General features: G+C 71.3%; 50 protein-coding genes and 1 pseudogene (1 of these 51 cut by a window edge). 29 read left to right on the top strand and 22 right to left on the bottom strand.

Annotated features, from left to right (window positions below; all coding sequences use genetic code 11):
- The 4 genes from AB0E14_RS27065 to AB0E14_RS27050 all read right to left on the bottom strand — a co-directional run.
- Positions 1-122 carry the beginning of a glycoside hydrolase family 13 protein gene (locus AB0E14_RS27065; protein WP_362423363.1) on the bottom strand. Its footprint begins 1,531 nt before the window's first position, so the window shows 122 of its 1,653 coding nt (coding positions 1-122); it begins with the start codon at positions 120-122; the stop codon falls past the left edge of the window.
- A 77-nt stretch (positions 123-199) separates the two neighbouring features.
- Positions 200-1,027 (bottom strand): carbohydrate ABC transporter permease, encoded by an 828-nt coding sequence (locus tag AB0E14_RS27060; RefSeq protein WP_362423371.1) that lies wholly within the window; start codon positions 1,025-1,027, stop codon positions 200-202.
- Positions 1,028-1,047: 20 nt separating this feature from the next.
- Positions 1,048-2,061 (bottom strand): sugar ABC transporter permease, encoded by a 1,014-nt coding sequence (locus AB0E14_RS27055; protein ID WP_362423360.1) that lies wholly within the window; start codon positions 2,059-2,061, stop codon positions 1,048-1,050.
- Between the two features lie 19 nt (positions 2,062-2,080).
- On the bottom strand, positions 2,081-3,358 hold the full coding sequence (locus AB0E14_RS27050; protein ID WP_362423357.1) for an extracellular solute-binding protein: 1,278 nt from the start codon (positions 3,356-3,358) through the stop codon (positions 2,081-2,083).
- A 345-nt stretch (positions 3,359-3,703) separates the two neighbouring features.
- Here AB0E14_RS27050 and AB0E14_RS27045 point away from each other — a divergent pair, with 345 nt between their 5' ends.
- The 3 genes from AB0E14_RS27045 (at position 3,704) to AB0E14_RS27035 (ending at position 7,443) form a co-directional block, all read left to right on the top strand.
- Entirely contained in the window at positions 3,704-5,383 is a 1,680-nt protein-coding gene (locus AB0E14_RS27045) for a glycoside hydrolase family 13 protein (protein WP_362423355.1), read from the top strand.
- Between the two features lie 25 nt (positions 5,384-5,408).
- Positions 5,409-6,437: a LacI family DNA-binding transcriptional regulator gene (locus AB0E14_RS27040; RefSeq protein WP_362423352.1), complete on the top strand. Its 1,029-nt coding sequence runs from the start codon at positions 5,409-5,411 to the stop codon at positions 6,435-6,437.
- Between the two features lie 103 nt (positions 6,438-6,540).
- Positions 6,541-7,443, top strand: a complete 903-nt coding sequence (locus AB0E14_RS27035; protein ID WP_362423349.1) for a phosphatase PAP2 family protein — start codon at positions 6,541-6,543, stop codon at positions 7,441-7,443.
- Positions 7,444-7,497: 54 nt separating this feature from the next.
- Here the strand turns inward: AB0E14_RS27035 and AB0E14_RS27030 are convergent, their stop codons facing one another.
- Both AB0E14_RS27030 and AB0E14_RS27025 read right to left on the bottom strand, forming a co-directional pair.
- Positions 7,498-9,069, bottom strand: coding sequence for an amidohydrolase (locus AB0E14_RS27030; RefSeq protein WP_362423346.1), 1,572 nt, complete (start codon positions 9,067-9,069; stop codon positions 7,498-7,500).
- A complete protein-coding gene (locus AB0E14_RS27025; protein ID WP_362423343.1) occupies positions 8,979-10,532 on the bottom strand; it encodes an APC family permease in 1,554 nt (517 codons plus the stop codon). The genes AB0E14_RS27030 and AB0E14_RS27025 overlap by 91 nt, the downstream gene beginning before the upstream one ends.
- 105 nt (positions 10,533-10,637) lie before the next feature.
- Between AB0E14_RS27025 and AB0E14_RS27020 the strand changes: the two genes are divergently transcribed.
- Positions 10,638-11,252: a TetR/AcrR family transcriptional regulator C-terminal domain-containing protein gene (locus AB0E14_RS27020; protein WP_362423339.1), complete on the top strand. Its 615-nt coding sequence runs from the start codon at positions 10,638-10,640 to the stop codon at positions 11,250-11,252.
- Positions 11,253-11,307: 55 nt separating this feature from the next.
- Here AB0E14_RS27020 and AB0E14_RS27015 read toward each other — a convergent pair whose 3' ends face one another.
- Positions 11,308-14,298 (bottom strand): bifunctional [glutamine synthetase] adenylyltransferase/[glutamine synthetase]-adenylyl-L-tyrosine phosphorylase, encoded by a 2,991-nt coding sequence (locus AB0E14_RS27015; RefSeq protein ID WP_362423336.1) that lies wholly within the window; start codon positions 14,296-14,298, stop codon positions 11,308-11,310.
- Between the two features lie 439 nt (positions 14,299-14,737).
- On the opposite strand from AB0E14_RS27015, the gene AB0E14_RS27010 reads away from it, so the two are divergent.
- From AB0E14_RS27010 to AB0E14_RS27000, 3 genes are all read left to right on the top strand, one after another.
- A complete protein-coding gene (locus AB0E14_RS27010) occupies positions 14,738-17,206 on the top strand; it encodes a PIG-L family deacetylase (RefSeq protein WP_362423333.1) in 2,469 nt (822 codons plus the stop codon).
- Between the two features lie 76 nt (positions 17,207-17,282).
- Positions 17,283-17,783, top strand: a complete 501-nt coding sequence (locus tag AB0E14_RS27005; RefSeq protein WP_362423330.1) for a pyridoxamine 5'-phosphate oxidase family protein — start codon at positions 17,283-17,285, stop codon at positions 17,781-17,783.
- Between the two features lie 11 nt (positions 17,784-17,794).
- Positions 17,795-18,226, top strand: coding sequence for a VOC family protein (locus AB0E14_RS27000; protein WP_362423327.1), 432 nt, complete (start codon positions 17,795-17,797; stop codon positions 18,224-18,226).
- A 22-nt stretch (positions 18,227-18,248) separates the two neighbouring features.
- Here the strand turns inward: AB0E14_RS27000 and AB0E14_RS26995 are convergent, their stop codons facing one another.
- Complete coding sequence (locus AB0E14_RS26995) at positions 18,249-18,749, bottom strand: GNAT family N-acetyltransferase (protein ID WP_362423324.1); 501 nt, start codon at positions 18,747-18,749, stop codon at positions 18,249-18,251.
- A 183-nt stretch (positions 18,750-18,932) separates the two neighbouring features.
- Between AB0E14_RS26995 and AB0E14_RS26990 the strand changes: the two genes are divergently transcribed.
- Complete coding sequence (locus AB0E14_RS26990; protein ID WP_362423321.1) at positions 18,933-19,202, top strand: SH3 domain-containing protein; 270 nt, start codon at positions 18,933-18,935, stop codon at positions 19,200-19,202.
- A 39-nt stretch (positions 19,203-19,241) separates the two neighbouring features.
- Here AB0E14_RS26990 and AB0E14_RS26985 read toward each other — a convergent pair whose 3' ends face one another.
- Both AB0E14_RS26985 and AB0E14_RS26980 read right to left on the bottom strand, forming a co-directional pair.
- Positions 19,242-19,376 carry a hypothetical protein gene (locus AB0E14_RS26985; protein WP_362423318.1) on the bottom strand — a complete coding sequence of 45 codons (135 nt, stop codon included), beginning with the start codon at positions 19,374-19,376 and terminating at the stop codon, positions 19,242-19,244.
- Between the two features lie 153 nt (positions 19,377-19,529).
- Complete coding sequence (locus AB0E14_RS26980; protein WP_362423315.1) at positions 19,530-19,955, bottom strand: hypothetical protein; 426 nt, start codon at positions 19,953-19,955, stop codon at positions 19,530-19,532.
- Between the two features lie 67 nt (positions 19,956-20,022).
- On the opposite strand from AB0E14_RS26980, the gene AB0E14_RS26975 reads away from it, so the two are divergent.
- The 3 genes and pseudogenes from AB0E14_RS26975 to AB0E14_RS26965 all read left to right on the top strand — a co-directional run.
- On the top strand, positions 20,023-20,235 hold the full coding sequence (locus AB0E14_RS26975; protein WP_362423312.1) for a hypothetical protein: 213 nt from the start codon (positions 20,023-20,025) through the stop codon (positions 20,233-20,235).
- Between the two features lie 525 nt (positions 20,236-20,760).
- Positions 20,761-22,932 carry a hypothetical protein gene (locus tag AB0E14_RS26970; RefSeq protein ID WP_362423309.1) on the top strand — a complete coding sequence of 724 codons (2,172 nt, stop codon included), beginning with the start codon at positions 20,761-20,763 and terminating at the stop codon, positions 22,930-22,932.
- Positions 22,933-22,985: 53 nt separating this feature from the next.
- Positions 22,986-23,285, top strand: a pseudogene (locus AB0E14_RS26965) (tyrosine-type recombinase/integrase); the annotation flags it as partial.
- 76 nt (positions 23,286-23,361) lie between these two features.
- Here the strand turns inward: AB0E14_RS26965 and AB0E14_RS26960 are convergent.
- On the bottom strand, positions 23,362-24,723 hold the full coding sequence (locus tag AB0E14_RS26960; RefSeq protein WP_362423305.1) for a glutamine synthetase family protein: 1,362 nt from the start codon (positions 24,721-24,723) through the stop codon (positions 23,362-23,364).
- 225 nt (positions 24,724-24,948) lie between these two features.
- On the opposite strand from AB0E14_RS26960, the gene AB0E14_RS26955 reads away from it, so the two are divergent.
- The 4 genes from AB0E14_RS26955 (at position 24,949) to AB0E14_RS26940 (ending at position 27,262) form a co-directional block, all read left to right on the top strand.
- On the top strand, positions 24,949-25,350 hold the full coding sequence (locus AB0E14_RS26955; RefSeq protein WP_362423302.1) for a hypothetical protein: 402 nt from the start codon (positions 24,949-24,951) through the stop codon (positions 25,348-25,350).
- An 81-nt stretch (positions 25,351-25,431) separates the two neighbouring features.
- Complete coding sequence (locus AB0E14_RS26950; protein WP_362423299.1) at positions 25,432-26,085, top strand: DUF3105 domain-containing protein; 654 nt, start codon at positions 25,432-25,434, stop codon at positions 26,083-26,085.
- Between the two features lie 2 nt (positions 26,086-26,087).
- The gene (locus tag AB0E14_RS26945; RefSeq protein ID WP_362423369.1) at positions 26,088-26,723 is read left to right on the top strand and encodes a DUF305 domain-containing protein; all 636 of its coding nucleotides are present in this window, start codon (positions 26,088-26,090) and stop codon (positions 26,721-26,723) included.
- 119 nt (positions 26,724-26,842) lie between these two features.
- Positions 26,843-27,262 (top strand): CBS domain-containing protein, encoded by a 420-nt coding sequence (locus AB0E14_RS26940; RefSeq protein WP_362423296.1) that lies wholly within the window; start codon positions 26,843-26,845, stop codon positions 27,260-27,262.
- On the opposite strand, the gene AB0E14_RS26935 is transcribed toward AB0E14_RS26940, so the two are convergent.
- A complete protein-coding gene (locus AB0E14_RS26935) occupies positions 27,247-28,107 on the bottom strand; it encodes an alpha/beta hydrolase (RefSeq protein ID WP_362423293.1) in 861 nt (286 codons plus the stop codon). The genes AB0E14_RS26940 and AB0E14_RS26935 overlap by 16 nt on opposite strands.
- Positions 28,104-28,808, bottom strand: a complete 705-nt coding sequence (locus AB0E14_RS26930; protein ID WP_362423290.1) for a DUF998 domain-containing protein — start codon at positions 28,806-28,808, stop codon at positions 28,104-28,106. Before AB0E14_RS26930 ends, AB0E14_RS26935 begins: the two co-directional genes overlap by 4 nt.
- Positions 28,809-28,994: 186 nt before the next feature.
- Between AB0E14_RS26930 and AB0E14_RS26925 the strand changes: the two genes are divergently transcribed.
- Both AB0E14_RS26925 and AB0E14_RS26920 read left to right on the top strand, forming a co-directional pair.
- Positions 28,995-29,945, top strand: a complete 951-nt coding sequence (locus AB0E14_RS26925; protein ID WP_362423287.1) for a DUF4190 domain-containing protein — start codon at positions 28,995-28,997, stop codon at positions 29,943-29,945.
- Between the two features lie 65 nt (positions 29,946-30,010).
- On the top strand, positions 30,011-31,771 hold the full coding sequence (locus AB0E14_RS26920; RefSeq protein WP_362423284.1) for an NAD+ synthase: 1,761 nt from the start codon (positions 30,011-30,013) through the stop codon (positions 31,769-31,771).
- Here AB0E14_RS26920 and AB0E14_RS26915 read toward each other — a convergent pair.
- A complete protein-coding gene (locus AB0E14_RS26915; protein ID WP_362423281.1) occupies positions 31,737-32,981 on the bottom strand; it encodes an MFS transporter in 1,245 nt (414 codons plus the stop codon). The two genes, AB0E14_RS26920 and AB0E14_RS26915, sit on opposite strands and share 35 nt — an antisense overlap.
- Positions 32,982-33,139: 158 nt before the next feature.
- Complete coding sequence (locus AB0E14_RS26910) at positions 33,140-34,162, bottom strand: endonuclease/exonuclease/phosphatase family protein (RefSeq protein ID WP_362423278.1); 1,023 nt, start codon at positions 34,160-34,162, stop codon at positions 33,140-33,142.
- Between the two features lie 310 nt (positions 34,163-34,472).
- Between AB0E14_RS26910 and panB the strand changes: the two genes are divergently transcribed.
- From panB to AB0E14_RS26895, 3 genes are all read left to right on the top strand, one after another.
- Entirely contained in the window at positions 34,473-35,336 is an 864-nt protein-coding gene (gene panB / locus AB0E14_RS26905; RefSeq protein ID WP_362423275.1) for a 3-methyl-2-oxobutanoate hydroxymethyltransferase, read from the top strand.
- A gap of 100 nt (positions 35,337-35,436) precedes the next feature.
- A complete protein-coding gene (locus tag AB0E14_RS26900) occupies positions 35,437-36,429 on the top strand; it encodes an ATP-binding cassette domain-containing protein (protein WP_362423272.1) in 993 nt (330 codons plus the stop codon).
- Positions 36,426-37,280 carry an ABC transporter permease gene (locus AB0E14_RS26895; protein WP_362423267.1) on the top strand — a complete coding sequence of 285 codons (855 nt, stop codon included), beginning with the start codon at positions 36,426-36,428 and terminating at the stop codon, positions 37,278-37,280. The genes AB0E14_RS26900 and AB0E14_RS26895 overlap by 4 nt, the downstream gene beginning before the upstream one ends.
- A gap of 42 nt (positions 37,281-37,322) precedes the next feature.
- Here the strand turns inward: AB0E14_RS26895 and AB0E14_RS26890 are convergent, their stop codons facing one another.
- Positions 37,323-40,646 carry a BTAD domain-containing putative transcriptional regulator gene (locus AB0E14_RS26890; protein ID WP_362423264.1) on the bottom strand — a complete coding sequence of 1,108 codons (3,324 nt, stop codon included), beginning with the start codon at positions 40,644-40,646 and terminating at the stop codon, positions 37,323-37,325.
- 99 nt (positions 40,647-40,745) lie between these two features.
- Between AB0E14_RS26890 and AB0E14_RS26885 the strand changes: the two genes are divergently transcribed.
- Positions 40,746-41,540: a site-2 protease family protein gene (locus tag AB0E14_RS26885; RefSeq protein ID WP_362423262.1), complete on the top strand. Its 795-nt coding sequence runs from the start codon at positions 40,746-40,748 to the stop codon at positions 41,538-41,540.
- A gap of 22 nt (positions 41,541-41,562) precedes the next feature.
- Here AB0E14_RS26885 and AB0E14_RS26880 read toward each other — a convergent pair whose 3' ends face one another.
- Both AB0E14_RS26880 and npdG read right to left on the bottom strand, forming a co-directional pair.
- Positions 41,563-41,748 carry a hypothetical protein gene (locus AB0E14_RS26880; protein WP_362423259.1) on the bottom strand — a complete coding sequence of 62 codons (186 nt, stop codon included), beginning with the start codon at positions 41,746-41,748 and terminating at the stop codon, positions 41,563-41,565.
- 92 nt (positions 41,749-41,840) lie between these two features.
- On the bottom strand, positions 41,841-42,539 hold the full coding sequence (npdG, locus tag AB0E14_RS26875) for an NADPH-dependent F420 reductase (protein ID WP_362423256.1): 699 nt from the start codon (positions 42,537-42,539) through the stop codon (positions 41,841-41,843).
- A 101-nt stretch (positions 42,540-42,640) separates the two neighbouring features.
- Between npdG and AB0E14_RS26870 the strand changes: the two genes are divergently transcribed.
- Together AB0E14_RS26870 and AB0E14_RS26865 are read left to right on the top strand one after the other, a co-directional pair.
- Positions 42,641-43,243, top strand: a complete 603-nt coding sequence (locus tag AB0E14_RS26870; RefSeq protein WP_362423253.1) for a hypothetical protein — start codon at positions 42,641-42,643, stop codon at positions 43,241-43,243.
- A 64-nt stretch (positions 43,244-43,307) separates the two neighbouring features.
- Positions 43,308-44,651, top strand: coding sequence for an MFS transporter (locus tag AB0E14_RS26865; protein WP_362423250.1), 1,344 nt, complete (start codon positions 43,308-43,310; stop codon positions 44,649-44,651).
- Between the two features lie 137 nt (positions 44,652-44,788).
- Here AB0E14_RS26865 and AB0E14_RS26860 read toward each other — a convergent pair whose 3' ends face one another.
- A complete protein-coding gene (locus AB0E14_RS26860) occupies positions 44,789-45,034 on the bottom strand; it encodes a hypothetical protein (protein ID WP_362423247.1) in 246 nt (81 codons plus the stop codon).
- Positions 45,035-45,092: 58 nt separating this feature from the next.
- On the opposite strand from AB0E14_RS26860, the gene map reads away from it, so the two are divergent.
- Positions 45,093-45,950 (top strand): type I methionyl aminopeptidase, encoded by an 858-nt coding sequence (gene map, locus AB0E14_RS26855; protein WP_362423244.1) that lies wholly within the window; start codon positions 45,093-45,095, stop codon positions 45,948-45,950.
- Between the two features lie 114 nt (positions 45,951-46,064).
- Positions 46,065-46,715: a biliverdin-producing heme oxygenase gene (locus tag AB0E14_RS26850; RefSeq protein WP_362423241.1), complete on the top strand. Its 651-nt coding sequence runs from the start codon at positions 46,065-46,067 to the stop codon at positions 46,713-46,715.
- Positions 46,716-46,775: 60 nt separating this feature from the next.
- On the opposite strand, the gene AB0E14_RS26845 is transcribed toward AB0E14_RS26850, so the two are convergent.
- From AB0E14_RS26845 to AB0E14_RS26835, 3 genes are all read right to left on the bottom strand, one after another.
- On the bottom strand, positions 46,776-47,462 hold the full coding sequence (locus AB0E14_RS26845) for a PhzF family phenazine biosynthesis protein (protein ID WP_362423238.1): 687 nt from the start codon (positions 47,460-47,462) through the stop codon (positions 46,776-46,778).
- A gap of 133 nt (positions 47,463-47,595) precedes the next feature.
- A complete protein-coding gene (locus AB0E14_RS26840) occupies positions 47,596-49,134 on the bottom strand; it encodes an HtaA domain-containing protein (RefSeq protein WP_362423235.1) in 1,539 nt (512 codons plus the stop codon).
- Between the two features lie 125 nt (positions 49,135-49,259).
- Positions 49,260-50,663 carry an HtaA domain-containing protein gene (locus AB0E14_RS26835; protein ID WP_362423232.1) on the bottom strand — a complete coding sequence of 468 codons (1,404 nt, stop codon included), beginning with the start codon at positions 50,661-50,663 and terminating at the stop codon, positions 49,260-49,262.
- A 130-nt stretch (positions 50,664-50,793) separates the two neighbouring features.
- Between AB0E14_RS26835 and AB0E14_RS26830 the strand changes: the two genes are divergently transcribed.
- From AB0E14_RS26830 to efeO, 4 genes are all read left to right on the top strand, one after another.
- Positions 50,794-51,798: an ABC transporter substrate-binding protein gene (locus AB0E14_RS26830; RefSeq protein WP_362423366.1), complete on the top strand. Its 1,005-nt coding sequence runs from the start codon at positions 50,794-50,796 to the stop codon at positions 51,796-51,798.
- The gene (locus AB0E14_RS26825) at positions 51,795-52,961 is read left to right on the top strand and encodes an iron ABC transporter permease (RefSeq protein ID WP_362423229.1); all 1,167 of its coding nucleotides are present in this window, start codon (positions 51,795-51,797) and stop codon (positions 52,959-52,961) included. Before AB0E14_RS26830 ends, AB0E14_RS26825 begins: the two co-directional genes overlap by 4 nt.
- A 124-nt stretch (positions 52,962-53,085) precedes the next feature.
- Complete coding sequence (locus AB0E14_RS26820; protein ID WP_362423226.1) at positions 53,086-53,958, top strand: heme ABC transporter ATP-binding protein; 873 nt, start codon at positions 53,086-53,088, stop codon at positions 53,956-53,958.
- Between the two features lie 187 nt (positions 53,959-54,145).
- Entirely contained in the window at positions 54,146-55,303 is a 1,158-nt protein-coding gene (gene efeO / locus AB0E14_RS26815; protein ID WP_362423223.1) for an iron uptake system protein EfeO, read from the top strand.
- The last annotated feature ends 132 nt before the right edge of the window (positions 55,304-55,435 follow it).

Here is a 55,435-nt window from a genome sequence, read left to right as displayed (position 1 = left end):
CCGTCGCCGTTTCCGTCGGCGAAGCTGCGTGGGTAGACCTGGTAGATCACCGCGTCTCTCCACCAGCCCGTGTGCGTGCCGGTGGTCGGGGCGGCGGCGGGGGCAGCGAGATGCTGGGTCATGTCTTCCTTGATCGGTAAGGAGATGTGCGTACGAGTACGGGTACGGGTACGGGTAGGGGCGCCTCGGCCCGGCGCGGTCAGCCCTTCACGGCGCCGGCGGACATGCCGGTCACCAGGTGCCGCTGGACGAAGAGGAACACCAGGGCCGCGGGGAGGGCGATGAGGACGGAGGCCGCGGACATCGGCCCCCACTGGGCGCCGTACTGGTTGACGAACTTCTGCAGTCCGCCGGCCAGGGTGAGGTTCTCGTCGCCGACCATGAAGGCGGAGGCGTAGGCGACCTCGCCCCAGGCGGTGATGAAGGAATAGAACGCGGTCACCGCGATGCCGGGCTTGGCGAGCGGCAGGATCAGCCGCCAGAAGGTGCCGAACGGGGTGAGGCCGTCGACCTGTCCCGACTCGTCGATCTCGCGCGGGATGGTGTCGAAGAAGCCCTTCATCATCCAGGCGCAGAACGGCACGGCGATGGTGAGGTACGTGATGACCAGGCCGGCGGGCTCGTTGAGCAGCCCCATCGACGACATGATGTTGTAGATCGGCACGATCAGGACGGCGACCGGGAACATCTGGGTGATCAGCAGCGTCCACATCAGTCCGCGCTTGCCGGGGAAGCGGAAGCGGCTGACGGCGTAGCCGGTGGTGGAGGCGATGAACACGCCCATGACCGTGGTGAGACCCGCGACGAGCAGCGAGTTGCCGAACCAGGTGAGGAACGGGGTGTCGTTCAGCAGGTTCGTGTAGTTCTCGAACGTCGTCTCCTTGACGAAGTCCGTGGTGGTCGCGTACTTGGCCGGCTTGATCGAGGTCAGGAAGACCCAGAGCACCGGGAAGACGGCGACGACGGAGGCCACGATCAGGGTGGCGTGCAGCCCGACCGAGGCGAGCGGCGAACGGCGCCCGCGCATCGGGGCGTTGGAGGCGGTGGTCACCAGACTTCTCCCTGCTTGCGGAGGACACGCCGGTAGACCGCGGCGAAGACCATCAGGAGGACGAGGATCAGGACGCCCCAGGTGGACGACTGGGCGAAGTCGCGGGGGCTGATCTCGAAGGAGAACTTGTACGCCTGGGTGACCAGGATCTGGGTGGCCTCACCGGGTCCGCCCCGGGTGAGCAGGAAGATCACCGGGAACATGTTGAAGGTCCAGATGGTGCTCAGCAGGATCACGGTGGTGGAGACGGACCGCAGTCCGGGCATCGTGATGTGCCGGAAGCGCTGCCAGGCGTTCGCGCCGTCCATCTCGGCGGCCTCGTACAGCTCGCCGGGGATGGACTGCAGTCCGCCGAGGAGGGCGACCATCATGAACGGGACGCCGAGCCAGACGTTGACGGCGATCACCGAGAACTTGGCCCAGGTGGGGTCGTTCAGCCAGGGCAGCGCGTCGAGACCGCCGCCGGCGAGGATCTGGTTGAGCAGGCCGCGGCGCTCGTCGTAGAGGAAGCGCCAGGCGAAGACCGAGACGAAGCCGGGCACGGCCCACGGCAGGATGAGCAGCATCCGGTAGAAGGAGCGGCCCGCGATCTTCCGGTTGAGCATGTTGGCGAGGACCAGGCCGAGGCCGAAGGTGACCGAGACACAGGCCACGGTCCACACCAGCGTCCAGCCGAGGGTGCCGAGGAACTGGTCGCCGCTGAGCGCGTCGGCGTAGTTGTCCAGGCCGACGAACTCGTACGTCGCCGGGATCTCGTTGACGCCGATGGAGCGCGCGACGTTCCGCTCGTTGGCGTCGGTCAGCGACAGGTAGATGCCGCGCACCAGCGGGTAACCGATGATCACGCCGATCACGATCACCACCGGGGCGACCATCGCCCAGGCGTACCAGTGGGTGGAGAGGGAGCGCCTCAGCGGGCCCCGGGACGTGCCAGTACCGCGGCGCCGGCCGCGGGCGACGCTGTCGCCCGCGGCCTTCGCCACCGACTGGCTGCTGGTGTCCACAGCCATCAGCCGGCCTGCCTTCCTTCTACTTCCAGTCCTTCAGGAGCTTGCGGTAGGACTCGCCGATGGCCTTGGCCCCGGCGTCCGGGGTGGTCTGGCCGGTGAGGACCTTGGCGTACTCGACCTTGACCGGCTCGAAGAGGCTGCCGCCCTCGGGGATCCAGGGGCGCTCGACGGCCTTGTCGACGACCGGCTTGAAGAAGCCGATCATCTGGTTGCTCGCGACGTCCGGCTTGACGTAGACGGACTCGCGGGTGGGGAGCAGGCTGAGCTCCTTGGCGATCTTCGTCTGGGTCTCGACCGAGGTCATGTACTCGGTGAAGGCGTAGGAGGCGTCCAGGTTCTTGGAGCCCGCGTAGATCGCCAGGTTGTGGCCGCCCTGCGGGGCGCCCTGGGCGGCGGAGCCGGCCGGGACCGGGGCGATGCCCAGGTTCGCCTTGTCGGCGAACTCCTTGCCCGCGAAGGTGTCGGTGACGGCCCACGGGCCGTTGATGATCATCGCGACCTTGCCGTCCTTGAAGGCGGCCTGCATGTTGTCCCAGCCGTTGGTCGCGTCGGTGATCGCGGCCTTGGAGTCGACCAGGTCCTTGACGGTCGCGAGCGCCTTGACGCCGTTGGCGTTGTCGACGGTGACGGTCTTGGAGTCGGCGTCGACCAGGTCGCCGCCCTCGCCGTAGAGGAAGGAGAGGAACCAGTACGGGTCGTCGCCGCGCAGGTACATGCCGGTCTTGCCGGTCTTCTGCTTGATGGTGGCGGAGGCGGTCTTCAGCTCGGCGATGGTCTTGGGGACCTCGACGCCGGCGTCCTTGAGGATCTTCTTGTTGTAGAAGATGCCCATGGAGTCGATGACCTGCGGCACGGCGTAGGTCTTGCCGTCGAACTTGGTCGAGGCGGCGGCCTGCTTGAGGAAGTCGCCCTCGTCCTTCAGCGCCGGGGTGCCGTCGAGCGGCTGGAGGTAGCCGAGGCTGGCGAAGTCCGGGGTCCAGGCGACCTCGGAGCGGATGACGTCCGGGGCGCCGGAGCCCGACTGCGCGGCGTTCTTGAACTTGTTCTGCGCCTCGCCGAACGGCACGTTCACGTACTTGACGGTGACCTTCGGGTGCTTCTTGGTGAAGTCCTCGGCGATCTTCTTGAAGACCTTGTCCTCGGAGCCGACCGTGGAGGTGTCCCACCACGTGACGGTGCCGGAGAGCTCGCCGGAGCCCTTCGAGCCGCCGTTCGCCGAATCGTCGCCGCTTCCGCACGCCGCCAGGGTCACGCCCAGGGCCGCGACCAGCGCGGTGGCCGCTATGCCACGCCGCATGTGCACTCCTTCAACTGATCCCGGGGTGACGAGGGGCTGGAACCTGCCTCATGCGACCGCTCCCTCGCGGCGCGCCGGGTTGCCAGGAACGTAACAGGGATGAAAACGCGCCGAAAGAGCTTGCGAGAACTTTCTGCAAGGACCGGCGATCGTTACATCGGCGTGTCCTTAAGGTTGCCGACGAGTCGCTTGACACCAGGCCGGGCAGGTCCCCAGGCCCTCTTGCGGCCGCCGAAGAGCCCTGCAAGTCTTTGCATCATCTCTTGCAGGACCGTTTCACGGCCGCCCCGACCTCGTTGTCTGTACGTAGCCCCGCCCCCGGAACACGCGAGAGGGACACCGCACATGGCCCACGAGCTCACCTCACCGTCGATGTCGGACTCCGCAAGCTCTTGCGCAACCCCCGCCCGCTCCGGCTGGTGGCGGGACGCCGTGATCTACCAGGTGTACGTCCGCTCCTTCGCGGACAGCGACGGCGACGGGATCGGTGACCTGCGCGGCGTACGGGAGCGGCTGCCGCACATCGCGGGCCTGGGCGCGGACGCGGTCTGGCTGACCCCGTTCTACGCCTCGCCCCAGGCGGACGGCGGCTACGACGTGGCGGACTACCGCGCGGTGGACCCGGTCTTCGGGGACCTGGCGGACGCCGACGACCTGGTGCGCGCTGCGCACGGGCTCGGCCTGAAGGTCATCGTGGACATCGTCCCCAACCACACCTCCGACCGGCACCCCTGGTTCCTGCAGGCGCTCGCCGGGGTGGGCCGGGACCGGTACGTCTTCCGGCCCGGCCGGGGACCGGGCGGCGCCGAGCCCCCCAACGACTGGGAGTCGGTCTTCGGCGGCCCCGCCTGGACCCGGGTCGCGGACGGCTCCTGGTACCTCCACCTCTTCGCGCCCGAGCAGCCGGACCTGGACTGGCGCAACCCCGAGGTGCGCGCCGAGTTCGACTCCGTGCTCCGGTTCTGGCTCGACCTGGGGGTGGACGGCTTCCGGATCGACGTCGCCCACGGCATGGTCAAGGCCGAGGGCCTGCCCGACATCGGGCACGGGCAGCAGGCGAAGCTGATCGGCACCCAGCGGCTGCCCTTCTTCGACCAGGACGGGGTCCACGAGATCCACCGCGGCTGGCGCCGGCTCCTGGAGTCCTACGGCCCCGACCGGATCGGGGTCGCCGAGGCCTGGGCGCCGACGCCGGAGCGGCTCGCCCGGTACGTCCGCCCCGACGAACTGCACCAGGCCTTCAACTTCCAGTTCCTGAACTGCCCGTGGGACGCGGCGGCGCTGCGGTCGGTCGTCGACGAGTCGCTGCGCGCCACGGCCTCGGTGGGCGCCCCGACGACCTGGGTGCTCTCCAACCACGACGTCGTCCGGCACCCCACCCGGTACGGCAGCGCGGAGCGCGGCCGGGCGGCGGCGCTGCTGATGCTGGCGCTGCCCGGTTCCGCCTACGTCTACCAGGGCGAGGAGCTGGGCCTGCCCGAGGTGGTGGACCTGCCGGACGAGGTGCGCCAGGACCCGGCGTTCCTGCGCGGCGACGGGCAGGACGGGCTGCGCGACGGCTGCCGGGTGCCGCTGCCGTGGACGCCGGAGGGGCCGTCGTACGGCTTCGGGCCCGGCGGCTCCTGGCTCCCGCAGCCCGCGCAGTGGCCGGCGCTGAGCGTCGCCGCCCAGAGCGCCGACCCCGGTTCGGTCCTCACGCTGTACCGCCGGGCGCTGCGGCTGCGCCGGGAGCACCCCGCGCTCGGCGCGGGCGACGCGGTGGAGTGGCTGGACGGACTCCCCGAGGGGGTGCTCGCCTTCCGGCGCCGACCGGCGCGCGGGGACGGAGGTGAGGGCGGGGACATTCTGGTCACCCTGAACACCACGGCAGGGGAGTTGGCGCTGCCGCTCACCGGCTCCCCCCTGCTGAGCAGCGCCCCCGCCGCTCCCGTACTCCCCTCCCCCGCCGCGGAGTTCGGCGACGGCGCCGCGCATGCGCACAACGTCCGGGTTCCCGCCGACTCCTGCGTTTGGTGGGCAATCTGACGTGCGACCGGTACAGTCCAATCCCATGACCGCGCGGCTTGCCGACATCGCAGCCCAGGCGGGGGTCAGTGAAGCCACAGTCAGCCGCGTGCTCAACGGCAAGCCCGGCGTGGCCTCGGCCACCCGTGAATCCGTGCTTGCCGCACTCGACGTCCTCGGATACGAGCGGCCCGTACGGCTGCGCCAGCGCAGCGCCGGGCTCGTCGGGCTGATAACCCCCGAACTGGACAACCCGATCTTCCCCGCCCTCGCGCAGGTCATCGGGCAGGCCCTGACCCGGCAGGGCTACACGCCCGTGCTCGCCACGCAGACCCCCGGCGGATCCACCGAGGACGAGCTGACGGACATGCTCGTCGAGCGGGGCGTCTCCGGGATCATCTTCGTCTCCGGGCTGCACGCCGACACCACCGCCGACATGACGCGCTACGACCAGCTGCGCGGCAAGGGCGTCCCGTACGTTCTGATCAACGGCTTCTCGCCGAAGGTGCAGGCCCCCTTCGTCTCGCCCGACGACCGGGCCGCGATGCAGCTGGCGGTGACCCATCTCGCCGCGCTCGGGCACACCCGGATCGGGCTCGCGGTGGGACCGAAGCGGTTCGTGCCGGTGCTCCGCAAGATCGAGGGCTTCCAGCGCGGGATGCGGGAGCGGCTCGGGCTCTCCCCGGAGGAGTCCGAGCAGCTGATCCAGCACTCTCTGTACACACTGGAGGGCGGCCAGGCCGCGGCGGGCGCGCTGATCGCGGCCGGCTGCACGGCCGTCGTCTGCGCGAGCGACATGATGGCGCTCGGCGCGATCCGGGCGGCCCGGCAGCAGGGCCTCCAGGTGCCCGGGGACGTCTCCGTGGTCGGTTTCGACGACTCCCCGCTCATAGCGTTCACCGACCCGCCGCTCACCACCATCCGCCAGCCCGTGCAGGCGATGGGACAGGCGGCGGTCCGGGCACTGCTCGAAGAGGTCGGGGGCACCCCGGCGCCGCACAGCGAGTTCGTCTTCATGCCTGAGCTGGTCGTTCGCGGTTCAACCGCTTCCGCTCCGCTGCCGGGCCGACCCTGACGGTACGGGGTCCGCGCATCCGTCTCAGGGCGGAGCATGTGCGCCCCGAACCCGTCGGAGGGATGATCGGACGAAGGGAATGGATCTGGCAGACTCTCCTCCTATGGGTGAAGCGACCGTGAAGAGTTTGGAAGGCCGGACGGCGGCCAGCCCGTCACCCATGTCGGACGGTGGCGGTGTGCGGGCCAGGCTCCGCATGCCCCGACGACCCCGGATCTGGTTCGAGATCCTGCTCATCGGCGTCAGTTACTGGACGTATTCGCTCATCCGCAACGCGGTACCGGAGCAGAAGGCCCAGGCGCTGAAGAACGCCGACTGGATCTGGGACGTCGAGAAGAGCCTCGGGCTCGCCTTCGAGGAGACCGTCAACCACGCCGTGAACTCGGTGACATGGCTGATCGTGTCGATGAACTACTACTACGCCACGCTGCACTTCGTCGTGACGATCGGTGTGCTGGTGTGGCTGTACCGATGGCAGCCGGGCCGTTACGCGGCGTCCCGCACGGTCCTCTTCGCGACCACCGGTGTGGCCCTGGTCGGTTACTACCTGTATCCGCTCGCGCCGCCCCGGTTGATGAACGGCCAGGCCTTCATCGACACGGTCCTGGTCCACCACACCTGGGGTTCGATGGCCTCGGGCAACCTCAAGCACATGTCGAACCAGTACGCGGCGATGCCGTCGATGCACATCGGCTGGTCGCTCTGGTGCGGTCTGACCATCTTCGCCCTGGCCTCGGCGCCCTGGGCGCGCATCCTCGGGCTGCTCTACCCCGCCGCCACGCTGGTCGTGATCGTGGCCACCGCCAACCACTTCTGGCTGGACGCGGTGGGCGGCATGATCTGCCTCGCCTTCGGCTTCGCCGTCTCCTACTTCTGGTACGGCTCGCTCCCCAAGGGTCTCCCCAAGCTGGTGGAGACCCCGGCCCCGGTGGCCCGGGGCGGCCCCTCCTCGCGGCCCGCGAAGGCCGACGAGGAGGAGCAGGAGAAGGAGCGCGCGAGCCGCTAGGGCCTGTCCGGCCCTGATCCGCCGAGCAGGCCCCAGGGTTCCGTTTCCCGGGGGCTACCCCCGGTGCGTGACGCGGCCGCCCGCGACCGTGAGGCGGATCGGGGCCTGTTCCGTCTCGTCGGCGGGGGCCGTCACCGGGTCGACGGTGAACGCGGTCAGGTCGGCGCGCAGGCCCACGGCGATCCGGCCGCCGAGCCGCTCCTCCCCCGCCGCGACGGCCGCGTGCGTGGTCATGCCCTCCAGGGCCATCAGCCCCGTCAGACCGTGCCGGGCCGACGCGGCTCCGCGCGGGGCCTGGGCGGTGGCGAGGACCTGCCGGGCGTCGTGGTGGGCGATGGGCCAGTCCGAGCCGAGCGCCAGGTGGGCGCCCGCCTCCCGCAGGTCACGGCAGCGCCAGGCGCGGTCCGCGCGGACGTCGCCCAGCCGCTTGGACCACTCGTCGGTGTGGTCGGCGCGGGTGTACGCGGTGTGCGGTGGCTGCATCGAGGCGACGACCCCGAGGGCCGCGAACCGGCCGAGCTGGTCGTCGGGGACGGTCTCGATGTGCTCGATCCGGTGCCGGGGGCCCTGACCCCCGCCGAGTCCCTCCACCGTGTCCAGGACGTGCCGGACGGCCGCGTCGCCGATGGCGTGCGTGGCCGTGCCGACCCCCGCCCGGTGGAGACGGCGGACGGCGGCCGCGTAGGCGGCCGGGTCGGGCCAGAAGGCGTCGGTGCCCTGGCCGTGGCAGTCGGCGTGCTCCAGCCAGGCGGTTCCGCCCTCGACGGTGCCGTCCATGAAGAACTTCACGCCGCCGACCCGCCACAGCCGGCCGGCCCGCTCCTGGAGCCGTACCAGCTCGTCCAGCTCCTCCGCGGTCGCGCCGGGCATGCACCAGGGTGCGAGCCTGAGCCGGAGCGGCAGGTCGCCGTCGGCCTCCAGAGCGGTGAGCAGCCCCGGTACGTCATGGCCGCCCAGGTCCATGACGTGCGCGCCGGTCAGTCCGGTGGCGGCCATGGAGGTCAGCAGCTCGACGAGCCGGTCGCGCCGCTCGGCGAAGGGCCGGGTCGGCAGGAACGGGGTCACGAGGTCCATGGCCGCGTGCTCGATGAGATGGCCGGTGGGCCGTCCCTGCTCGTCGCAGACGATCTCGGAGCGCTGGGCGAAGGCGCGGGGGCCTTCGATGCCCGCAGCCTTCAGGGCCGCCTCGCTCGCGAGGGCGGAGTGTCCGTCGTAGAGGCGCAGGAAGGCGGGGGCGCCGCCGAGGACGTCCTCGATCAGCTCGCGGTGGATCGGCCGGCCGCCGAAGGTGTTGTGGTCGAGGCCGAAGCCGACCACCCAGCCGTCCTGGCGCTCGGCACCGGCCAGGACCGAGCGGAGCCGGTCGAGGTCGGTCACACCGGAGAGGTCGGTGCCGGTGAACATCTCCAGGCCCCAGACGGGGTGGCTGTGCGCGTCGGTGAGGCCGGGCGTGAGGGTGGCGCCGCCGAGGTCGACGGTCTCGGTGCCGCGTCCGCGCCAGTCGCGGGCGTCCGTGGCGTCCCCGACGGCGGTGATCAGTCCGTCGCGGACGGCGACAGCGGTGTGCGCGGAGAGCTCGGGGGTACGGACGCGGGCGTTGACGAGGACGAGGTCGGGGGCGGGCACGACAGTTCTCCTTCGGCTGGTGCTGCGGGCTCTGCGGGCTCGGCGGCGAAGTTCGCGTAGACCTCGGGGCGGGTGCGGCGGAGCCGGTGTGCGAGGAGGAGCCCGAGGACGAAGACGGCGGGGACGAGCGAGATCAGGACGGTGTTGACGGTGGTGGAGGCGCCGGTGAAGAGGTCGACATGGGTGACGACGAGACCGATGGCCCCACCGAGCAGGACGAAGGCGGCGACGGGCGCGACCACCGTGCGCAGCCTGCCCTCGTCGTGGCTGATCCGGCGGAAGAAGAGGGGTACGGCGAGCGCCGCGAGGAGCTGGAGGACCATCAGGCCGATCATGCCGGGGGTGTTCACCCAGAGCAGGAGCTGCTGGTACGGGTCGGCTCCGGCGGCCGCGAAGCCGAGGACGACGGCCGCGCCGAGAACGGTCTGGACGATGCCGGAGACGTACGGGGAGCGGTGACGGGGGTGGACGCGGGCGAAGGCGGCGGGCAGGACGCCCTCCTCGGCGAGCGCGAGTCCGTAGCGGTTGATCGCGTTGTGGAAGGCGAGGAGCGAGGCGAGGACGCTGGTGACGATCAGGATGTGCATCAGGTCGGCGGCCCAGGAGCCCACGTAGGTGGTGATGGCGGCGAAGAAGAGGCCGCCGGGGTCGTCGGCGGCGGCCTGGACGACCTTGTCCTGGCCGAAGGCCTGGATGACGGTCCAGACGACGAAGGCGTAGAAGAGGCCGAGGAAGCCGACGGCGATGTAGGTGGCGCGCGGGATGGTGCGCTCGGGGTCGCGGGCCTCGCGGCGGTAGATGACGGTCGACTCGAAGCCGGTGAAGGCGGCGAAGGCGAAGGCGAGGACGGCGGCGGTGCCGGGGACGAGCACGTTGCCGGGGGCGAAGGAACTCAGGGAGAGCCCGTCGGCGCCGCCGTCCAGCAGGACGCCGCCCGCGAGGAGCACGAGGATGCCGGTCTCGGCGACGAGCAGGACGCCGAGGAGCTTGGCGCCGAAGTCGATGGAGCGGAAGCCGCCGTACCAGATGAGCAGCAGCCCGGCGAGGGAGACGGGGAGCCAGGGGACGTCGATGCCCCAGAGGGCGCCGGCGGTGTCGGCGGTGGCGGTGCCGAGCAGTCCGTAGACGCCGATCTCCATGCCGTTGTAGCCGAGCATCGCGAGCAGGGCGGCGGCGATGCCGACGGGCTTGCCGAGGCCGCGGGCGATGTACGCGTAGAAGGCGCCGCCGTTGCGGACGTGCCGGCTCATGGCGGTGAAGCCGATGGCGAAGACCGAGAGGGTGATGCCGGCGAGGAGGTAACCGGCGGGGGCGCCGATGCCGCCGAGGACGACGGCGATGGGGGCGACGCCCGCCATGACCGTGAGCGGGGCGGCCGCGGAGACGACGAAGAAGGAGATGTCGGCGGTGGAGAGCGTGCCGGTTCTCAGCCCCTTGGGAGCGGTGGTGGTCTGTGAGGACATGGAGCGGGAAGCCCTTCCGAGGCAGGAAACCTAAAGGCTTTCGGTTCGCGCAATGTAACCTCGCGTTCAACGATTCGGGAAGACCTGACCAGGGGGAAATCATTCATGGGCCGGCCGCGCACACCGCTCCTCGACCGCGAGCGGATCACCACGGTGGCGCTCGAACTCGTCGATGAGCGGGGGGAGTTCAGCGTCCCCCAGATCGCCAAGCGGCTCGGGGTGCAGACGGCCTCGGTGTATCACCACGTGGACGGCAGGGACGGGATCGTGGAGCTGTTGCGCGAGCGGGTCTGCGCGGAGATCGACGGCTCCACCCTCGACCTGGAGCCCTGGGACGCGGCGATGGCCGCCTGGGCGCGCTCCTACCGCGCCGCCTTCGCCGCCCACCCCCGGGCCGTCCCGATGCTGATGACCTCACCGGTGCGGGCTCCGAGGGTGCTCGCCCAGTACGAGTCGGCGGTGACCCTGCTGCTCGGTGTCGGCTTCGACAACGCCGACGTCATGACGGTGATCGTCGCGCTGGAGAACCTGGTGCTCGGCTCGGCGCTCGACCTCGCGGCCCCGGACGCCATGTGGGAGCTCCCGGACGAGGTCACCACCCCGCGGCTGGCCGAGGCCCTGGCGGCACTGGGACCGACCCGCGCCGACGCCGCGTTCGACCTGGCCCTGGAGGCGTTCCTGGCGCACTGCCGGGCGCTCCTGGAGCGCGCCGACGGCTGAGCCCCCGGGCCGCTCCCGGAGCGCGTCGACGGACGACCCCGCTCACGCCCGGGCGCTACGCCCCGTAGAACCGCTCTTCCACGACCGCCCGGGCCCGGCGGGTGATCCGCCGGTAGTCGTCGACCATCTCCCCGACGTGACCCGGGCCGTACCCCAAGTACCGCCCCACCGCCGCCAGTTCGCGCCCGTCGGAGGGGAAGGTGTCCCCCGGCCTGCCGCGTACCAGCATCACCGCGTTGCGGACCCGGGTCGCGAGCACCCAGGCCTCGTCCAGGGTCTGCGCCTCGTCCGTCGGGATGAGCCCGGCGGAGTGGGCGGCGGCCAGGGCCTCGCGGGTCCGGGTCGTGCGCAGCCCCGGCTCCGCCCAGCCGTGCCGCATCTGGAGCAGCTGGACGGTCCACTCGACGTCGCTCAGACCGCCGCGCCCGAGCTTGGTGTGGAGCGTCGGGTCGGCGCCGCGCGGCAGCCGCTCCGACTCCATCCGGGCCTTGAGCCGCCGGATCTCCCGGACCGCCTCCTCGCCGAGGCCCTCGGCCGGGTAGCGCAGCGGGTCGATCAGCTCGACGAACCGCTCCGCGAGGTCCGCGTCGCCCGCCATCGGCGCGGCCCGCAGCAGGGCCTGGCTCTCCCAGACCAGGGACCAGCGGCGGTAGTAGGCCTCGTACGACTTCAGCGTGCGGACCATGGGGCCGCTCTTGCCCTCCGGGCGCAGGTCCGCGTCGATCAGCAGCGGCGGGTCGGCGGTGGGGACCTGGAGGAGCCGGCGGATCTCGGAGACGACCTGGTTCGCCGCCCGGGCCGCCTCCTGCTCGTCGACCCCCTCGCACGGCTCGTGCACGAACAGGACGTCGGCGTCGGAGCCGTAACCGAGCTCGTGGCCGCCGAAGCGGCCCATCCCGATGACCGCGAACCGGGTCGGCAGGGTGTCGCCCCAGCCCTCCCGCACGGCGGCGCGCAGCGCGCCCGCGACGGTCGCCGCGTTCAGGTCGGTGAGCGCCAGGCCGACCCGGTCGACCAGCGCGCCCGGATCGAGTTCGCGCGGGCTGTCCTCCGTACCGTACGAGCCGATGAGATCGGCCGCGGAGGTACGGAACAGCTCCCGGCGCCGCACCCCGCGGGCCGCGGTGACCGCCTGCTCGGCGCCGTCGGCCCGGCCGACCGCCGCGAGGACCTCCTGCTCCAGATGGTCCCGGCCGCGCGGCTTCAGGCCCTCCGGGTCACCGAGGATCGCGACCGCCTCCGGGGCGCGCAGCAGCAGGTCGGGGGCGAGCCGCCCGGCCGAGAGCACCCGGGCGAGGTTCTCCGCCGCCGCGCCCTCGTCCCGCAGCAGCCGCAGGTACCAGGGCGTCTTGCCGAGCGCGTCGGAGACCCGGCGGAAGCCGAGCAGCCCGGCGTCCGGGTCGGCCGAGTCGGCGAACCAGCCGAGCAGCACCGGCAGCAGCGTGCGCTGGATCGCGGCCTTGCGGGTGACGCCGGAGGCGAGCGCCTCCAGGTGGCGCAGGGCGGCGACGGGATCGGCGTAGCCGAGCGCTTCGAGCCGCTCCCCGGCGGCCTTCGGGCTGAGCCGGGTCTCGCCGGGGGTGAGCTGGGCGACCGCGTCGAGCAGCGGCCGGTAGAAGAGCTTCTCGTGCAGCCGGCGGACCACCGCGGCGTGCCGCTTCCACTCCTTGTTCAGCTCGGCGACCGGGTCGGTGCGCAGGCCGAGGGAGCGGCCGAGGCGGCGCAGATCGGCCTCGTCCTCGGGGACCAGATGGGTGCGGCGGAGCCGGTAGAGCTGGATGCGGTGCTCCATGGCCCGCAGGAAGCGGTACGCCTCGTCCAGCTGGGCGGCGTCGGCGCGGCCGACGTAGCCGCCGGCGGCGAGCGCCTTCAGGGCGTCGAGGGTCTTGCCGCTGTGCAGCGTGGCGTCGCCGCGGCCGTGCACCAGCTGGAGGAGCTGGACGGCGAACTCGACGTCCCGCAGGCCGCCGGGGCCGAGCTTGAGCTCGCGCTCGACCTGGGCGGCCGGGATGTTGTCGACGACCCGGCGGCGCATCTTCTGCACGTCGGCGACGAAGTTCTCGCGCTCGGCGGCCTGCCAGACCAGCGGGGAGACGGCGTCGATGTACTCGGCGCCCAGCTCCGGGTCGCCCGCCACCGCCCGGGCCTTGAGGAGTGCCTGGAACTCCCAGGTCTTGGCCCAGCGCTGGTAGTAGGCGAGGTGGGAGGAGAGGGTACGGACCAGGGGGCCGTTGCGGCCCTCGGGGCGGAGGTTGGCGTCGACGGGCCAGATGGTGCCCTCGACGGTCGTCTCCGAGCAGATCCGCATGAGGTGGGAGGCGAGCCGGGTCGCGGCCTGCATCGCCTTCCCCTCGTCCGCGCCCTCGACCGCCTCGGCCACGAAGATCACGTCGACGTCGGAGACGTAGTTCAGCTCGTGGCCGCCGCACTTGCCCATGGCGATCACGGCGAGCCGGCAGTGCGCCGCGTCGGCGGGGGCGGCGGTACGGGCGATGGCGAGGGCGGCGCGCAGCGTCGCGGTGGCGAGGTCGGCGAGCTCGGCGGCGGTCTGGGCGACGTCGGCGGTGCCGCAGACGTCCCGGGCGGCGATGGCGAGGAGGCAGCGGCGGTAGGCGACCCGCAGGGAGACGGGGTCGGTGGCCTCGGCGAGGCCCTGCTCGAACTCGGCGACCCCGGGGTTCAGGTCGGCGGCCTCGTACGTGACGAGGGCCTGCCAGTCCTTGGGGTGCCGGGCGAGGTGGTCGGCGAGCGCCTCGGAGGCGCCGAGGACGCCGAGGAGCCGGTCCCGGAACGGCTTGGCGGAGAGCAGCGTGGCGGTGAGCGTCTGGCGCTCCTCGTCGGGCTGGGCCTCGACGAGCCGGACCAGGCTGCGCAGGGCGAGGTCGGGGTCGGCGGTCGCGCCGAGCGCGTCGAGCAGGACGGGGTCGTCGCGCAGGGCGGCCAGTTCGGGGAGGTCCAGGAGTCGCTCGGCGCCGGAGGGGTCGGTGAAGCCGTGCCGCAGCAGGCGGCTGAAGGTACTGCTCCTGCGCCCCGGCACCGCCGCCATCCCGCCGCTCCCTCCACCGCCTTCGGGCTCCTTCGAGCTCCGCGATCGAGCCTATCCGCAGGGCGGGGCCGGGTCGCCCCGGGGCGCGGCGATCAACGGACGGGCGGCTCGCGCTCCGCGATCCACCCAAGTCGGACCTTTGTTTCGTAAGAGATCACACGTGATACCTCGCACATTCCTCACTATTTGCCGCCGATAAACCGTATTGCTTGTAAGTCCGTCTCCAGACACAAGTACTGTTCGTCGCACCGCACATCGCACCGTCACAGCTTCACCACAGCTCCACCACAGACCACTCGACCGCGCGACCGCCCGTCGCGTCGCCACTCGTCGCCCTGCCGCACGTCGCCCCGCCACTCGTCGCCCCGTCACCGGGGTCACCCACGTCCGAAAGCGCACACACTCGATGCCTGGCCGCCGCCGCCTCCGTACCGTCTCCGTGCTGACGACCACCGCCGTCGTCACCGGTTCCTTCGTGGGAATCCTCCAGCTGACCTCCGGCTCCGTCTTCGGGGCCGACACCGCCAACGGCCTGGCCGGGACCTCCGCGCCCGACACCGCCGGCGACCCGGCCGACGGCCGGCCCGACCACGGGGCCGACGGCTCCTCCGGTCTCGCCCTCGACACCGGGGCCGAGGCCCGGTCCGGGAAGACGGGCGCGCAGACCGCGGCACCGGCCGCCGGGACGACCGCGACACCGGCCTCGGGGACGACCGCTGGGGCCGCCGCGGCACCGGTCCGTACCTCCGACATCTCCGTGGCGCAGATCGTGGCCCACCCGGACGACGACCTGTACTTCATGAACCCGGACGTCGTGCAGTCGATACGCTCCGGCCGTTCGCTGACCACCGTGTACCTGACGGCCGGCGAGGCGGACGGCATCAACGGCCGTGGCGCGACCGCGCCCGCCCCCGACAAGGCCGGCTTCGCGGCGGCCCGGCAGAACGGCATACGTGCCGCGTACGCCGAGATGGCCACCGGCAGCCGCACCAGCCCCTGGGACCGCGTCTCCATCCCGACGGTCGGCGGCGGGGCCGCCGAGCTCGACGTCCTGCGCGCCGCGCCGCAGATCAGCCTGGTCTGGATGCAGATCCGCGAGGCCGGCGCGATCAACGCCGACCGGCCGAACAGCCTGAACGGCCTGTGGAACGGCCGGGTCCAGGTCATCGCCTCCCAGCGCGCAACCGGCACCCCGGTCACCACGGACTTCACGTACAGCAAGGACCAGGTGATCGAGGCACTCACCGGGATCCTGGAGCGCATCCGGCCGACCTTCGTCCGGATCCAGGACCCGACGCCCGGCCGGAACCTGAAGACCGGGGCGCTCACCGACCACCAGGACCACCTCTACGGCGCCCGGTTCGCCCAGGCCGCCCTGGAGCGGTACGCCACCCGGGCCACCGACTCCGGCCGCCCGCACTTCGGCGTGCAGAACTACCTGGGCTACCCCACGAGCATCCTGCCGTACACGCTCGACCCGGAGTCGGCCGGCACCAAGCTGAACACCCTGAAGACGTACGCCTGGACGGACGGCATCAACGACTGCGGCGACCCGGTCGGCTGCGGCGACCTCAAGGTGGCCCAGCGCCCGGCCGGATCCGGCTGGACGAAGACCGTCCGCTACGCCCGCGGCAACTCCACCTCCTGGGTCCAGCGCGACCGGAACGGCGGCCTGCACGCGTTCTCGGTGCTCGACGGACGCCTCGCGGTGTGGACGAAGCCCGTCGGCTCGGCCGACGAGTGGCAGGGTCCGGTGATGCTGGCGGGCGGCGGCCTGGACACCGGGGTGACGTCGGTGCGGCTCCCGGACGGCCGGATCGTCGTCTTCGGCACGCGTACGACCCTGGGTGCCACGGCCGACGCGTACCGCCGCGAGGTGGTGTCGACCGAGCAGACGACGCCGGGCGGCGCGTTCGGTCCGTGGCGTTCGCTCGGCACGCCCGAGAAGAACGACGCCACGGGCATGTCGGACATCAGCGCCCCGGCCGCGGCCGTCGACGGGACCGGCCGGATCACGGTGGTCGTGCGCGACAGCGCCCACCGGCTGACGGCCCGCGAGCAGCTGGCGAACGGCAGCTGGGGCGCGTGGCGCAGCCTGGCCGCGAACGCCCCGGCGGCAGCGGGCACGACTCCCCCGCCCGTGAAGGCGGCGAGCACGACGACGTCCGGCAGGACCGCGGGCACCGCCGCCTCCGCCAAGGCGGCCGGCACGACGGCCACGGCCGCGGGCAAGGCGACCGCGCCCACCACGACGGCGGGCAAGGCGACCGCTCAGGCGGACGCGGCCACGGCCAGGGCGGCCGCCGCCGCCAACACCGCCCTCACCTACCGCTCGGGGGGCGCCTCGGGGGCCACCCGGAACACCATCGGCAACCCGCTCACCGCTCCCGTGTACAGCGACCCGGTGGCGACGACGGACGCCGCCGGCCGGATCCACGTCTTCGCGGGCACCGCGAACACGGTCCTCACCTGGTCGCAGCCGCGCCCCGGCGTCCCGCTGGGCGGGCCGAGGACGACCGGCCTGCCGGCGACGACGCTGGCCCTGAACGCGAGCCCCACGCCCACGGGCGACGGCGTACGGCTCTGGTTCCGCAAGCCGTCCTCGGGCGACGTCCGCACGGCCGACTTCCCGGGCACGGGCGGCCGCTTCACCACCCCGGTCATCGAGATGTCGGGCGGCGTCCTCGGCCCCGGCCCGATCGGCGGCGGGTCCGGCCTGCTCGCGGTCCGGTCCCGTACGGGATTCCTGGCGACGGCGCCCGGCGTGTCCGGGAACGGCGGCACGGGCTCGCAGCCGCTGTGGACGCTCCAGAACTTCCTCTTCTCGGGCGCTCCGGGCGGGGTCGTGGACGGCGTCGCGGTGATGGGTCTGGACGGCAGGCTGCACTGGACGCCCGCGGTGCGATGAGTTCGGCCGGGACGCGGGGTCATAGATACGTACACGACGGCGTAGAGATGACCCCGCTCCCGGAAGGCGAACGACGATGACCCCGGAACCGACCCTCGACACCCGCTACAGCGACCCGAAGGCCCGGCCGGCGGAATGGCAGGCCGCGGCCGGCCGACTGGCCGAGGCCGAGGTCTTCTGGCTGACCACGGTCCGCCCGGACGGGCGCCCGCACGTGACCCCGCTGATCGCGGTCTGGTCGGCGGACGCGCTGCACTTCTGCACCGGCCCGGACGAGCGCAAGGCGCGCAACCTGGCGGAGAACGCGGAGGTCGTCCTGACCACCGGGACGCCGACGCTCGAGGAGGGCTTCGACCTCGTGGTGGAGGGCGAGGCCGTCCGGGTGACGGACGAGGCGCGGTTGCGGGCCGTGGCCGACGTGTACGTCGAGAAGTACGGCCCGGATTGGCGATTCGACGTGCGTGACGGGGCGTTCGTGGGCGACGGTGGGACCGCCCTGGTGTTCGCCGTCGCGCCGCGCACGGTCTTCGGCTTCGCGAAGGGCGAGCAGTTCGGTCAGACCCGCTGGCGTTTCTGAGGAGACCTTCCATGAACTGGACGCTCGAAGTCGTCCTGGTCCCCGTGACCGACCTGGACCGGGCGAAGGAGTTCTACGGCGAGAAGTGCGGCTTCACGATCGACCTCGACACCGAGGTCGCGCCGGGCATCCGGATCATCCAGGCGACGCCGCCGGGTTCGCGGTGCTCGATCTCGATGGAGAGCGGCATGCCGCCGATGCCGGGCGCGAAGGCGATGACCCCGGGCAGTCTGCAGGGCCTCCAGCTGTGCGTCACCGACATCGAGGCGGCTCGCGAGGAGCTCCTCGCCCGGGGCGTGGACGTCTCCCCGGTGCGCCGGGTGGGCGCGTCGGGCTGGGAGGACGGCAAGGGCGGGACCTGGAACTCGTTCCTCACCTTCGCCGACCCGGACGGCAACGGCTGGGTGGTCCAGGAGGCCCCGTCGGAGCTGTCGGAACGCTGAGCGAGCCCCGGCGGCGCCGGCCTCACCGGCCCTCGTCGAAATCCACCCGGTAGTACCGCACCCGCTCGTCCTCCCCCACGTACCGCATCCCGGCGGCCTCCATGACCCGCTGGGAGGCGACGTTCCCCAGGTCGGCGTCGCCCTTGGCCCCGGCGACGCCCTGCGCGCGGGCCAGTTCGAGCAGCGCGCGCAGGGCCTCTGTGGCGTACCCCTGCCCGCGCGCGACGGGCGCGAGCCCGTAGCCGACGGTCACGAACCGCCCCTCGTCGGGCGGCCCGTGGAACCCGATCCCCCCGACGGTCACCCGGTCGTCCCTGCGCCGTATCTCGTACGGCCCGAACACCCCGGGATCCCCGTGCTCGTCCCGCGCGTCCAGAAACCGCCGCGCCACGGCGACATCCGCGTCGGAGGGGTACCCCTCGGCCCACCGCGCGGAGCCCTCCGCCGCCTGCCCCACGATCCGCTCGGCCTCGCCGACGCTGAGCCGGCGCAACTCCAGGCGCCCGGTCGTCCATACATCCATACGGCCTGACTACCACCCGCCCGGGCGGTGCCACATCCGGTTTTCCGGCCGCCCGGACGTACGCGGCCGTCGGAATGACGCCCCGCACGCCTTCGGCTCCCCGGCGGGAATCGGCCGTACGGTGCGAGAGCCGTCCGGATACCGGACGGCGTCCCGCCACTCCCACGTTCCCCGGAGGTCAAGATGCCCAGCCCGCCCCAGCCGTTCGGTACCGTCGTCAGCGCCATCGGCGTCAACCTGCGGAAGTACCCGAGCACGGACTCCGCCGTCGTCGGCACCCTGAACCACGGCGTCGAGATCGGCCTGCACAGCAAGGTCAACGCCCAGAACATCGACGGCAACACCATCTGGTACCTGCTGCGCGACCAGGCCGTCTGGGTGGCCGCCCGGCACGTGGACAACACCGGACACGTGCCCCTGTCCAAGGACGCCCCGGCAGCCCCACAGGGCTGACCGACGGGCCGCCCCACCCGGGGCGGCCCCGCTCTTCCCTTACAGCACCGGCAGGTTCTTCCGCAGCTCGAAGGCCGTGACCTCGCTGCGGTACTCCTCCCACTCCTGCTTCTTGTTGCGCAGGGAAGTGACGCCCCGCCAGCCCCATCTGGAACCTTCCCGAACGCTGCGCATTGCAGCGCCTGTCAACTGGTGACCAACGGTGGGCATCGACCGCAAACGGCGCCCCCACTGGCGGCCCCCAGACGACCCAGCACTGGGCCCCGCCCCGCCCGCCGGATGACCGTCAACGTCATCCGGCATCCACGTGGCCCCAGCGATAACCAGCTACTGAACTTGAACTCGTAATGTCGGTGGTGCTGCAGAAGCCGCTGAGCTCTGGCCGTCCGAGATCAAGAGCGTGTCTGCAGCCAGCGACGCGGCAGCCAGGGTCACCTCGACGTCGCCGCTCCATGAACAGACTTCCAGCCACGACAGGTAGCCGCCTTGCGTGCAGACAAGGACCTCGCCGGGGCACTCGCCAGCCTCGGTGACGAGCTGTGCTTCGGCCGCCACGATGGTGCCTGGACCAGTGGGTGCGGGCTCAGCCTTGCTGGTGTCGAGTTCGAAATAGGCGGTTCCGCACCCACACGTGCAGCGTCCTCGCACGCTGAGGTGCGGAACCTGCCTTCGGAGCGTGGCATGAACCGGATTGTCCGTGCACAGGACTGCAGCGAGCACGTCGGCTACGTCGGCAGGCAGGCACTCGGTCATTCCGTCACCGTATCGGCCCAGCAGCTCTTGACTTGACCGTGCCGACCAATCGCCGATCGTCCAGCCATTGCGTTCACTCGTCCAGGGCCAGACCGGTGCTGGCAAGGCAGCAGTTGATGACCTCTGGTCGGTACTGCAGCATCTTGAGCTTGTGCTTGACGGCCCGGATGATCTGGTCGAGGTCGGCTGCGGCGAGGTTGCCGATGTCGCGCTTGACCAGCGACCAGATGCCTCTTCAGGTTCAAGCCTGGTGAGTAGCTGGGAAGCTGGAAGACAGTGAACCAGTCCGCATGGTCGGCGATGCACTCTCGCGCAGTGCCTCGACCAGGTGCATGCGCAGGTTGTCCCATACCAGCACGATCGGGCCGCCGAGCCGGATGTGCGCTCCGACCCGAAGGTCGCGCGGATCGCGCCAGCCGATGCGCAGCCGACCTTCCTGACTGTCCCATACACACCTGAGGCTGATTGTCACGGGCCCGTGACAGAAGGAGCGGTCAGCGCCGGGGGTCCCGGTGGGACCCAGGAGCTTGTTTGTCCAAAAACGGACCCAACGGTTAGTTGACGGGCTACAGTATCTGCAATGCACCCCGAAAAGGAGTGGTAAATGCCTTATAGCCTAGAGGAACTCGAAGCGAAGTACCCCTCCCTGGAAACTCGGACGAACATCCTCAGGCTAGAAGCAATTTCTCGACTCCTCAGCTCCTCCATTGTTGTTCCGAAGTACAGAATCCCGTCTCATCTCCACGAGCCTCTTAGGTTCACGGAAGCCGGCCAGAGCCTCATCGACTCCCTGAAGACTTCCCGCATGAATCCGTTGGGTGAATTGCGCTTGGCATGCTTCTTGGAGGTGTACCACGACGAACTACTGGTTGATCCTGACGAAACAGACATTGACGCCCTCCGGTCCGCCCTGTCGAAAGAGATCAAAGACCGCAAGATTATCCACCCACCGATGTTCGAGCGCAGCTTGTACGACCGGGCGTTCGAGGTGTTCGATCACGGAACCCTGGACATTCTCAGCACAGAGGACACGTTTAAGCTGCTTTCAGGTGCGGAAAACGGAGTGTTCCAGTGCCAAGATACCGTTACGGGAGAATTTGGGGCACTGAAGTCTGCGGAATTCAGGCTGATCCCACCTACCGACAGGGTGCCTCTCTATCATTGCCATCGACCGGCGTGCCGCGCCGTCCATAAGACATGGCTCACCACGTCTCACAACACTATCCTCGATGCGCGCGAAAAGTTGGATAAGAGGCTGTCCCGAACAACAGCCGCATCGGATTGGCAGGGATTCTTCAGCGATCACAGCGCAAAATTGGTAGGCGCCTACGACGATATGAGGTCGAGCGGGATTGTCGGCCTAATCGGACAATGCCTCACCTTCAGCGAGTTGCATTCCGTGGTCAAGCTAGGGTTCGCGGGGCGACATAGCCAGCTCCGTGATCTATGTTCGAAGAATGGTTTGGCGGTGCGAAATCCTGACGACTTCCTTAAAGAAGTCGGGCGCTCTGGAATGATGCAGCTCCTCCTGCTACTTACGGATCGATCGCTTACCGAACTCCTCGATCGAGCGGCGACCTCCGGATTGATTGACATCCCTGAACGCGAAATTCGGCGACCAAAGCTGATCGATTTTGCAAGCGGGTATTTTGATGTTTCGTGCCGCCTCTCCAGGCATGGAGTGCAGTACTACTCCAAAGATGGATCGGTTGCGGTTCAAAGGCTGAAGAGGCTGGTTCGCTCCGTATACGACCTCTCCGATCCGAATGATGAAAGGGATCTGAGTTGGCTTCTTCGAGCTCCGGAAGGCGAAACAGAAGAAGCCCTTGAAACATACCTAAACCGGGAGCGACCACGGGCAATCTTGCAACGGCTAATCTTTGTGGGGCATCGCCAGTACTTGAAAGCGGCAGAAGCTTGCGGAATCACACGGGAGGTCTCGGATCGAACAGACGATGAGACGCTGATCGAAGTTATGCTCTGGAAATTGGGATACGACCTTGACTCGATTGAATCTGCCTCCAAGGATCTACGCGACCTAACGGCTTCAATGGCGGAGGAAGTTGAGTCGCACGAGCGGTTCGGAGTTACAGAAATGCGAGCCATTCGCAGTCACTCTTCCCCGCTATTCGTCGCCCTCGAAGACGCGCTAGACAAAGCTCTGGCCTACACGGCGTGGGCTACTACTTTCGACCATACGTCTGCGCAAACGCCGTTCACTTTCGACCTCAAGCTGGCCCGTTCCCACATGACGTCCATCCTGAACACGTACGGCGCAGGAGAAAAGAACTCCATCCAGTTTCACGCCGACGGACGAAACACACTATTTCCGCTGATTTCAGGGTTCGGAGTGCTCGCTAGCCTGCTGGAACAATACGCAAAGGACCCTAGCAATAACAAACTGAGAGACGCCGATCTGCCGACTTACCATAAGCTGTCCACGCTCAGGCAGACGGGCTTCCTATACTCCGTGCCATTCTTGAATCTTTCAGATGAGTCTCGAAACAGCATCATCAGGAGCCTCAAGGCTGTCGTTCAGATTTTGAACGAAGGAGGGGTGCTCGATGTGCGCAACAGACTCGAACACAACAGAGAGGACTTTCCGACTCCGGAGGAATTCGATTCCTGCCTCAGGGCAGTGCGAGCGTTCTGCGACCTTGCTGAGCGCCGCGGGCTAATCCCGAAGCAATATAGACTCATCGAAACTCGTGTCGATTCTGCTTGGCGTGTTCGGTTCGTGCTTGAAGACAGCCAAGGCCGAACATTGGAAGTGAATAGCTCCGAAGGGTACGGCCTGCCAGGTTTGCCGTCCATGGGGCCCGTTCAGTTGATTATGTCGAGTGCGCGAATCAAGGGGACAGGGGACTATCTGCGCTTCAAATTCGGCTCGCGTTCTCCGTACGTTGAAATGTGGGAGAATTGGCCACGATATCGGGCCGGAATTCGATCCGTCGAAGCCATGGAGGGGGCGGACTAGCATTTGACGGGAGGCGGGGCACTCGCCGGGACCGACTTCAACACCTGCGTCTGGAATTCGCGCTCGTCCAGGCCGGCGTCATTCCGGAGCCCAAGGAGGGCGAGCGCCACCAGGCGGCCCGCGAGCACGGCATGCACGCGTTGAGGCACTTCTACGCGTCCGTCCTCCTGGACGCCGGCGAGAACGTCAAAGCGCTCAGCACGTACCTGGGCCACGGCGACCCCGGCTTCACGCTCCGGGTCTACACGCACCTCATGCCGAGTAGCTACGGACGGACTCGCCGGGCCGTGGATGGCCTGTACGAGGGCACGGTTTCCACGTCCGACGGCCCAGAGACGGCCCAGGACCGGTGAGACGACTCAGGGCCGACGGTTCGCTACCCGTCGGCCCTGATCGTCGTTTCGGGGAGGAACCCCCTCTGACCTGCGCTTACAGCACCGGCAGGTTCTTCCGCAGCTCGAAGGCCGTGACCTCGCTGCGGTACTCCTCCCACTCCTGCTTCTTGTTGCGCAGGAAGAAGTCGAAGACGTGCTCGCCCAGGGTCTCCGCGACCAGTTCGCTCTTCTCCATCAGGGCGATCGCCTCGCCCAGGTTCTGCGGGAGGGGCTCGATGCCCATCGCGCGGCGTTCCGCGTCGGAGAGGGCCCAGACGTCGTCGTCGGCGCCGGCCGGGAGTTCGTAGCCCTCCTCGATGCCCTTGAGGCCCGCGGCGAGCAGGACCGCGTAGGTCAGGTACGGGTTCGCGCCCGAGTCGATCGAGCGGACCTCCACCCGGGAGGAGCCCGTCTTGCCCGGCTTGTACATCGGGACGCGGATCAGGGCCGAGCGGTTGTTGTGGCCCCAGCAGATGTACGACGGGGCCTCGCCGCCCGCGCCGGCGGCGCGGGAGGAGCCGCCCCAGATGCGCTTGTAGGAGTTGACCCACTGGTTGGTGACGGCGGAGATCTCGGCCGCGTGCTTCAGGAGGCCCGCGATGAAGGAGCGTCCCACCTTGGAGAGCTGGTACTCCGCGCCCGACTCGTAGAACGCGTTCCGGTCGCCCTCGAAGAGCGAGAGGTGGGTGTGCATGCCCGAGCCGGGGTACTCCGAGAACGGCTTCGGCATGAAGGTGGCCTGCACGCCCTGCTCGAGAGCCACCTGCTTCATGACCAGGCGGAACGTCATGATGTTGTCGGCCGTGGAGAGCGCGTCGGCGTAGCGGAGGTCGATCTCCTGCTGGCCCGGCGCGCCCTCGTGGTGGGAGAACTCCACCGAGATGCCCATCGACTCCAGCATCGTGATGGCCTGGCGGCGGAAGTCCATGCCGACGTTCTGCGGGGTGTGGTCGAAGTAGCCCGAGTTGTCGGCGGGGGTCGGCTTCGAGCCGTCGAGCGGCTTGTCCTTCAGGAGGAAGAACTCGATCTCGGGGTGGGTGTAGAAGGTGAAGCCCAGGTCCGAGGTCTTGGCCAGGATGCGCTTGAGGACGAAGCGGGGGTCCGCGAAGGACGGGGAGCCGTCCGGCATCAGGATGTCGCAGAACATCCGGGCCGTGCCCGGGGCCTCCGCCCGCCAGGGCAGGATCTGGAAGGTGCCCGGGTCCGGCTTGGCGATCATGTCGGACTCGTATACACGGGCGAAGCCCTCGATGGCGGAGCCGTCGAAGCCGATGCCCTCGTCGAACGCCTGCTCAAGCTCGGCGGGCGCCACGGCCACCGACTTCAGGAAGCCGAGGACGTCGGTGAACCACAGCCGCACGAACCGGATGTCGCGCTCTTCGAGCGTCCGGAGCACGAATTCCTGCTGCTTGTCCATTTCCACACCCATCTTTGCTGGTCAGGCCGCCTGTTCCCACCGCCTCGGGCACATCGGGGGGCACCTGAGCATCCCACCACATGGTTTCGCGCACGTTGCACACCCAGTGTGCCCGCTCGCGTGTGACTCAGGTAACGGGAGACAGGCCGGTTCCGGGCGTCTGTTCGCTCCGCGGTCGCCCCCGAGTGTCCCCTCGCGGCCCTCCGGCCACTACGATCTCCGCCCATGGGGGGACCTCTGTTCGTACGCCGGTCCCGGCGCGCGCGTCCCATGGCACTGGCGAGTGCCGTGGCGACGCTCCTTGCCGCGCTCTTCGTCTGTCTGGGGAGCGGCGAGGCCGCCCCCGCGCACGGCGAGCCCGGCGGCGTCCACGCGGCTGCCCGGACCACGGCGACGGCCGGCGCGACCGCCGCGCACGAGTACGTCTGTCCTTACGACCGCGGCGGCTGCTCCCTCTTCCCCTCGCTCAGCCCGGCGGTGCTCACCGCGCCGCCGCTCGACCCCCCGCCGCACGCGGAGGGCCGGCTCCCCCTGCCCGTACCGGCGTACGACACCGCTCGGGCACCCCGCTCGGCCGCGCAGCCGCGCGCGCCGGACCTGCACGTCCTTCAAGTCCTGCGGACGTAGCCGGCGGGCCGCACCCCCTGCCCCGCCCACGGCTCACGCCCGACGCCTGACGCCACCCCACATCCCAGAAGGACGACCACCATGGCCGCCAACCGCTCCGCCAACGCCGACCGCCGCGCCCGAATAGAGGAGATGCGCCGCGCCGAGCAGGCCCGCGAGCGCCGCAACCGCTTCCTCACCATCGGCATCTCCGCCGTGGTCGTCCTGAGCCTCGTCGGCTTCGGCGGCTACGTGCTCAACGAGCAGTCCGAGAAGAAGGAAGCCCAGGAGGCCGCCGCCAAGGCCCCCATCAAGGACGAGAAGTCCTGGGACGCCAAGAAGCTCGGCCGCAACCACGTGACCACCCCGGTCGCCTACGAGATGAAGCCGCCGGTCGGCGGTGACCACGACCAGGTCTGGCAGAACTGCGACGGCGACGTCTACACGGCGAAGGTCGCCGAGATGAACGCCGTGCACTCGCTCGAGCACGGCGCGGTCTGGGTCACGTACAACAAGAAGGCCCCCGAGGCCGAGGTGAAGAAGCTGGCCGAGAAGGTCGGCAAGACCCCGTACTCCTTCATGAGCCCGGTCGACGACCAGGCCGGCGCGATCATGCTGAGCGCCTGGGGCAAGCAGGTGAGCGTGGACAGCGCGAGCGACCCCCGGATCGACGCCTTCTTCACCAAGTACGTGCAGGGTCCGCAGACCCCCGAGCCGGGCGCGGCCTGCACCGGTGGTGTCGGGGCGACCCAGTGAAGCTGACCCGCACGCACGGGGCCTCGATCGCCGCCGTCGTCCTCGCCCTGCTCTTCGCCGGGGGTGCCGTCACGGTCGCCTCCGCCGACCGGGAGGAGGCTCAGGCGTCGCCGGCCTCGGCGTCGGCGGACGCGGGCTTCGCCCGTGACATGTCGGTCCACCACCAGCAGGCCGTCGAGATGTCGTTCATCGTCCGGGACCGCACCGAGGACGCGGACGTCCGCCGTCTCGCCTACGACATCGCCAACACCCAGGCCAACCAGCGCGGCATGATGCTGGGCTGGCTGGACATGTGGGGGCTGCCGAAGATCGAGTCGGGCACCGAGCCGATGGCCTGGATGGGCATGGGCGGGCACGGTGACACCGGCCCCCTCGACGGGGCGCTGATGCCCGGCATGGCGACGAAGACGGAGCTGGAACGGCTCCGCGCGGCGAGCGGCAAGGAGGCGGAGGTCCTCTACCTCCAGCTGATGATCGACCACCACAAGGGCGGTGTGCACATGGCCCAGGGCTGTGTGGACAAGTGCTCCGTGGACGTCGAGCGGAACCTCGCGCAGGGCATGGTCGAGGCCCAGGAGTCCGAGATCGGGCTGATGACGCAGCTGCTGAAGGAGCGCGGCGCCGAGCCCCGTTCCTGAGGCCCGCGCCGCCTCGCGACGGCCCCCGTGACCCCCAGCGGTCGCGGGGGCCGTCGCGTACGCGGACAATGGTTGACGCTCGGGGACGTACGACGACGGCTTACGGAGGTACGCACCCCATGACCACGGCGAAGGACATCATGCACCCCGGGGCCCAGTGGATTCCCCGGCACGAAACGCTCGACCGCGCGGCCCAGATGATGCGCGACCTGAACGTGGGCGCCCTGCCGATCGCCGACGAGAACGAGCGGCTGTGCGGCATCATCACGGACCGCGACATCGTGGTCGGCTGTGTGGCCATGGGTCACGACCCGTCGAAGGTCACCTGTGGCGAGATGGCCAACGGCACCCCACGCTGGATCGACGCGGGCTCGGACGTGGGCGCGGTCCTGGAGGAGATGCAGAGCCACCAGATCCGCCGTCTCCCCGTCATCGAGAACAAGCGGCTCGTCGGCATGATCAGCGAGGCCGACCTGGCCCAGCATCTGTCGGACGAACAGATCAAGGCATTCTGCGAGAGCGTCTACGCCGCTTCCTGAGGCGGCGCTTCCTGAGGTCCGGTGCGCAGTACCGCCCCGGCCACCGCCTCCGGGCGGTCCAGCATCATCAGGTGGCCCGACGGCTCGACCGCCTCGTAGCGGGCGTCGAGGCGTCGGGCCAGCGCGCGTTGGCGGCGCTCCCAGCGGGCGGAGCCGTCGGGGGCCGCGAGGACGGTGACGGGGACCCCTGCCGGCAGCGGCCGCTCCTCGCGCAGCGCGAGGAGTTCCGCGGCGACCGCACGGTAGTGGGCGTTCTCCAGGAGCGTGCCGCGCAGCACGCGTGAGGTGCGGTAGCAGCGGCGTACGAGGTCGGTGGGCGCGGGGTCGCCGCCCGATGCCCGGGAGAGCCGTACGGTGGCGCGCCGGACGGCCGGCCCGAGGGCGGCCGGGGCTCCGGCGGCCGACAGCAGCGTGCCGAGGCCGCGGGCGGCGGCGGTGCGCAGACCGGGGGCGGCGGGGGTACGGGCGTGTTCCTCGACGGACGCGTCGACGAGGACGAGCGCGGCGGTACGGGCCGGGTGCAGGCGTGCGAAGGCTTCGGCGTGGAAGCCGGCGATGGAGTGCCCGACGACGGTGACCGGTCCCGCGGGCAGGGGCAGCGCGTCGAGGAGTCCGGCGATGCGGTGGGCCTCGCCGGCGGCGGAGGGCGGGACGGCGGCCGGGGCGGAGAGGCCGTGTCCTGGGCGGTCGAAGCGGACGACGGTGCGGTGCGGGGCGAGCAGCGGGACGACCGGGTCCCAGTCGAACCAGCTCATGCCGAGGCCGGCGCTGAGCACGCAGACGGGTCCCGTGCCCTCGACGACGGCGTGGTGGGCCACGCCCCCGATCCGTACGAACTTCCTCATGGTCGCTCCCTGGCGACGGAGACGGCGAGTACGCCGAGCCAGACGGCCAGGAGCAGGACCTGGAGCCGCTGTCCGGCCCCGAGGGCCCAGGTGCCGTGGCCCGCCTCGAACGCGGCGACGGCGGCCAGCGTCCAGACGGTGGCGGCCAGTTCGAGGGCGACGAGGACGGGTCCCGCCGTGGCCAGTGGCCGCCAGATCCGGTGGCGGCGGGCCGCGTACGTCAGCAGGAGCATGGCGGCCACCGCCGCCGCCATCGCGAGGGCGGAGCTGACCGCGTGTGCCGTGTGGGTGAACGGCACCAGGCCGGCGTCCTCCCGGGCGGCGCACGCCGGTTCGGCGGTGGGCGTGCAGCTGAGCGGCAGCCGCGAGTCGGCGGCGGTGGCGGCCCCGAAGAGGGCGACGGCGCTCCACCCGGCGCGGACGAGCCTGTGGGGTCCGGTGGCGGCCCGGCGGGTGTTCCACAGGGCCGTCAGGGCCGCCGCGAGGACGAGGAGTCCGGCCGTGAGGTCGCTCGCGCGGAAGAAGTCGCCGTGGGGCTGGTCGGTGGCCATGAGTTCGGAGACGTACGACCTGACCGGGTCGAGCCCGGTCCTGACGACGGCTTCGAGGACCCACGCGCTGTACGCGAGCGCGCCGAGGACGAGCAGAACGGCGGTGGCTCGCGCGGCGCCTTCGAGCCGGGACGGGGCGGGCCGGGACATGGACATAGTGGTACGTGATGCTATGCGCCCGCCCCGGCGTCCCGATGACCGGGCCCCGCGACCCCGCATGTCGTGGGGGGCGGGGCGGGGCATGGACACCGGTCGATCACAAAATCCCTGGCTCCTCCATAATCATCTGGCCTAACGTCAGGCGCCCGACCACGCCGATCACCGGAGGACACCCGCATGAGCACGCCGACCGAGAACCCCGAGCAGAACCCCTGGGGTGCTCCGTCCTCCACACCGGCCGGCCCTCCGCCGGTCGGAGCGCCCCCGGCCGGAGCGCCTGCGTACGGAGCCTCCCCGTACGGCACGACGCCGCCCGGGATGCCGCCGGCCGGCATACCGGGGATGCCGGCCCCGTTCCAGCAGCCCAGGAACGGCATGGGCGTGACCGCCCTGGTCCTCGGTCTCGTGGGCCTGCTCTTCGGGCTCATCCCGTTCACGTTCTGGCTCGGCGCGATCCTCGGCGTCATGGCCCTGGTCTTCGGCATCGTCGGTCACGGCAAGGCCCGTAAGGGCGAGGCCACGAACAAGGGCGTGGCGCTCTCCGGGATCGTCCTCGGCGCGGTCACGATCGTCGTCTCGCTCGTGTGGCTGATCGTCCTGGTCGTCGCCGTGGACGAGTTCGAGAAGACCGTCGACGAGGAGATCGCCAAGCAGGACAAGGCCTCCTCGGCCCCCGCCACCCCGGGCGCCACGAGCGAGCCCGAGCCGGAGCCGACCGAGACCGCCCCCGCGGCGCTGAAGTTCGGTCAGACCTTCGCGTACGAGGACGGCATCAAGGTGACCGTCTCCAAGCCGCGCGCCTACACGCCCGACCAGTTCGCCGCCGGGCACACCAAGGGCAACAAGGCCTTCCAGGTGACCGTCACGATCGTCAACGGCAGCAAGGAGACGCTCGACGTCACCGGCGCCCTGGTGGACGCGAGCGACGCGGAGGGCGCGCAGGCCGACGCGATCTTCGACGGCAGCAACGCGACGACGATGTTCCAGGGCAACGTGCTCCCCGGCAAGCAGGCCAAGGGCACCTTCGCCTTCTCGCTGCCCGCCGCCGCGGCCGGTGAGATGCAGATCGAGCTGAGCCCGACGATCCTCGACCACGAGAAGGGCATCTGGATCGGCCCGACGAAGTAGGCGGGCGGGACACCGGGACACCGGTACGCAGGACATAGCGTCGGTCTGACGATTACACTGGGCGGGTGCCTCAACTACGCCTCGCTCTGAATCAGATCGACTCGACCGTCGGCGATCTCACCGCCAACACCGAGGCGGTCGTCCGCTGGACCCGGCACTGCGCCGAGCAGGGCGCGCATCTGGCCGCGTTCCCCGAGATGGTGCTGACCGGCTACCCCGTCGAGGACCTCGCGCTGCGTTCGTCCTTCGTCGAGGCCTCCCGGGCCGCCCTGCGGACGCTCGCCCGGCGCCTCGACGCCGAGGGCCTCGGGGACCTGCCCGTGGTCGTCGGCTACCTCGACCGTTCGGACCGCGCCGAGCCCCGGCTCGGCCGGCCCGCCGGTTCCCCGGAGAACGCGGCCGCGGTGCTGCACCGGGGTGAGGTGGTGCTGCGGTTCGCCAAGCACCACCTGCCCAACTACGGGGTCTTCGACGAGTTCCGCTACTTCGTGCAGGGCGACACCATGCCCGTCGTGCGCGTCCACGGCGTCGACGTGGCGCTCGCGATCTGCGAGGACCTGTGGCAGGACGGCGGCCGGGTGCCGGCCGCCCGCAGCGCGGGCGCGGGGCTGCTCGTCTCCATCAACGCCTCGCCGTACGAGCTGAACAAGGACGACTCGCGGCTCGAACTGGTCCGCAAGCGCGCCCAGGAGGCGGGCTGCACCACCGCGTACGTCGCGATGATCGGCGGCCAGGACGAGCTGGTCTTCGACGGCGACTCGATCGTCGTCGACGCCGGGGGCGAGGTCGTGGCGCGCGCCCCGCAGTTCTCCGAGGGCACGGTGATCGTGGACCTCGACCTGCCGGCGGCCGCCGCCGACGCGCCCACCGGCCTCGTGGACGACGGGCTGCGGATCGACCGGGTGATCCTCTCCCAGGAGCCGCTGCCCGCCTACGAACCGGAGTTGACGGGCGGTTACGCGGACCGGCTCGACGACGACGAGGAGGTGTACTCGGCGCTGGTCGTGGGCCTGCGCGCGTACATCGCGAAGAACGGCTTCCGTTCGGTGCTCATCGGGCTGTCCGGCGGCATCGACTCGGCGCTCGTCGCCTCGATCGCCTGCGACGCGGTCGGCGCGCGGAACGTGTACGGCGTCTCGATGCCGTCGAAGTACTCCTCGGACCACTCCCGCGGCGACGCCGACGACCTGGCACGGCGCACCGGGCTCAACTTCCGTACGGTGTCCATCGAGCCGATGTTCGACGCGTACATGGGCGCGCTCGGCCTCACGGGCCTCGCGGAGGAGAACCTCCAGTCCCGGCTGCGCGGCACGATGCTGATGGCGATCTCCAACCAGGAGGGCCACCTCGTGCTCGCGCCGGGCAACAAGTCCGAGCTGGCGGTGGGGTACTCGACGCTGTACGGCGACTCGGTGGGCGCGTACGGGCCCATCAAGGACGTCTACAAGTCGACGGTGTTCCGGCTCGCGCGCTGGCGCAACCGCGCCGCCGAGGAGCGCGGCATGACCCCGCCGATCCCGGAGAGCTCGATCACCAAGCCGCCGAGCGCCGAACTGCGCCCGGGGCAGGTCGACACGGACTCGCTGCCGGACTACGACGTCCTGGACGCGGTCCTGGCCCTGTACGTCGACCGCGACCAGGGCCGGGACGCCATCGTCGCGGCCGGCTTCGACGAGGAGCTGGTGACGCGGACGCTGCGGATGGTGGACACGGCGGAGTACAAGCGGCGCCAGTACCCTCCGGGCACCAAGATCTCGGCGAAGGGCTTCGGCAAGGACCGCCGGCTCCCGATCACGAACCGCTGGCGGGAGTCCCCGACCCACTGACGGCCGGCGTCTGCTCATCGGCGACCGGGCCGCTTCCCGTGACGACCCGGGAGGCGGCCTCGTCCGTCCGCGTACGGTCCAGCAGGCCCGCCACCGCAGCGATCGCCAGGCCGACCACCGCGAGGCCCGCGCCGACCAGGGTCGGGGAGGTCCAGCCCCAGCCGCCCGCGACGGCGGCGCCGCCCGCCCAGGCGCCGCCCGCGTTGGCCAGATTGAAGGCGGAGTGGTTGGACGCGGAGGCCAGGGTCGGGGCGTCCTTGGCCTTGTTCATGACGAGCATCTGCAGCGGGGTCGTGGTCATGAAGCCGACGGCGCCCAGGACCACGACCGTCACCAGGGCGAGCCAGGGCACGTGGATCGTGAACCGGAAGGCGACCAGGACCAGCGCCAGCGCGGTGAGGGAGCCGTACAGCGTCGGGCGCAGCGCCCGGTCGGTGAGCGGGCCCGCGGCGAGGGCGCCGGCCGTCATGCCGATGCCGAAGAGGGCGAGGACGAGGGTGACGGAGGACTCGGAGAGCCCCATCACCTCGGTGGTCATCGAGGCGAGGTAGGAGTAGACCGCGAAGACGCCCGCGAAGCCGAAGACGGCGGTGAGCAGTCCGAGCAGCACCTGCCGTCGGCCGAGCGCGCGGACCTCGCGGCCCAGGCTCTGCCGCTCGTCGACGGGGACGTACGGCACGAGCCGGGCGAGGGCCGCCATGGCCAGCAGGCCGATGAGGGTGACCACGAGGAAGGTGGAGCGCCAGCCGAGGTGCTGGCCGAGCAGGGTCGCGGCCGGTACGCCGAGGATGTTGGCGACGGTGAGCCCGAGGAACATCGTGGCGACCGCCCGCGCCTGCCGTCCCTCGGCCACCAGGCGCGCGGCGACGACGGCCCCGACGCCGAAGAACGCGCCGTGCGGCAGCCCGGCGAGGACCCGGCCAGCGACCAGCCAGCCGAAGCCGGGCGCGAGCGCGGAGGCCAGGTTGCCGACGAAGAACAGCGCCATCAGCAGGAGCAGCATCTTCTTGCGCGGCACGCGCGAGCCGAGGGCGGTGAGCAGCGGGGCGCCGACGACGACGCCGATCGCGTACGCCGAGACGAGGTGTCCTGCGGTCGGGACGGAGGTGCCGAGGTCGTCGGCGACGTTGGGCAGCAGGCCCATCATCACGAACTCGGTGGTGCCTATGCCGAAGGCGGACACGGCGAGCGCGAGCAGCGCCAGGGGCATGGGGAGAGCCTTTCCAGACGAATAGTTCTTCGACTGAACAAATACTCTCAGGAGAAATGTTCCGCTCGGCCTCGGGCCGGTGAAGAGGAGGTTTCGGCTCGCGGACCGGGTCGGAGGGACCGGGCCGGGTCGGGTCGGGCCGGGGCGGAGGGACCGGGTCAGAGCGTGACGCGGGCGGCGATCGGCAGGTGGTCGCTCTTCGTCGCCGGCAGCGCCCACGAGGAGACCGGCTCGACGCCCTTCACCAGGATCTGGTCGATCCGGGCCATCGGGAACGAGGCCGGCCAGCTGAAGCCGAAGCCGTCGCCCGAGGCGCCCTGGGTGGAGCGCATCTGCGCGGTCACCGCGTTCAGCGCGCGGTCGTTCATCGTGCCGTTGAGGTCGCCGAGCAGGACGACCCGCTCGCGCGGCTCGGCGGCGATGGCCTCGCCGAGCAGGTTCGCGCTGTTGTCGCGCTGGTTGGCGGTGAAGCCCGCGTCCATCCGGACCCGGACCGACGGCAGGTGGGCGACGTAGACCGCGACCTCGGCCTTCGGGGTGGAGACGGTGGCGTGCATCGCACGGGTCCAGCCCATCCCGATGTCGACGGGGCCCGCGCCGTGCAGCGGGTACTTGCTCCACAGCCCGACGGTGCCCTGCACCGCGTGGTACTTGTACGTGTCGGCCAGGCCCTTCTCGTAGACCGGGACCATGTCGCCCTTGAGCTCCTCCAGGGCCACCACGTCCGCGCCCGACTCGGCGATCTGCCGGGCGGTGCCCTCGGGGTCGGGGTTGTCGGCGTTCACGTTGTGGGTGGCGAAGGTGAGGTCCCCGCCGCTCTGGGACTTGTCGGTGATCAGGCCGCCGAAGAGGTTCACCCAGACCACGGTCGGCAGGAGCAGGGCGATCAGCGCGGTCGCGGAGCGGCGCAGCAGGGCCAGGACCAGCAGGACGGGCACGAGGACGCCGAGCCAGGGCAGGAAGGTCTCCGTGAGGCTGCCCAGGTTGCCGATCCGGTTCGGGATGTCGGCGTGGAAGACCATGAGCAGGGTGAGGAGCACCGCGCACAGGGCCAGCAGGATGCCCCGGCGCCAGATGCCCCGGTCCCCGCGCAGACGGTCGAGCGCCGTTCGGAACCGGGATCCGGAGCGCTCGTTCCCGGCGCCGCCGTTCTCCGTCTCCGCCATGTCCACCCGCGCCATCACTCAGTCCTCACTGCCTTGCCGTCGTGCTGCCTTGCCCGTGACCCGACAACGACACTAGGTGATGCCGGGCCCGTCGTACTGCCACGAGGGACGACGGGGCCGCGCGGCGGGTTCCGGCGGTCGCCGTGCGGCGGGGAGGCTGTGACAGAACGCGCACATTCGTACGTACGACCCGGAATTCTTCCGTTTCGGCGGTGTGAACAGCGCCACTTCGCCCCACTTCCCCCGTCCCCGCGCGAAGTGCCACCATGGATGTGGTCCGGGGACGCCGTCAGGGCGCCTCGAGATGACGAAGGAGCCGTTCACCATGACGCTTCAGGCTGCCCAGACGCAGTCCCCCGACAGCAGCAAGGCGCTGTACGGAGGCAAGGGCACGCGACGTATCACCGTCCACGACATCGCCGCCGCCAAGACTCGCGGCGAGAAGTGGCCCATGCTCACCGCCTACGACGCGATGACCGCGTCCGTCTTCGACGAGGCCGGCATCCCGGTCGTGCTCGTCGGCGATTCGATGGGCAACTGCCATCTCGGGTACGACACCACCGTGCCCGTCACGATGGACGAGATGACCCTGCTGTCCGCCGCCGTCGTACGGGGCACCAGGCGCGCCCTCGTCGTCGGCGACCTCCCCTTCGGCTCGTACCAGGAAGGGCCGGTCCAGGCCCTGCGCAACGCGACCCGGCTGGTCAAGGACGCGGGCGTCGGAGCGATCAAGCTGGAGGGCGGCGAGCGCTCGCTGCCGCAGACCGAGCTGCTCGTCCAGGCCGGCATCCCCGTCATGTCCCACCTGGGCCTGACCCCGCAGTCCGTGAACACCATGGGCTACCGCGTACAGGGCCGCACCGACGAGGCCGCGCACCGGCTGCTCAGCGACGCGAAGGCGGCGCAGGACGCGGGCGCCTTCGCCGTCGTCCTCGAACTCGTCCCGGCCGAGCTGGCCGCCGAGGTCACCCGCTCCCTGCACATCCCCACCATCGGCATCGGCGCGGGACCGCACACCGACGCCCAGGTCCTCGTCTGGACCGACATGGCCGGTCTGACCGGCGGCAAGGTGCCGCGCTTCACCAAGCAGTACGCGAACCTCCGCGCCACCCTCGGCGACGCCGCCAAGGCCTTCGCGGAGGACGTCACCGGCGGGGCGTTCCCCGCCGAGGAGCACACCTTCCACTAGTCCATCGCGGAACGACCCGACAGCCCGCCGACATCCCCCATCGGCGGGCTGTCGGTCGTCTGTCGGTGCGTTGTCGGTGGTGGCTGGTGTAGTGGGGTCCATGACGCGATCCACACACAACGCCGTCGAGGTACGAGGCCTCGTGAAGCACTACGGCGAGACGAAGGCCCTCGACGGGGTCGACCTCGATGTCCGGGAGGGCACCGTCCTCGGTGTGCTCGGCCCGAACGGCGCCGGCAAGACCACCCTCGTCCGCTGCCTGTCCACCCTGATCGTCCCCGACGCCGGGACCGCCGTCGTCGCGGGCTTCGACGTGGTGAAGCAGCCCCGTCAGCTCCGCCGCACCATAGGCCTGACCGGCCAGTACGCCTCGGTCGACGAGAAGCTGTCCGGCTGGGAGAACCTGTACATGATCGGGCGGCTGCTCGACCTCTCCCGCGCGGACGCCCGGCGCCGCGCCGACGAGCTGCTGGAGCGGTTCTCGCTCACCGAGGCCGCCAAGCGCCCCGCCATGCAGTACTCCGGCGGTATGCGCCGCCGGCTCGACCTGGCCGCGTCGATGATCGGCCGCCCGGCCGTCCTGTACCTGGACGAGCCCACCACCGGCCTCGACCCGCGCACCCGCAACGAGGTCTGGGACGAGGTGCACAGCATGGTCGCCGACGGCGTCACCGTCCTGCTCACCACCCAGTACATGGAGGAGGCCGAGCAGCTCGCGAGCGAGCTGACGGTCATCGACCGGGGCAAGGTCATCGCCAACGGCAAGGTCGACGAGCTGAAGGCCAGGGTCGGCGGGCGCACCCTGAAGGTCCGCCCGGTCGACCCGGCGGAGCTGCCGGGCATGGCGGCGGCGCTGCGCGAGTCCGGTCTCGACGGCATCGCCGGCTCGACGATCGTCCCCGACGAGGACGCGCTGTACGTGCCGATCCTCAGCGACGAGCAGCTGACCGCCGTCGTGGGCCTGCTCGGCGCGCGCGGCTTCGGCATCGCGCACATCGGCACCCACCTCCCCAGCCTGGACGAGGTGTTCCTGGCCATCACGGGCGAGAAGTCGTCCGCTTCCGACACGACTCCCGAGGAGGTCGCCGCATGAGCACGACCACGACCACGGTCACCAAGCCGCCCGTCGACGCCCCTTCCCCGGTGAAGCGGGCCCCCGTCGACGAGGGCCGGATCGGCCTGCGCGCCAACCTCCGCCACATCGGCGCCCTGGCGCGGCGCAACGCGCTGCAGATCAAGCAGGACCCGGAGTCGATGTTCGACGTCGTCCTGATGCCGATCATCTTCGTCCTGCTGTTCGTGTACGTCTTCGGCGGCGCGATCTCCGGCAAGGGCAACAACGACGCCTACGTCAACTACGTGGTCCCCGGCCTGATGGCGATGATGGGCATGAACATCGCCATGGCCGTCGGCACGGGTATCAACGACGACTTCAAGAAGGGGGTGATGGACCGGTTCCGCACGATGCCGATAGCCCGGTCCTCCGTCCTCATCGCGAAGATCGTCGTCGAGATCGGCCGGATGCTGATCGCCACCGCGATCCTGCTCGGCATGGGCTTCCTGCTGGGCCTGGAGATCAAGGGATCGATCCTCGACCTCTTCGGCGCGATCGGCCTGTCCATGGTCTTCGGCGCCTCGCTGATGTGGATCTTCATCCTGCTCGGTCTCGCGCTGAAGACCGCCCAGGCCGTCCAGGGGATGGCCATGATCGTTCTGATGCCGCTGCAGTTCGGGTCCTCGATCTTCGCCCCGCCGACCTCGATGCCCGGCTGGCTGGAGACCTTCACGGACTACAACCCGCTGTCGAACCTCGCCGACGCCGCCCGCGCCATGATCAACGGCACGCCGGTGGGCGACTCGGTGTGGATGACGCTCGGCTGGGCCGTGGTGATCACGGCCGTCACGGCGCCGCTCGCGGTGTCCAAGTTCCGCAAGAAGACCTGAGCGTGAAGACCTGATCCGTACGCGGATCAGGAACGGGGCTCCTCACTCGGCGCGCCCCTGGATCGCGTCGGCGCGTTCGAGCAGGGCGGCGGCCTCCTCCACGGAGAGGCCGCCGCCCTCGGCGTACGCGGCCTCGAACGCCCCGTCGCCGAGGGCCGAGCGGGCCAGTTCCGTGGCCCGCTCCAGGTTGTCGCGCTCGGGCGGCGAGAGCAGGTGGCCCTCCGGGAGGAGTGCCACGTGCGCACCGAGGAGCCGGGCGCCGAGCATCGCGTGGGGGCCGCCGAGCCCGGCGAGCGCCCAGGCGGCCGTGATCAGGTGGATGGCGGGCATCTGGGGGGCGATCGTCATCGACAGGGTGCCCCGGGACCGGTCGAGGGCCTCCCTGGAGTGGCCGAGAGCGGAGGCGTACCGCCCGTCGAGGTTGTCCAGCCAGGCGAGGCCGCCGAGGGTGAACCCGCCGAAGACCGACAGCGTGGCGGAGCTGAAGGCGTCCATGAGCGTGTTGAGGTGCACACGGGCCTCGGCCGTGCGGCCGGTGCGGCCGAGCAGCATCGCGAGGAACAGCCGGGCGGCCAGCGTCGGTTCGTGTCCGCGGTTCTCCTCGGCCGCCACGACCTGGCGCAGGATCGCCTCCGCCTCCTCGGCGCGCCCGGTCAGGGAGAGCATGTCGGCGTACCGGGCGCGCAGCAGCGTCATCTGGGACTGGGCGCCGATCCGCTCGGCGTAGCCGATGGCCGCGACGTAGTCCTCGGCCGCGCCCTCGAACCGGAGCTGCCGCTCTCGGGCGTCACCGCGCGCGGAGAGCGCCTCGGCCGCGCCCCAGGAGTCGCCGAGCCGGACGAAGAGCTCCAGGCTCTCGTCGGCGTCGTCCGCCGCCGCCCGTGCCGAGTCCACCCGGTGGGCGAGCATGTTGGCGCGGAGCTGGAGGGCGCCGGCGAGTTCCCACGTGTAGCCGAACCGGCGGCAGGCGTCGACGGTGGCGTCGAGCAGCTCCCGCATCCTGCGCGGCTCGCCGATGATGATGACGGCGAAGACGGCGAAGGTGCCGGGCAGTCGGCAGGTCTGCGGGAGTCCGGGCCGGTAGACGGCGGTGATCCGCTTGAGCCGTTCGATCCCGTCGTGGGACGTCCAGTCGCCCGTCATGTGGTCCATGTTGAGCAGCCCGATCAGCCGCACCCCGCGCCTGGCCTCCCACAGCTGTGCCTCGCTCAGCGGTGGGGGCGCGGCCGTGCAGGGCTCGTGGAGCGGCTCCACGGGAGCGGCGGGCGGCGCGAACGGATCGGGGCCGAGGGCGGCGACGGCCTCGGCCCAGTGCAGGGCGTCGGCGCGGAGGTCGCGCATCTGCCAGTACCAGACGAGGCAGTGGACGAGCACCAGCGCCTCGTGCTCGTCCCGGGCGGCGACGGCGCGACGCAGGGCGGTGCGCAGGTTCTCGTACTCGGTCCTGAACCAGGTCATCGCCCGCACCTGGTCGGGGCCGCGCAGGGCGGGGTCGGCGTGGCGGGCGAGCTCGCGGTAGTGGACCAGATGCCGGCGCTCGGCCTCCGCCCGGTCCCCCGCCTCGTCCAGCCGCTCCCCCGCGTACTCGGCCACCGTCTCCAGCAGCCGATACCGCATCCCACCACCCGGCCCGTCCTCGCACGGCGCGGCGACCACGAGCGACTTGTCGACCAGCGAACCGAGCAGACCGAGAGCGTCCCCCGCCGGACAGACCGCCTCCACCGCCTCCAGGTCGCAGCCACCCGAGAACACCGAAAGACGCCGCAGAACCCCACGCTCGGCCTCGGTCAGCAGATCCCACGACCAGTCGACCACCGCACGCAACGTCTGCTGCCGCGGCAGCACCGTCCGCGCCCCCGAGGTCAACAACCGGAACCGGTCGTCCAACCGGTCCGCCACCTGCCGCGCCGACAGCACCCGCAACCGCGCCGCCGCCAACTCGATCGCCAACGGCAACCCGTCCAGACGCCGACAGATCTCCCCGCACGCCTCCGGATCGTCCCCCGGATCGAACCCCGGCCGGGCCGCCGCACCCCGGTCCGCCAACAACCGCACCGCCTTGTCCTGCGGCAACGGCTCCAACGGCCGCACGAACTCCCCCGGCACACCCAACGGCTCCCGGCTCGTCGCAAGTACCGTCACCCCCGGACACCGCGCCAGCACCACGTCCACCAACTCCGCCGCCGCACCCACCACATGCTCACAGTTGTCCAGAATCAGCAGCAGCCGACGCGACGCGCAGTGCTCCACCAACCGGGTCAGCGCGTCGTCGGAGGTCCTGAGCCCTTCGGCGCCCGCACCGCGCAGCACGGTCTCCCGCGCCCCGACGGCCCCGAGCACGGCCTCGGCGACGGCCTCGGGGTCGGTGACGGGCGCGAGTTCGGCCAGCCACACCCCGTCGGGCCAGTCCGCCCCGGCGTCGGCGGCCCGCTCGCCCGCCTCCTGGGAGAGCCGCGTCTTCCCGGCTCCGCCGGGGCCGAGGAGCGTGACGAGCCGACTGCCGCGCAGGTCCCGCTGCAGCCGCGCGATGTCCTGGTCGCGCCCGACGAAACTGGTCAGCCTGGCGCGCAGGTTGCCGGGGCGGGCGGTACGGGCGGGGAGCCGCGCGGGCGGGCGGGCCGCCGCCCGGGTGGCCGGTGCTTCCGGCTCCTGTGCGAGCAACTCGCCGTGGAGAGCGCGTAGTTCCGGGGACGGGTCGGCGCCGAGGCTGTCGGCGAGGGCGCGGCGGAAGGACTCGTACGCGGCGAGCGCCTCGGCCGCGCGGCCGGTGGCGCGCAGGGCCCGGATCCGCAGGGCCTGGAGCGGTTCGTCCAGCGGGTGGGCCTCGCAGAGCGCGGCCAGCTCGGGCAGCGCGGACGCGGCCTCCCCGAGCGCGAGCGCCGCGGTGTGGCGGGCGCGTCGGGCGTCGAGGCGGCGGGCCTCCCAGCGGGCGGCCTCCGCCGTGCGGTCGGGCAGGTCCGCGAGCGCGGGTCCGCGCCACAGGCCGAGGGCCTCGTCGAGCAGGCACGCGGCCCGTGCCGGGTCGCCCGCTTCCAGGGCCCGTGTGCCCTCCCCCACGAGCCGTTCGAAGCGTCGCGCGTCCACGTCGTCGTCGGCGGCCGCGAGCCGGTACCCGCCGGGACCGGACACCACGGCCTCCCGGCCGAGCGCCCGGCGCAGCCGGCCGACCAGGGCCTGGAGCGCGGCGATCTCGTCGGCCGGCGGGTCGTCGGGCCAGACCTCCGCGACCAGGGAGCCGACCGGAACCGTACGGTCCGCGCGCAGGGCCAGCGCGGTCAGCAGGGACCGCAGCCGCGCGCCGCCGAGGGCGACGGGGCTGCCGTCGGCCGAGTGGACCTGGGTGGGGCCGAGGACGGAATAGCGCACAGGCTCTATTCTCCGTGAGCCGGGGATCTCCGCAGGAACTCGCCCCCGCCCCGGCACGTTTCCCGCACACACGCCGCCGCGCCTTGAGGAGTCCCACCGATGACCACGGCCACCAGCCGTAGACACGAGCGCCGGATCAGCCCGGTCTTCCTGGCGATCCTCGCCGTCATGGCGGTCACCGGCTGGGCGGTGTGGACGGGCTTCGCGTCCAACCCCGGCGTGGCGATCTTCCTCTTCGTGACCGCGGCCTGGATCGTCTCGCTCTGTCTCCACGAGTACGCGCACGCCCGCACGGCGCTGCACAGCGGGGACATCACGATCGGGGCGAAGGGCTATCTCACGCTCAACCCGCTCGCCTACACCCACGCCGTCCTGAGCGTCATCCTGCCGGTGCTCTTCGTGATCCTGGGCGGCATCGGTCTGCCCGGCGGCGCTGTCTTCATCGAGCAGGGCCGGATCCGGGGCCGCTGGAAGCACAGCCTGATCTCGGCGGCAGGACCGCTGACGAACGTGCTGTTCGCGATCGTCTGCACGGCGCCGTTCTGGCTGGACGCGCTGGACGGCGTGCCGCGCCCCTTCCAGTACGCGCTGGCGTTCCTGGCGTTCCTCCAGGTGACGGCGGCGCTCCTGAACTTCCTGCCGGTACCGGGCCTGGACGGCTACGGAGTGATCGAGCCCTGGCTGTCGTACAAGATCAAGCGGCAGATCGAGCCGTACGCGCCGTACGGCTTCTTCGTGGTGATCGCGCTGCTCTTCGTCCCCGCGATCAACGGCGCGTTCTTCGACACGATCGACGCGCTGATGCGCGCCCTCGGCGTGCCGGAGATCTCCCGCTACTGCGGCTCGAACCTCTACCGCTTCTGGCAGGAGACGCCGGAGCTCTGCCAGGTCTAGGGCCTGTCCCCAGGGCCTGACCCTAGACCGCTTCGGAGGCGGCGGCCTCGGCCTTCGCGCGGCGGAAGTAGTACCAGGTCATGTTGGAGGAGAGGCCGGCGAGGAGGACCCAGACGATCCCCAGCCAGCTGCCCGCGGCGAAGGAGATGACGGCCGCGACGACCGCGAGGACGCAGACGGCGAGGGCGTACAGAGCGAGGCGGGGCATGAGGGTCGGCTCCTGTCCGGGTACGGCGATGGTGCCCGACCAGTGTCCCCCATGCCCCGCCTCGCTCCGTCGCGGGTCCGTGCCGGCGGGGCTCAGACGTCGGTGACCCGGAGCCCCGCGTGGGCCTTGTAGCGGCGGTTGACCGAGATCAGGTTGGCCACGAGCGCCTCGACCTGGTGGGCGTTACGGAGGCGGCCCGCGAAGACCCCGCGCATGCCGGGGATGCGGCCGGCCAGGGCCTGCACGATCTCGACATCGGCGCGCTCCTCGCCGAGGACCATCACGTCCGTGTCGATCTCGTCGATGGCGGGGTCCTGGAGCAGCACGGCCGACAGGTGGTGGAAGGCCGCGGCGACCCGGGAGTCGGGGAGCAGCGCGGCGGCCTGCTCGGCGGCGGAGCCCTCCTCGGGCTTGAGGGCGTAGGCGCCCTTCTTGTCGAAGCCGAGCGGGTTGACGCAGTCGACGACGAGCTTGCCCGCGAGTTCGGCGCGCAGCGACTCCAGGGTCTTGGCGTGGCCGTCCCAGGGCACGGCGACGATCACGATGTCGCTGCGGCGGGCGCACTCGGCGTTGTCGGCGCCCTCGACACCGAGGCCCAGCTCGTCGGCGGCGGTCTGCGCGCGCTCGGCGGCCCGGGAGCCGATGATCACCTTCTGGCCGGCCTTGGCGAGGCGGTAGGCGAGGCCGCGGCCCTGGTCGCCGGTGCCGCCGAGGACGCCGACGACGAGACCGGAGACGTCCGGGAGGTCCCAGGGGTCCTTGGGGGCGGGCTTGCTGTCAGTCGTAGTCATGGCCTCGACATTACTGGCCGGTCGCCCCTTCCGATCCCGTACGGGTGGAACCTCCGCGACCGGCGCGCGGACTCCGCCCGGCTGGGGCAGGATGCGGCGCCATGGATGCCGTACGGGTCGCGCTGCTGCGCGAGGTGCTCGCGGGGACGGAGTGGCCGAGGGAGGCCCGCCGGTTCGCGGGGGCGCTCCGCTCCTCCGTCGTCCCTCGCGGGGGCGGGCTGCTGCTCGTGGGGACGGACGGATACGAGCCCTGGCACCTGGCGGCGCACCTGGTCGACGAGGCAGCCTGGTCGGGGCAGCCGGAGCTGGCGCCGACGCTGGTACGGCACCGGGTGCGGCCGGGCGACCCGGCGCACCTGGCCGTCGGCCTCGGGCGCCTGGAGGCGGCACGCACCGGGGCGACGCTGCTGCTCGTGGCCCCGGAGCGGCCCGGAGCGGGGCTCCTGGAGCGGGTCCACGACGCGCGCCGGGCGGGGGCGACGGTGCTGTCCCTCGACGGCGGCGACCCGGAGGTGCACGGCCTGGCGCACGAGACGCTGACGGTCGGGGCGGACGCGGAGGTGGATCTGGACACGGTCCAGCACCTGGTGAGCGCGGCGGCCGGGGAGAACAGCCTGCCGCCGCCGCGCGGCCGGCGCCGTTTCCGTGACCGTCTCTCGCTGCTGGCGGACCATCTGACGTCACCGCCGCCGACGGGCTGGTGACCCGAGTCACCTCCCTCGAAATTGGGTTGCCCCGTGCCGAGCGACCGCCGGAGCATGGCCTCTCGTGACCTCCAAGCTCTCCGCCGTGCTGCCCGATCTCGCGCCCTGGCGTTCCTCCCGCGACTTCCGTCTGCTGTGGATCCAGGGCCTGGTGACGGTCTTCGCGAGCTTCATGGCGCTGATCGCGCTGCCGCTGCAGATCATGGAGCTGACGGGTTCGCCGCTCGCCGTCGGGCTGATGGGCGCCGTCGAGCTGGTCCCGCTGGTCGTGTTCGGGCTGTACGGAGGCGCGCTCGCCGACGCCGTGGACCGGCGGAAGGTGATCGTCGCGACGGAGGCGGGGCTCGGGCTGCTCGCCCTGGCCCTCCTGCTCAACTCTCTGCTCTCGGAGCCGCTGCTCTGGCCGCTCTACGTCGTCGCGGCCCTGGTCTCCGCGCTGTCCGGGCTCCAGCGGCCCGCGCTCGACTCGCTCCTGGCGCGGATCGTCCCGCACGACCAGATGACGGCCGCCGCCGCGCTCAACGGGCTGCGCTGGCAGATGGGCGCCATCGCGGGGCCGGCGCTCGCGGGCCTGGTCGTGGCGTACGCGGGGCAGGCGACGGCGTACGGCGTGACCCTCGCCGGTTTCGCGCTCTCCGTCCTGCTGTGCCGGCGCCTCTCCCCCGCGCCGCCCGCGCACGACGCCGAGAAGCCCTCCCTGCGCGGTATCGCGGAGGGGGCCCGGTTCGCCTGGTCGCGGCCGGTGCTTCTCGGTACGTACGCGATCGACCTGGCCGCGATGTTCTTCGCCTTCCCGAACGCGATCTTCCCCTTCCTCGCGGCGGAGCTGGACGCGCAGTGGTCGCTGGGCCTGATGTACGCGGCGGGCTCGGTCGGCTCGCTCGTGCTCGGCATGACGAGCGGCTGGACCGCGAGGATCCGCCGGCACGGTCTTCTGGTGGTGTTCGGGGCGGCGGGCTGGGGGCTCGCGATCGCGGCGGCCGGCTGGTTCGGGAACGTCTGGCTGGTGCTGCTCTGTCTGGCCTTCGCGGGCGCGGGCGACATGCTCAGCGGCCTGGGTCGCTCGACGATCTGGAACCAGACGATCCCGGAGGAGCTGCGGGGCCGGCTCGCCGGGATCGAGGTCCTGTCGTACAGCGTCGGCCCGCAGCTCGGCCAGGTGCGGGCGGGCGCGATGGCGGGCTGGACGGGCACGCGGGCGGCGGTCTGGAGCGGTGGTGTCGCGTGCGTCGCCGCGGTGGGGCTGCTCTGTCTGACGCTGCCGAAGCTGCTCACGTACGACGCCGACACGGACGAGGACGCGCTGCGCCACAAGGCGGCGCAGGAGGAGCGCGAGGCGCGGGCGGCGCGGGAGGCGGACGGTGCCGGTGCCCGGGAGGGGGCCGGGGCCACGGGGGCCCCGGCCTGACCCGCTCGCCGGGTCTGACGTCGGGCCGGTCGCGCGGGCTGGGAGACCGGCCGCCTGAACGGTCACCGGGCCTGACGCCTGGCCGCCTGAACGGTCACCCGGGCCGGGCGGACCCGGCCCGGTGACCGGTCACCGGGTCACTGGTCGGAGGTGCCGTCGGGCTTCGGGCCGTCCTTGGGGGCGTCGTGCCACTTGGGGTCGGTCTCCCACTCCAGGTTGCGCTCCCGCGCGGTCTCCATGGCGTGGGCCGCCTCCTCGCGGCTCGCGTAGGGGCCGAATCGGTTCTTCGCCGGGCAGTCGGGCCCTTCCTCGACCTTCTTGTGCTCCAGGCAGTAGTACCACTCGCCCGGCTTGCCCACCGTGCGCTTCTTGAACAGGGCCATCGTCGGCTCCTTCCTCTGGGGCCATGCTGCCCCACCTGCGGTCGTTAGACTCGCTGACATGTCTGGCCAGTCGCTGCTCGTACCGGGGGAGCTCTCTCCCCACCGCTCCGTTCCCGGAGCCATCCGCCGTCCCGAGTACGTCGGGAAGCCCGCGCCCACCCCCTACACCGGGCCCGAGGTGCAGGACTCCGACACCGTCGAGCGGATGCGGATCGCCGGCCGCATCGCCGCGCAGGCGATGGAGGAGGCCGCCAAGCACATCGCTCCGGGCGTCACCACGGACGAGCTGGACCGGGTCGCGCACGAGTTCATGTGCGACCACGGGGCGTACCCCTCGACCCTCGGCTACCGCGGCTTCCCGAAGTCGCTCTGCTCCTCGGTCAACGAGGTCATCTGCCACGGCATCCCCGACTCCACCGTCCTCAGGGACGGCGACATCGTGAACCTGGACGTCACGGCGTACATCAACGGGGTCCACGGCGACAACAACGCCACGTACCTCTGCGGCGACGTGGACGAGGAGTCCCGACTGCTCGTCGAGCGCACCCGCGAGTCCCTCAACCGCGCGATCAAGGCGGTCAAGCCGGGGCGGCAGATCAACATCATCGGCCGGGTCATCGAGTCGTACGCCAAGCGCTTCGGCTACGGCGTCGTGCGCGACTTCACCGGACACGGCATCAACTCGTCGTTCCATTCCGGGTTGATCATCCCCCACTACGACTCCCCGCACGCCACCACGGTCATCCAGCCCGGCATGACGTTCACGATCGAGCCGATGCTGACGCTGGGCACGCACGAGTACGACATGTGGGAGGACGGCTGGACGGTCGTGACCAAGGACCGCAAGCGGACGGCACAGTTCGAGCACACGCTCGTGGTGACGGAGACCGGGGCCGAGATTCTCACGTTGCCCTGACCCCTCCGCGGGGTACCTTTTTACCGACAGGACGTCGGGAACCAGTTGACTTAGGTAAGCCTAAGTAGCAGTATCTCAACAGGTTCCCGTCCCCATCGGCCACGGAGGCACGCCTTGGACACGCCCTTCTCGACGCTCATCCGCACGGCCTCGCACGAGCAGCACACCGAGGCCGAGACGTCGACGTTCATGAGCGACCTCCTGGGCGGCCGGCTCGCCGTCGACGCGTACACGCGGTACACGGAGCAGCTCTGGTTCGTGTACCGCGCCCTGGAGGACGGTGCGGAGGCGCTGCGGAACGACCCGGTGGCCGGGCCCTTCATACAGCCGGAGCTGTTCCGCACGGCCGCCCTGGAGCAGGACCTCGCCCACCTGCGGGGCCCGGACTGGCGCGCCGGTCTCTCCCCGCTGCCGTCGACCGCCGCGTACGCGCTGCGGGTGGCAGAGTGCGCGGAGGAGTGGCCGGCCGGCTATGTGGCGCACCACTACACGCGCTACCTCGGCGACCTCTCGGGCGGCCAGATCATCCGCGACAAGGCGGAGCGCACGTGGGGCTTCGCGCGCAAGGGCGACGGCGTCCGCTTCTACGTCTTCGAGGAGATCGCGAACCCGGCGGCCTTCAAGCGGGGTTACCGGGAGCTGCTCGACGGGGTGAACGCGGACGACCTGGAGAAGCAGCGGATCATCGACGAGTGCAAGCGCGCGTTCGACTTCAACGGCGCGGTGTTCCGGGAGCTGGGCAGCGAGTTCCCGCTCAGCGCGTAGGAGCGCTCAGCTCGCAGTAGCGCTCAGCACGTAGTGGCGCTCAGCTCGTAGTTGTCGCGCTCAGCGCGCGAGGGTGGCGGTCCGCTCCAGGCGGACCCTGCCACCCAGCTCTATCACTCCACCGGGGCCGGGGGCGGTCAGGATCTGCGACCCCCGGCCCTGAGTGATGTTCAGGGCCCGGCCGAGTTCCGCGGTGAGCAGCAGGGCCGCCGCGCCGGTCGCCTCGTCCTCGTCGATGCCGTCCCCGCGCCCGGGGAAGCCGCGCGCCCGCACCCGCCCGGCGGCCTCGTCCTCCCAGGCCCAGGCGTAGATCCACTCCCCCGGTTCGGGCACGTCCAGCGCGTCGACCTCGGCGGCCGAGCCGTACCGCCGCAGGGTGCGCGGCGGGGCCCACTCGGCGCGGGCCTCTATCCAGGTGAACTCCCCGTCCCCGCGCACCCACACCTCTCCGGCGGGCGGCCGGACGACCTCCAGATCGAGCAGCCAGGCCGCGCCGACCAGCGGGTACCCGGCGAACGGCAACCGCACACCGGGCGTGTAGATGTCGACGACCCCCCGCTCGGGATCGTCCACGAAGACGGTCTCGCTGAACCCGAGTTCCTTGGCGAGCGCCTGCCGTGACGCCTCGTCGGGGTGCATACGTCCGTCCCGTACGACACCCAGGGCGTTGCCGTACCGTCCGTCGCCCGCGCAGAAGACGCGGAGGACGTCGATGTCGGCGGCGCTACTCGTCGCGGTCGTGTTCATGGCCGAATTCAAGCATCCGGCAGTCCCACTCCGCCGGTCCACCGGGAATCGGCCGGACATGCGGCAGGGCCGCACCGCCGTTCTTCGGGGGTGCGGCCCTGTCTGTGGGGGGTGGCGGTTTCGGGGGTTCGGGTCAGGACTCCGTCGTGGTGCGGCGGCGGGCCGCGACGACGACGGCCGCGCCCGCGAGGGCGGTGCCGCCGGCCAGGCCGAGGAGGGTGCCCGTCGGGGTGTCCGAGCCGGTCGCGGCGAGGGAGCCGGAGCCGCCGCCGACCGTGCCGCCGCCGGTGGTCGAACCGCCCGCGGTCGAGCCGCCGGTGGTCGAGGTGCCGCCGGTGGTGCCGCCGGTCGTGGACGGCAGCGCGGCGTCCTTGTCCACGGTGAGGGCGACCGTGACCGGGTCGATCGCCGTGCCGGCCTTGTAGAAGGCCTCGCCGTTCGGGCCCGCGAACTGGGCGGCGCCGTCCTTGGTCAGCTTGGCCGGGACATTCTTGAGGGTGACGACGCCGTTCTTCGCGGAGTAGTCCGCCTTCGCCAGGTCGAGGTCGGCGAAGGTCACGTCGTTCCTGGTGCCCTTGGCGGTCGTGACGTCCACGACGACGGTGCCGGTGGAGCCGTTCGCCCGGACCTTGACGTCACTGACCGCGAGGTCGATGGTGTGCGCCGCGCACTCGAAGCGGACGGTGCCCCGGAAGACCGCGTCGGCCTTGCGGGCCTTCGCGTCCCACGTGGCCGAGCCGAGGCCGAAGTCGTACACCGAACCGTTCTTCGTCGCGCCACCGGTCGTGGTGGCCTTGCCGCCGCACGTGCCCACGACGTAGGAGCGCCAGGACTCCTTCACGCCCCAGGTGAGCTTGCCGTTCAGGACGGACGGGGTGCCGGTGACGGGCGGCGCGGTGGTGGGCGGCGCGGTGGTGGGGGCGGTCGTCGGCGGGGCCGTGGTCTTCGTCGGGGTGGGAGTCGGGGTCGGCGTGGGGGTGGGGGTCGGGGTGGGGGTCGGGGTCGGCTTCGGGGGCGCCCCCGCCTTCACCGACAGAGTGGCCGGGTCGAGCGCGTCGCCTTCCTTGTAGAAGCCCGCGAAGGCCTCCGCGCCGCCCTTGGTCAGCTTCGCCGGTATGTCCTTGAAGACCATCGCGCCGCCCGCGCCCTGGCCGGGCCGCACCGCGCTCATGTCGAGCGCGGCGATCGCGATGTCGTTCCGGGTGACGAACTTCCCGTCGTTGCCCTTGGTGACCACGTCGGCCGTGATCTCGCCGGTCGGCGCGGCCGTGCCCTTGGTCGACAGCTTCACGTCGGAGAGCGTGATGTCGAGGACGCCGTGGTGGGCCTCGAAGTGGACGCTGCCCTTGAAGGAGTTGGCCGTGGCGTGCGTCCCGGTGTCGTACGTACCGGTGCCGTCGACGAAGGTGAACACCCCGTTCCCCGCCGCCTGCTTCGCGCCTTCCGCGACCGTGGTCTTCCCCGCCGCCATCGGCGAGGCGAGGTACTTGCGGAAGGACTCCTTGAAGCCCCAGTCCAGCGTGCCCTCCTTCAACTCCGTCAAGGGTGCGCCCGCCGCCTTGTCCGGTCCGTCCGCGGCGAGGGCGGGCAGGGCGAAGACGCTCGCCCCGAGGGCGGCGGCGGTGGCGACGGCCGCCGCGAGGGCGACGGGACGGCGGGTGGTTGTGGCCATGGTGGGTGGTCTCCTACGAGAGGCGGATCGGGGGGTGGGGTGGAGAAACGGGATCAATGTGGGTGAAACGGCGCCTTGAGGGCGCGTTCGGGTAGGGAAGTGCCGTGGGTTCGTGAGCCCTTGGCTCAGGCCGAGGGGTCGGTCGTGGCCGTACGGCGGCGCCTGACGGCCACGAACACCGCGATCGACGCCGCCAGGAGCACGCCCGCGCCGAGCGCGAGGTACGTGGCCGTCGCCGGGGAGCCCTCCGCGGCCGCGGCCTTCCCGGGGGCGGAGGCGGCCGGGGCGGAGGCCGGGGCCGAGGGCTCGGGGTCGCTGCCCAGGTCGGGCAGGGCCGGAAGCTGGGCCTTCGCGTCGACCGCGACCGCCAGCGAGACCGGATCCATCTCCGTGCCCGCCTTGTACATCCCGCCGAACGCCTTCGCACCGCCCTCCGTGAGGGTCGCGGGCGCCTCGGTCAGGACGGCGAGGCCGTTCTTCGGGGCGAAGTCCCGGGCCGTGAAGGTGACCAGGGGGACGGCCTTCTCCGTCCTGCCGGCGCTGGTGACATCGGCGCTGAGCGTGCCCTTGCCGCCGGTCACCGTGACCGAGACCTCGCCCAGGGCGAGGTCGAGGTGGGTGCCGGTGAAGCGGACGGAGCCCGCGAAGTCGGCGTCGAGGGTCTGCTCCTTGGGGTCGTACGTGCCCTTCCCGCCGGGGAAGCGGAACAGCGCGCCGCCGTCCTGGGCGCCGGCGGACAGGCTCCACCCGCCCTGGGCGATCGAGCCGGTGACGTACTCGCGGAAGGTGCGCCGCACGCCCCAGTCGACGGCCCCGTCACGGAAGCCGCCGGGGGTCGCGGAGGTCGTCGCGGACGGCGGGACGGACGGGGTCGCGGACGGCGTGGCCGAGGGCTTGGCGGCCGCCGCCTGCACGTCGACGGTGAGGCTGATCGGGTCGAGCGGGGTACCGGCCGTGTAGTAGCCGGCGAAGGCGCGCGCGCCCTGCGCGGTCAGCGCGGCGGGCACATCGGTCAGTGAGATCGGGCTGCCGCCGCCGCGCATGTCGATGCCGGACAGGTCGAGCGAGGCGAGCGGCACCTGGGAGGAGGTGGTGACCCGCCCCGAGCCCTTGGCCTTGCTCGCCATGTCGGCGTGGAGGGTGCCGCGCCCGCCCTCGATCCGCACCGTGGGCCGGCTGACCGTGAGGTCCAACTCATGGGTGCCGTCGCTCTTGCGGTGACCGAGGAAGCGGACCCCGCCCGAGAAACCGGCGGTGAGCGCCCCGCTCTGCGGGTCGTACGAGCCCTGTGCGGAGTGGAAGCGGAACTGGCTGCCGCCGACGGTGGCGGCGCCGCCCGTGAGGTTCCAACTGCCCTGCGCGATGGGCCCCGTGACATAGCTCTGGAACGAGGACTTGATGCCCCAGTCGAGCCTGCCGCCCTGCACGGTCCGGCCCGCGGCCTGGGCGGCGGTGGCCGGGAGCAGGGACCCGAGGATCGCCGCGAAGAGCAGGACGGTGAACGCCCGGGCGGGTCTGGACAGCAGCATGGAACCCCTCCGAGGGCTAGCAAGTGAGGTAAGGCTAACCTAAGGTACCGGCAGGCAGAGCGACAGACCGCTGCCCAGACGAACAGGACGGTGCCTCCCCGTGCAGAGAACTCGCCTCGCGGGTGTGCTGATGTCAGCGCTCGCGCTCGCCCTCCTGGCGACCGGCTGCGGAGACGGAAGCGCCCCGCGGCGGGCCGCGCCCCCGGCGGACTCCTCCTCGCCCGCGAAGGCCGCCGCCGACCGGGTCGAACCCCTGCCCGGCGCCCCGAAGTCCACGCTCCCCGTGACCGTGGAGTCGGCGGACGGCCGGAAGGTCACCGTCACCTCCACGGAGCGGATCGTCCCGCTCACCGGCTCCCTCAACGAGATCGTCTTCACCCTCGGCCTCGGCGACCGGGTCGTCGCCCGGGACATCACGGCCACCTTCGAACAGGCCGCGGAACTCCCGGTGGTGACCCGCGCCCACGACGTCTCCGCCGAGAGCGTGCTCTCCCTGCGGCCGACACTCGTCCTCGCCGACACCTCCACAGGACCGGCCGAGGCGATCGCCCAGATCCGCGACGCGGGCATCCCGCTCGTCGTGGTGAAGCCCGCGAAGGAACTGGCGGACGTGTCCGCCCGGATCGACACGGTCGCCGCCGCGCTCGGCGCGCCGGAAGCGGGCACCGCGCTGAAGCGGCGCACGCAGGACCGGATCGACGCCGTCCGCAAGGACATTCCCGGCCGGAACGCCCAGGACGGCACGGCGGGCAAGCCCCGGGTGGCCTTCCTCTACGTGCGCGGCTCGGCGGCCGTCTACCTGCTCGGCGGCGCCGAGTCCGGTGCCGCGTCGCTCCTGGAGGCGGCGGGAGCGGTCGACGCGGGCAAGGAGTCGGGCCTGACGAAGGACTTCACGCCCATCACCAGCGAGGCGCTGGCCGCCGCCGCGCCGGACGCGATCCTCGTCATGACCAAGGGGCTGCAGTCGGTCGGCGGCATCGACGGCCTTGTGAAGGTCCCGGGCGTCGCGGAGACCCCGGCCGGGATGGACCGCCGGGTCGTCTCGATCGACGACGGCGTCCTGCTCAACTACGGCCCGCGCACCGACGAGGTGCTGCGGTCGCTGGTCGACCAGCTGTACGGGGAGACGAAGTGACCGCCGTCGACGACGCGCCCGCCGGGGAGCGCGGGGCGGCGAAGGAGGCCCCTGACGCACCGGACGCGTCGAGCCCCGCCGCCCCGCAGGCCCCGGACGCGCCGGACGCCCCGGACGCGCCGAGCCGGCGCGGGGCGCGTGGTGGTGCCGCCACGCTCACGCTCGTCCTGCTCGCCGCGCTGATCGTCCTCGCGCTGCTCTCGGCCGGGATCGGGGCGTACGAGATCCCGCTCGGGGACGTCCTCGCCTCCGTGCAGCACCGCCTCGGCCTCGGTGGCCACGCGCTCGAGCGTTCCGCGGAGAGCGTGCTGTGGAACATCCGGTTCCCCCGGGTGGTGCTCGCGATCCTCGTCGGCGCCTCTCTCGGCTGCGCGGGCGCCCTGATGCAGGGCGTGTTCGGCAATCCGCTCGCCGAGCCGGGAGTGATCGGCATCTCGGCCGGCGCGGCCGTCGGCGCGGTCGGGGCGATCGCGCTCGGCCTCAGCTTCTTCGGCAACTGGACGGTGACGGTCTGCGCGTTCGCGGCCGGGCTCGCCACGGTCCTCCTCGTGTACGCGATGTCCCGCGCGGGCGGCCGCACGGAGGTGGTGACGCTGATCCTCACCGGCATCGCGGTGAACGCCTTCGCGGGCGCCCTGATCGGCCTGTTCATCTTCTTCGCCGACAACGCGCAGATCACCCAGATCACCTTCTGGCAGCTCGGCTCGCTCGCCCAGGCGACCTGGCCGAAGGTGCTCGCCGTCCTGCCGTGCGCGCTGATCGGGCTCGCCGTCGCCCCGTTCCACGCCCGCAAACTGGACCTCCTCGCGCTCGGCGAGCGGCCCGCGCGGCATCTGGGCGTGGACGTCGAGCGGCTGCGGATCGCCCTCATCCTGGTCGTGGCACTGCTCACGGCCGCCGCGGTCGCGGTGGCGGGGATCATCACCTTCGTGGGCCTGCTCGTTCCCCATCTGCTGCGGATGGCGAACGGCCCCGGCCACCGCTTCCTGGTCCCGGGCAGCGCGCTCGGCGGCGCGGTGGTCCTCGCGGCCGGCGACCTGGCGGCCCGTACGGTCGCGGCCCCCGCCGAACTCCCCCTGGGCGTCCTCACCGCCCTCTTCGGCAGCCCGTTCTTCTTCTGGCTGCTGCGCAGGACCCGTCGTCGGCAGGGGGGCTGGGCATGACCCCCCGATTCTTCTCCGGCAGCGGGCACCCCGAGCGCTCCCCCCTGCCAGGGGTCCGGGGGTTGCCCCCGGGCAGGCACAGTCGGCTGCTGCGCAGGACCCGTCGTAGGCAAGGTGGTTGGGCATGATCAGCGGTCTTCTGCGGTGCGCGGGCCGGTCCCGCGAGCTGCCCGTCCGGCCGGCGCCCGGCGAGGTCGTCGCCGAGGCCCGGGGGCTCCGGGTCGGCCTCGGCGGGCGGGAGATCCTCGGTGGGGTGGACACGCTCGTACGGGCCGGTGAGGTGCTGGCCCTGGTGGGGCCCAACGGGGCCGGGAAGTCGACGCTGCTCGGCGCCCTCGCCGCCGACCTCGGTCCGGCCGGCGGAGAGGTACGGATCTGCGGCCGGCCCGCGAACCGCTGGTCCGCCCCCGAACTGGCCCTGCGCCGGGCCGTGCTGCCGCAGGCGGCGGCGCTCGCCTTCCCGTTCCCGGTCGCCGAGGTGGTCCGGATGGGCCGGGCGCCGTGGGCCGGGACCGGGTACGAGGAGGAGGACGAGGCCGCCGTCGCCGAGGCGATGGCGGCCACGGAGGTCGCCGAGTTCGCGGACCGCCCGTTCTCCGCGCTCTCCGGCGGCGAGCGGGCCCGGGTCGCCCTGGCCCGCGTGCTCGCCCAGCGCACCTCGCTGCTGCTGCTCGACGAGCCGACGGCCGCGCTCGACCTGCGCCACCAGGAACTGGTGCTGCGGGTCTGCCGTGAACGCGCTGCCGCCGGGGTCGCGGTGGTGGTCGTCCTGCACGACCTCGGCCTCGCCGCCGCCCACGCGGACCGGGTCGGGGTGCTGCACGCCGGGCGGATCGCCGCGGACGGCCCACCGGCCGAGGTCTTCGACGAGGAACTCCTGAGCCGGGTCTACCGGCAGCCCGTGGAGGTGCTCGCGCACCCGCGTACCGGAGTCCCGCTGGTCGTCCCCCGTCGCGCCGCCCCCACCACGGCGTGCGTCGACGACACCGCGCCCTAATCCGGCAAATCCGGCACCTTGACCAGCACTTGACCCGGTCATGGCACCGCGATGGGCGGGCCGTGACCCCTTCGCGACCGGGCCGGAAACGTGAGAGCGGAATCACTGGACGGCCCGTTTTGCGTGAGGTAAGCCTCGGTTAAGTTAGGCCCGCCTCACCCGCCCCCGTCCTCTCTGGAGCACCCCTATGCGAGCCGTCCGCCTCTCCGTCGTCACCGCAGCCGTCACGGCCGCGGCCCTGACCGCCGTCACCGGCTGCACCGCGAAGAGCGACGCCAAGGGCGACGACGGCGCCGTCAAGGTCGTCGCCAAGGACGACTCCTGCGAGGTGTCGAAGAAGGAGTTCCCGGCCGGGCACGTGGAGCTCGCCGTCGAGAACCGGGGCACGAAGGTCACCGAGGTCTACATCCTGTACCCGGACGACCGGATCGTGACGGAGCGCGAGAACATCGGCCCCGGCACCAAGGCCACCATCACCGCCGAGGTGAAGGCCGGTGAGTACGAGATCGCCTGCAAGCCCGGTATGAAGGGCGACGGCATCCGCCAGAAGGTGACCGTCTCCGGTGGTGGCGCCGCGGTCGCGAAGCGCTCGCCCGAGATGGACGCGGCCGTGGCCGCCTACCGCCAGTACGTGCAGGCGCAGGCCGACGAGACGCTGCCGAAGGTGAAGGTCTTCACCGACGCCGTGCGCGCCGGTGACGTCGAGGCCGCGAAGAAGGCGTACGCCGACTCCCGGATCGGCTGGGAGCGCACCGAGCCGGTCGCCGAGTCCTTCGGCGACATCGACCCGAAGGTCGACGTCCGCGAGGACGGTCTGGAGGCCGGCCAGGACCCGGCGAAGGACTGGACCGGCTGGCACCGCCTGGAGAAGGCGCTCTGGCAGGACAAGAAGATCGGCGAGCGGGAGAAGGAGCTCGCCGGCATCCTCGACAGGGACCTCGCGGACTGGGTGAAGCGGGTCGGCAAGGCCGACATCACCCCGACCTCGATGGCCAACGGCGCCAAGGAGCTGCTCGACGAGGTCGCCACCGGCAAGGTCACCGGCGAGGAGGAGCGCTACTCCCACACCGACCTGGTCGACTTCAAGGCGAACGTCGAAGGCGCGCAGAAGTCCTTCGAGCTGCTCAAGCCGGTCGCGTCGAAGAACGACCCGAAGCTCGTCGCCGAACTCGACAAGCAGTTCGCGGCGCTGAACACGCTCCTGGACAAGTACCGCACGGACAAGAGCTCCTACGTCTTCACCTCGTACGACAAGGTCGGCCAGGCCGAGCGCAAGGAACTGTCGGACGGCGTCAACGCGCTGGCCGAGCCGCTCTCCAAGCTCGCCGCCGCGGTCGTGAAGTAGGGGGCGCGGACATGTCCGAGGACAACCGGAGCACTGGGCCGGAGAGCACCCCCGCCTCGCGGCGTACGGTCCTCGGCTGGGGAGGCGCCGGGCTCGCGCTCGGCGCCGCCGCGGCCGGCGGCCGTTCGGAAG

Source organism: Streptomyces sp. NPDC047981, assembly GCF_040653315.1.
GTDB lineage: Bacteria > Actinomycetota > Actinomycetes > Streptomycetales > Streptomycetaceae > Streptomyces.
The sequence above is the reverse complement of the archived record's forward strand: the minus strand, read 5'-3'. Positions and strand labels throughout refer to the sequence as shown.

Excerpts from the sequence above, each read along its gene's own strand:
- AB0E14_RS27005 (WP_362423330.1), top strand. The coding sequence starts at position 17,283 with ATGACCCCGGAACCGACCCTCGACACCCGCTACAGCGACCCGAAGGCC.
- AB0E14_RS26820 (WP_362423226.1), top strand. The coding sequence starts at position 53,086 with ATGATCAGCGGTCTTCTGCGGTGCGCGGGCCGGTCCCGCGAGCTGCCC.
- AB0E14_RS26940 (WP_362423296.1), top strand. The coding sequence starts at position 26,843 with ATGACCACGGCGAAGGACATCATGCACCCCGGGGCCCAGTGGATTCCC.
- AB0E14_RS26970 (WP_362423309.1), top strand. The coding sequence starts at position 20,761 with ATGAATCCGTTGGGTGAATTGCGCTTGGCATGCTTCTTGGAGGTGTAC.
- panB (WP_362423275.1), top strand. The coding sequence starts at position 34,473 with ATGACGCTTCAGGCTGCCCAGACGCAGTCCCCCGACAGCAGCAAGGCG.
- AB0E14_RS27055 (WP_362423360.1), bottom strand. The coding sequence starts at position 2,061 with ATGGCTGTGGACACCAGCAGCCAGTCGGTGGCGAAGGCCGCGGGCGAC.
- AB0E14_RS26935 (WP_362423293.1), bottom strand. The coding sequence starts at position 28,107 with ATGAGGAAGTTCGTACGGATCGGGGGCGTGGCCCACCACGCCGTCGTC.
- AB0E14_RS26955 (WP_362423302.1), top strand. The coding sequence starts at position 24,949 with ATGGGGGGACCTCTGTTCGTACGCCGGTCCCGGCGCGCGCGTCCCATG.
- AB0E14_RS26830 (WP_362423366.1), top strand. The coding sequence starts at position 50,794 with ATGTCAGCGCTCGCGCTCGCCCTCCTGGCGACCGGCTGCGGAGACGGA.
- AB0E14_RS27000 (WP_362423327.1), top strand. The coding sequence starts at position 17,795 with ATGAACTGGACGCTCGAAGTCGTCCTGGTCCCCGTGACCGACCTGGAC.
- AB0E14_RS26885 (WP_362423262.1), top strand. The coding sequence starts at position 40,746 with ATGACCACGGCCACCAGCCGTAGACACGAGCGCCGGATCAGCCCGGTC.
- AB0E14_RS27050 (WP_362423357.1), bottom strand. The coding sequence starts at position 3,358 with ATGCGGCGTGGCATAGCGGCCACCGCGCTGGTCGCGGCCCTGGGCGTG.
- AB0E14_RS26895 (WP_362423267.1), top strand. The coding sequence starts at position 36,426 with ATGAGCACGACCACGACCACGGTCACCAAGCCGCCCGTCGACGCCCCT.
- AB0E14_RS26980 (WP_362423315.1), bottom strand. The coding sequence starts at position 19,955 with ATGACCGAGTGCCTGCCTGCCGACGTAGCCGACGTGCTCGCTGCAGTC.
- AB0E14_RS26870 (WP_362423253.1), top strand. The coding sequence starts at position 42,641 with ATGGATGCCGTACGGGTCGCGCTGCTGCGCGAGGTGCTCGCGGGGACG.
- AB0E14_RS26840 (WP_362423235.1), bottom strand. The coding sequence starts at position 49,134 with ATGGCCACAACCACCCGCCGTCCCGTCGCCCTCGCGGCGGCCGTCGCC.
- AB0E14_RS27040 (WP_362423352.1), top strand. The coding sequence starts at position 5,409 with ATGACCGCGCGGCTTGCCGACATCGCAGCCCAGGCGGGGGTCAGTGAA.
- AB0E14_RS26960 (WP_362423305.1), bottom strand. The coding sequence starts at position 24,723 with ATGGACAAGCAGCAGGAATTCGTGCTCCGGACGCTCGAAGAGCGCGAC.
- AB0E14_RS26995 (WP_362423324.1), bottom strand. The coding sequence starts at position 18,749 with ATGGATGTATGGACGACCGGGCGCCTGGAGTTGCGCCGGCTCAGCGTC.
- AB0E14_RS26900 (WP_362423272.1), top strand. The coding sequence starts at position 35,437 with ATGACGCGATCCACACACAACGCCGTCGAGGTACGAGGCCTCGTGAAG.
- AB0E14_RS27060 (WP_362423371.1), bottom strand. The coding sequence starts at position 1,027 with ATGCGCGGGCGCCGTTCGCCGCTCGCCTCGGTCGGGCTGCACGCCACC.
- AB0E14_RS27015 (WP_362423336.1), bottom strand. The coding sequence starts at position 14,298 with ATGGCGGCGGTGCCGGGGCGCAGGAGCAGTACCTTCAGCCGCCTGCTG.
- AB0E14_RS27035 (WP_362423349.1), top strand. The coding sequence starts at position 6,541 with ATGGGTGAAGCGACCGTGAAGAGTTTGGAAGGCCGGACGGCGGCCAGC.
- AB0E14_RS27020 (WP_362423339.1), top strand. The coding sequence starts at position 10,638 with ATGGGCCGGCCGCGCACACCGCTCCTCGACCGCGAGCGGATCACCACG.
- AB0E14_RS26845 (WP_362423238.1), bottom strand. The coding sequence starts at position 47,462 with ATGAACACGACCGCGACGAGTAGCGCCGCCGACATCGACGTCCTCCGC.
- npdG (WP_362423256.1), bottom strand. The coding sequence starts at position 42,539 with ATGACTACGACTGACAGCAAGCCCGCCCCCAAGGACCCCTGGGACCTC.
- map (WP_362423244.1), top strand. The coding sequence starts at position 45,093 with ATGTCTGGCCAGTCGCTGCTCGTACCGGGGGAGCTCTCTCCCCACCGC.
- AB0E14_RS26930 (WP_362423290.1), bottom strand. The coding sequence starts at position 28,808 with ATGTCCCGGCCCGCCCCGTCCCGGCTCGAAGGCGCCGCGCGAGCCACC.
- AB0E14_RS26990 (WP_362423321.1), top strand. The coding sequence starts at position 18,933 with ATGCCCAGCCCGCCCCAGCCGTTCGGTACCGTCGTCAGCGCCATCGGC.
- AB0E14_RS26910 (WP_362423278.1), bottom strand. The coding sequence starts at position 34,162 with ATGGCGCGGGTGGACATGGCGGAGACGGAGAACGGCGGCGCCGGGAAC.
- AB0E14_RS26860 (WP_362423247.1), bottom strand. The coding sequence starts at position 45,034 with ATGGCCCTGTTCAAGAAGCGCACGGTGGGCAAGCCGGGCGAGTGGTAC.
- efeO (WP_362423223.1), top strand. The coding sequence starts at position 54,146 with ATGCGAGCCGTCCGCCTCTCCGTCGTCACCGCAGCCGTCACGGCCGCG.
- AB0E14_RS26925 (WP_362423287.1), top strand. The coding sequence starts at position 28,995 with ATGAGCACGCCGACCGAGAACCCCGAGCAGAACCCCTGGGGTGCTCCG.
- AB0E14_RS26880 (WP_362423259.1), bottom strand. The coding sequence starts at position 41,748 with ATGCCCCGCCTCGCTCTGTACGCCCTCGCCGTCTGCGTCCTCGCGGTC.
- AB0E14_RS26985 (WP_362423318.1), bottom strand. The coding sequence starts at position 19,376 with ATGCGCAGCGTTCGGGAAGGTTCCAGATGGGGCTGGCGGGGCGTCACT.
- AB0E14_RS27025 (WP_362423343.1), bottom strand. The coding sequence starts at position 10,532 with ATGTCCTCACAGACCACCACCGCTCCCAAGGGGCTGAGAACCGGCACG.
- AB0E14_RS26915 (WP_362423281.1), bottom strand. The coding sequence starts at position 32,981 with ATGCCCCTGGCGCTGCTCGCGCTCGCCGTGTCCGCCTTCGGCATAGGC.
- AB0E14_RS26835 (WP_362423232.1), bottom strand. The coding sequence starts at position 50,663 with ATGCTGCTGTCCAGACCCGCCCGGGCGTTCACCGTCCTGCTCTTCGCG.
- AB0E14_RS27045 (WP_362423355.1), top strand. The coding sequence starts at position 3,704 with ATGGCCCACGAGCTCACCTCACCGTCGATGTCGGACTCCGCAAGCTCT.
- AB0E14_RS26950 (WP_362423299.1), top strand. The coding sequence starts at position 25,432 with ATGGCCGCCAACCGCTCCGCCAACGCCGACCGCCGCGCCCGAATAGAG.